Annotated in this window: 38 protein-coding genes; 16 read left to right on the forward strand and 22 right to left on the reverse strand. The window is 71.5% G+C overall.

Features of this window, described 5'->3' with window-relative positions; genetic code table 11:
* Positions 1-173: 173 nt before the first annotated feature.
* Entirely contained in the window at positions 174-1,562 is a 1,389-nt protein-coding gene (locus M3Q23_15015; protein ID MDP9343369.1) for a lactate racemase domain-containing protein, read from the forward strand.
* A gap of 42 nt (positions 1,563-1,604) precedes the next feature.
* Here M3Q23_15015 and M3Q23_15020 read toward each other — a convergent pair whose 3' ends face one another.
* Both M3Q23_15020 and M3Q23_15025 read right to left on the reverse strand, forming a co-directional pair.
* The gene (locus M3Q23_15020) at positions 1,605-2,213 is read right to left on the reverse strand and encodes a hypothetical protein (GenBank protein MDP9343370.1); all 609 of its coding nucleotides are present in this window, start codon (positions 2,211-2,213) and stop codon (positions 1,605-1,607) included.
* A 23-nt stretch (positions 2,214-2,236) separates the two neighbouring features.
* A complete protein-coding gene (locus tag M3Q23_15025; protein MDP9343371.1) occupies positions 2,237-2,908 on the reverse strand; it encodes an MBL fold metallo-hydrolase in 672 nt (223 codons plus the stop codon).
* Positions 2,909-2,964: 56 nt separating this feature from the next.
* Between M3Q23_15025 and M3Q23_15030 the strand changes: the two genes are divergently transcribed.
* The 6 genes from M3Q23_15030 to M3Q23_15055 all read left to right on the forward strand — a co-directional run bounded on the left by M3Q23_15030 (position 2,965) and on the right by M3Q23_15055 (position 8,114).
* A complete protein-coding gene (locus tag M3Q23_15030; GenBank protein ID MDP9343372.1) occupies positions 2,965-3,480 on the forward strand; it encodes an O-acetyl-ADP-ribose deacetylase in 516 nt (171 codons plus the stop codon).
* 62 nt (positions 3,481-3,542) lie between these two features.
* Entirely contained in the window at positions 3,543-3,932 is a 390-nt protein-coding gene (locus M3Q23_15035; protein MDP9343373.1) for a rhodanese-like domain-containing protein, read from the forward strand.
* 105 nt (positions 3,933-4,037) lie between these two features.
* Positions 4,038-4,742, forward strand: a complete 705-nt coding sequence (locus M3Q23_15040; protein MDP9343374.1) for a GntR family transcriptional regulator — start codon at positions 4,038-4,040, stop codon at positions 4,740-4,742.
* Between the two features lie 84 nt (positions 4,743-4,826).
* Entirely contained in the window at positions 4,827-6,146 is a 1,320-nt protein-coding gene (locus tag M3Q23_15045) for a (Fe-S)-binding protein (GenBank protein MDP9343375.1), read from the forward strand.
* A gap of 4 nt (positions 6,147-6,150) precedes the next feature.
* Entirely contained in the window at positions 6,151-7,629 is a 1,479-nt protein-coding gene (locus M3Q23_15050) for an FAD-binding protein (protein MDP9343376.1), read from the forward strand.
* Positions 7,630-7,691: 62 nt separating this feature from the next.
* Entirely contained in the window at positions 7,692-8,114 is a 423-nt protein-coding gene (locus M3Q23_15055) for a hypothetical protein (GenBank protein ID MDP9343377.1), read from the forward strand.
* 6 nt (positions 8,115-8,120) lie between these two features.
* Here the strand turns inward: M3Q23_15055 and M3Q23_15060 are convergent, their stop codons facing one another.
* From M3Q23_15060 to M3Q23_15140, 17 genes are all read right to left on the reverse strand, one after another.
* Positions 8,121-8,912, reverse strand: coding sequence for an HAD-IIA family hydrolase (locus M3Q23_15060; protein MDP9343378.1), 792 nt, complete (start codon positions 8,910-8,912; stop codon positions 8,121-8,123).
* A 73-nt stretch (positions 8,913-8,985) separates the two neighbouring features.
* Positions 8,986-9,993 (reverse strand): LLM class flavin-dependent oxidoreductase, encoded by a 1,008-nt coding sequence (locus M3Q23_15065; protein ID MDP9343379.1) that lies wholly within the window; start codon positions 9,991-9,993, stop codon positions 8,986-8,988.
* 16 nt (positions 9,994-10,009) lie between these two features.
* On the reverse strand, positions 10,010-11,464 hold the full coding sequence (locus tag M3Q23_15070; GenBank protein ID MDP9343380.1) for an amidohydrolase family protein: 1,455 nt from the start codon (positions 11,462-11,464) through the stop codon (positions 10,010-10,012).
* Positions 11,461-12,270, reverse strand: coding sequence for a carbon-nitrogen hydrolase family protein (locus M3Q23_15075; protein ID MDP9343381.1), 810 nt, complete (start codon positions 12,268-12,270; stop codon positions 11,461-11,463). Before M3Q23_15075 ends, M3Q23_15070 begins: the two co-directional genes overlap by 4 nt.
* Before the next feature lie 7 nt (positions 12,271-12,277).
* Positions 12,278-12,772 carry a (2Fe-2S)-binding protein gene (locus M3Q23_15080; protein MDP9343382.1) on the reverse strand — a complete coding sequence of 165 codons (495 nt, stop codon included), beginning with the start codon at positions 12,770-12,772 and terminating at the stop codon, positions 12,278-12,280.
* Positions 12,769-13,665, reverse strand: coding sequence for a xanthine dehydrogenase family protein subunit M (locus M3Q23_15085; protein ID MDP9343383.1), 897 nt, complete (start codon positions 13,663-13,665; stop codon positions 12,769-12,771). Before M3Q23_15085 ends, M3Q23_15080 begins: the two co-directional genes overlap by 4 nt.
* Positions 13,662-16,103, reverse strand: coding sequence for a xanthine dehydrogenase family protein molybdopterin-binding subunit (locus M3Q23_15090; protein MDP9343384.1), 2,442 nt, complete (start codon positions 16,101-16,103; stop codon positions 13,662-13,664). Before M3Q23_15090 ends, M3Q23_15085 begins: the two co-directional genes overlap by 4 nt.
* On the reverse strand, positions 16,069-16,566 hold the full coding sequence (locus tag M3Q23_15095) for an SRPBCC domain-containing protein (GenBank protein ID MDP9343385.1): 498 nt from the start codon (positions 16,564-16,566) through the stop codon (positions 16,069-16,071). The genes M3Q23_15090 and M3Q23_15095 overlap by 35 nt, the downstream gene beginning before the upstream one ends.
* The gene (locus M3Q23_15100) at positions 16,563-18,950 is read right to left on the reverse strand and encodes a xanthine dehydrogenase family protein molybdopterin-binding subunit (protein ID MDP9343386.1); all 2,388 of its coding nucleotides are present in this window, start codon (positions 18,948-18,950) and stop codon (positions 16,563-16,565) included. Before M3Q23_15100 ends, M3Q23_15095 begins: the two co-directional genes overlap by 4 nt.
* Positions 18,947-19,423 (reverse strand): (2Fe-2S)-binding protein, encoded by a 477-nt coding sequence (locus M3Q23_15105; GenBank protein MDP9343387.1) that lies wholly within the window; start codon positions 19,421-19,423, stop codon positions 18,947-18,949. Before M3Q23_15105 ends, M3Q23_15100 begins: the two co-directional genes overlap by 4 nt.
* Positions 19,420-20,286, reverse strand: a complete 867-nt coding sequence (locus tag M3Q23_15110) for a xanthine dehydrogenase family protein subunit M (protein ID MDP9343388.1) — start codon at positions 20,284-20,286, stop codon at positions 19,420-19,422. Before M3Q23_15110 ends, M3Q23_15105 begins: the two co-directional genes overlap by 4 nt.
* Complete coding sequence (locus tag M3Q23_15115; protein ID MDP9343389.1) at positions 20,283-21,440, reverse strand: phenylphosphate synthase subunit beta; 1,158 nt, start codon at positions 21,438-21,440, stop codon at positions 20,283-20,285. Before M3Q23_15115 ends, M3Q23_15110 begins: the two co-directional genes overlap by 4 nt.
* 13 nt (positions 21,441-21,453) lie before the next feature.
* The gene (locus M3Q23_15120) at positions 21,454-23,301 is read right to left on the reverse strand and encodes a PEP-utilizing enzyme (protein ID MDP9343390.1); all 1,848 of its coding nucleotides are present in this window, start codon (positions 23,299-23,301) and stop codon (positions 21,454-21,456) included.
* Between the two features lie 103 nt (positions 23,302-23,404).
* Entirely contained in the window at positions 23,405-24,871 is a 1,467-nt protein-coding gene (locus M3Q23_15125; GenBank protein MDP9343391.1) for a cytosine permease, read from the reverse strand.
* Between the two features lie 243 nt (positions 24,872-25,114).
* Complete coding sequence (locus tag M3Q23_15130; GenBank protein MDP9343392.1) at positions 25,115-25,543, reverse strand: nucleoside deaminase; 429 nt, start codon at positions 25,541-25,543, stop codon at positions 25,115-25,117.
* A gap of 91 nt (positions 25,544-25,634) precedes the next feature.
* A complete protein-coding gene (locus M3Q23_15135; protein ID MDP9343393.1) occupies positions 25,635-26,816 on the reverse strand; it encodes a VWA domain-containing protein in 1,182 nt (393 codons plus the stop codon).
* Positions 26,813-27,700, reverse strand: coding sequence for a MoxR family ATPase (locus M3Q23_15140; protein MDP9343394.1), 888 nt, complete (start codon positions 27,698-27,700; stop codon positions 26,813-26,815). Before M3Q23_15140 ends, M3Q23_15135 begins: the two co-directional genes overlap by 4 nt.
* A 175-nt stretch (positions 27,701-27,875) precedes the next feature.
* Between M3Q23_15140 and M3Q23_15145 the strand changes: the two genes are divergently transcribed.
* Positions 27,876-28,157 carry a hypothetical protein gene (locus tag M3Q23_15145; GenBank protein ID MDP9343395.1) on the forward strand — a complete coding sequence of 94 codons (282 nt, stop codon included), beginning with the start codon at positions 27,876-27,878 and terminating at the stop codon, positions 28,155-28,157.
* A gap of 188 nt (positions 28,158-28,345) precedes the next feature.
* Positions 28,346-31,138, forward strand: coding sequence for a tetratricopeptide repeat protein (locus tag M3Q23_15150; GenBank protein MDP9343396.1), 2,793 nt, complete (start codon positions 28,346-28,348; stop codon positions 31,136-31,138).
* Between the two features lie 25 nt (positions 31,139-31,163).
* Here the strand turns inward: M3Q23_15150 and M3Q23_15155 are convergent, their stop codons facing one another.
* From M3Q23_15155 to M3Q23_15165, 3 genes are read right to left on the reverse strand one after another with little or no spacing between them, the layout of a single operon-like run.
* Positions 31,164-31,994, reverse strand: a complete 831-nt coding sequence (locus tag M3Q23_15155; GenBank protein MDP9343397.1) for a xanthine dehydrogenase family protein subunit M — start codon at positions 31,992-31,994, stop codon at positions 31,164-31,166.
* Complete coding sequence (locus M3Q23_15160) at positions 31,991-34,360, reverse strand: xanthine dehydrogenase family protein molybdopterin-binding subunit (GenBank protein MDP9343398.1); 2,370 nt, start codon at positions 34,358-34,360, stop codon at positions 31,991-31,993. The genes M3Q23_15155 and M3Q23_15160 overlap by 4 nt, the downstream gene beginning before the upstream one ends.
* 25 nt (positions 34,361-34,385) lie before the next feature.
* A complete protein-coding gene (locus M3Q23_15165; GenBank protein ID MDP9343399.1) occupies positions 34,386-34,892 on the reverse strand; it encodes a (2Fe-2S)-binding protein in 507 nt (168 codons plus the stop codon).
* A 222-nt stretch (positions 34,893-35,114) separates the two neighbouring features.
* On the opposite strand from M3Q23_15165, the gene M3Q23_15170 reads away from it, so the two are divergent.
* From M3Q23_15170 to M3Q23_15200, 7 genes are all read left to right on the forward strand, one after another.
* The gene (locus tag M3Q23_15170) at positions 35,115-35,987 is read left to right on the forward strand and encodes a xanthine dehydrogenase family protein subunit M (protein ID MDP9343400.1); all 873 of its coding nucleotides are present in this window, start codon (positions 35,115-35,117) and stop codon (positions 35,985-35,987) included.
* A gap of 2 nt (positions 35,988-35,989) precedes the next feature.
* Positions 35,990-36,484: a (2Fe-2S)-binding protein gene (locus M3Q23_15175; GenBank protein ID MDP9343401.1), complete on the forward strand. Its 495-nt coding sequence runs from the start codon at positions 35,990-35,992 to the stop codon at positions 36,482-36,484.
* Between the two features lie 16 nt (positions 36,485-36,500).
* A complete protein-coding gene (locus M3Q23_15180; protein MDP9343402.1) occupies positions 36,501-38,852 on the forward strand; it encodes an aerobic carbon-monoxide dehydrogenase large subunit in 2,352 nt (783 codons plus the stop codon).
* 1 nt (position 38,853) lies between these two features.
* The gene (locus M3Q23_15185; protein MDP9343403.1) at positions 38,854-39,855 is read left to right on the forward strand and encodes an XdhC family protein; all 1,002 of its coding nucleotides are present in this window, start codon (positions 38,854-38,856) and stop codon (positions 39,853-39,855) included.
* Complete coding sequence (locus M3Q23_15190) at positions 39,848-40,990, forward strand: XdhC family protein (protein ID MDP9343404.1); 1,143 nt, start codon at positions 39,848-39,850, stop codon at positions 40,988-40,990. Before M3Q23_15185 ends, M3Q23_15190 begins: the two co-directional genes overlap by 8 nt.
* A gap of 2 nt (positions 40,991-40,992) precedes the next feature.
* Positions 40,993-41,655 (forward strand): SRPBCC family protein, encoded by a 663-nt coding sequence (locus M3Q23_15195; protein ID MDP9343405.1) that lies wholly within the window; start codon positions 40,993-40,995, stop codon positions 41,653-41,655.
* A 48-nt stretch (positions 41,656-41,703) separates the two neighbouring features.
* Positions 41,704-41,762: hypothetical protein (locus tag M3Q23_15200; protein ID MDP9343406.1), on the forward strand; the 59-nt coding region annotated here is incomplete at its 3' end.

The raw sequence follows: 41,762 nt of genomic DNA on the forward strand, positions 1-41,762 counted from the left end.
GGACCGCCCGCCTCGACCAGCCGGGCCATCACGGGGTCGCGAGCGGCGAGCTCGGCCGCGGCGCGACGGAAGCTGACGCGTGGCACGGGGCACACCATACCGGCCGGTGGCGACGGGAAGAGCGACCCAGGTGCGCGGCCACGCGGGGCGCGAACGCGCGGTAGCGTTCGCCCGTGGACGCGCAGCTCGTGTTCGGGGGCCGCTGGATCGCCGCTCGCGTCCCCGACGGCGCGCAGGTCGTGGAGCCGGGGATCTCGCTCCCGCTCCCGCCGGCCCAGGACCTGGAGGCCGCGGTGCGGGAGGCGCTGGACCATCCGCTGGACACACCACCGCTGGCCGAGGTCGCTCGAGGCGCCGGACGGGTGACGGTGGCCTTCGACGACCCCACCGTGCCCTGCTACGCGCCGTTGTGGTCGACCGCCCTCCCGCTCGTGCTGGCCGAGCTCGAGCGGGGAGGCGTGCGCCGGGACCGGATCACGCTGCTGTGCGCGAACGCGCTGCACCGCCAGTTCACCGTGGACGAGCTGGCCGGGATCCTCGGCCCCGACCTGGCGCGCGAGTTCGCCGCCGGCGGCCGCCTGCGATGCCACGACGCCGAGGCGCCCGACGACCTGGAGGAGCTCGGGACGACGGAGCAGGGCGAGCCCGTCGAGGTCAGCCGGTTCGTCACCGACGCCGACCTCACGGTGTACGTGAACGCCTCCACCACCCGCGGGTTCTCCGGAGGGTGGAAGTCGATCTGCGTCGGGCTGTCCACCTACCGCTCCATCCGCACACACCACACCCCCGACACCATGAGCATGTCCATGGAGAAGAACCGCATGCACGAGTCGCTCGAGCGCATGGGCAAGGCGGTCTCGGACCGTCTCGGGGAGCGGCGGATCTTCAAGGTGGAGACGCTCCTGTCGAATCCGCTCCAGGTGCACCGAGTCCTGGGTGGCTCCGTGGATGCCACGCGCCGCGAGGTGCTGGAGACGACCCGGGCCCACCAGCCCGCCCGGCGCGACCTCCTCCCCGAGCGCGTCGATGTGGTGCTGTACGGCGTCCCGGACTGGAGCCCCTACGCCGCGTTCTCGTTCACCAACCCCATCCTCACGCTGATCTCGACGGGCCTGGGGTACCTGGGTGGCATGGTGGAGGCGGTGGGCAAGCCCGGGTGCACGGTGATCCTGGCCACGCCGTGCCCGGACCGCTGGGACGACGTCCACCACCCGTCGTATCGCGAGGTGTGGGACCGGGTGCTGCCCGTCACCCGCGACCCGTACGAGGCCCGGGAACGGTTCGAGCCGGAGCTGGCGGCCCGGGAGGACTACCTGGCCGCGTACCGGACGGGCTTCGGGTTCCACCCGGTCCATCCGGTGATGGCGTTGTACCCGCTGAAGCGGCTCCGCCACGCCGGGCGCGTGCTGGTGGCGGGAGCCGAGGACCCGCAGGTCGTGCGCCACGTGGGCTTCGAGCCTCTTGCCACCGTGGAGGACGCCCTGGCCGAGGCCGCGACGACGCACGGACCGAACCCGAGCGTGGCGGTCGTGCGCTACCCGCCGGCGGTGAACCGGACCTGAGGGCCACCCGCGGGAGAGCCTCGCGGCTCGAGCGCTCCCGCGCTATGGCGTGCGCAGGGAGAAGAACCCGATCGGGTAGAACCGCCGCCGGGCCCGGAACAGCACCTTCCCGAGATACCGGCCCGGCGCCACCTGCACCAGCTCGTCCAGGATCCGGCGGATCATGAAGTCCGGGTTGGCCTCGAAGTCGTAGTCGATCTTCAGGACGTCCACGCCGGGGTCGAGCTCACCCGGCGCGACGCGGGTCCGGAACGGGAACGCCTCGATGCGATCCGGGCCGACGTACTCGGGCGTGTAGCCCGGCCACACGGTCCGCATCGGCACTCGCACGTTCGGCAGGAATCGGTTCACGCCGGTGGAGGCTTCGCGGTGGAGGGTCTTGCCCTGCCACGGCATCCACAGGCCGGCCACCCTGCGCAGGAACCCGTCGAGCGGCGCCCACGTGCTGGTGGCCAGGAGCCGTCCGGGCAGGAATCCGTCCGGGAGCGGGTCCGGCGCGCTTCCCGAGGCGAATCGCTCGTCGAACCGGACCAGGACCTGGGCCCGGTTCACGGCCGGATGCAGCCGGTCCGCCAGCACGTCGATCTCGCGGGCATCGGGCTCGCCAGCGTCCTCGAGCTGCATCACGTCCTCGTCGGCCTGCTTCACCATGGTCGCATCACCTCGCCTCGATGCTACACGCGGCCGGCCAGGTCCCGGAGCTGGTCTCCCGACACCGCGCGGCCGTGGCCGGGCTCGATCCGGGCGTGGCCCAGCGCGGCCAGCTCCCGGATGGACTCGGCGTTGCGCTCCGGGTCCTGGGTCAGCCGCCGCCACGACGGCCGGAGCGGGCCGAGGTGCCACACGAGGTCGCCCGCCAGCACGGTGTCGAGGTCCGGAACGAGCACCGCGATGTGCCCCGCGGTGTGGCCGGGCGTGGGGATGGCCACCAGTCCTCCCTCCAGCTCCTGGCGCTCCGACACGGCGACGTCCACGGGGAGCCGGTCGAACCGCACCAGGTCCGCGAACACCGCCTTGAACAGGCGGTCCCGCGGTCCCGGGTACGGAGCGGTCCCCTCGATCGGCCCGACGTCCGGCGCGCCGGCCACCACGGACGCGCCGGTGGCCGCGCGCAACGCGGCGGCGGTCCCCGTGTGGTCCCCGTGGCAGTGCGTCAGGACGATCTGGCGGACGTCCTCGGGGCGGCGGCCTGCCGCGGTGAGCGCCCGGGTGATCTTGGGAAGGCTCCCCGCGGTCCCGGTGTCCACCAGCGTGAGCACCCCGCGGTGCTCCACGAGGAACAGCGAGACTGCGGCCTTCACCCCGCCCCGCACCCGCGTCACCGTCGTTCCCTTGCGCGCCGCCATGACCCCCATTTCGCGTCCCGACCCGTCCCGGACCAGGCGGCCGTACCATAGCCCTCGTGCCCGAGATCGTGCTGGTGCGGGGCGACATCACGGCGCAGGAGGTCGACGCGGTGGTGAATGCGGCCAACTCGTCCCTGATGGGCGGCGGGGGGGTGGACGGCGCGATCCACCGGCGGGGCGGGCCGGAGATCCTCCAGGAGTGCAAGCGCATCCGGGCCGAGCGCTTTCCCGATGGCCTGCCCACCGGGAAGGCCGTGGCCACCACCGGCGGCAGGCTCCCGGCCCGATGGGTCATCCACACGGTGGGGCCGGTCTACGCGAGGTCCGAGGACCGCTCGTACCTGCTGACGAGCTGCCACACCGAAGCGCTGCGGGTGGCCGATGAGCTGGGGGCGGAGACCGTGGCCTTCCCGGCCATCTCAACCGGCGTGTACGGCTACCCGCTGGCCGAGGCCGCGCCGGTGGCCGTCCGGGCGGTCCGGGAGGCCGGCACCAGGGTCCGAGAGATCCGGTTCGTGCTGTTCGGCCGGGAGGCCCACGACGCCTTCGGGCGCGCCCTTGGGGAAGGGTGACCGTCCGCCGCCACCCCGGACGGCGGTCGAGGCGAATCCAACGTCCTTGGTAGAGTTCGACCGTGGGCAGCGAGCGCGACGTGGGCGACGTGGGCGACGTGAGCGGGGCGAACGGCACGGGCGACGACCTGACCCAGCCCGGGGGCGTGTACGCGCGCCGGGACGAGGTCCAGATCGTGGACGTCCGGGAGCCCTACGAGTGGGAGGCTGGGCGGATCGAGGGGGCGGTCCACGTGCCGCTCAACGACCTCATGGCCGGGAGGGGCCCCGATCTCGATCCCGGCCGGCCGGTCGTGGCGGTGTGCCGATCGGGAAACCGCAGCGAGCTGGCCGCCCTGATGCTCCAGGCCCGCGGGTTCGAGGCCCACAACCTGGTCGGAGGCATGGAGGCGTGGGCCCGGCAGGGTCTGCCCCTCTCGACGCCGGCCGGCGAGCCCGGCCGGGTGGCCTGAGCCTCCTCCACCCCGGGCTGCCCCATTTCTGTCTGAGGCGTTCCCTCATTCATAATCTCCCTGCCCCCCAGGGTCGGTTTGTCGCGCGCACACGGGGGACTCGACATGAGAGCCATTCGCCCTGACAACAGCCTCACCCGCCAGGTGTACGACTCGATCCGGGCATCGATCATCCGGGGCGAGCTGACTCCTGGCAGCCTGCACTCCGTCCAGGAGCTCGCCGACGTCCTGGGGGTGTCCAGGACGCCGGTTCGCGAGGCGCTGATCGACCTGTCCACCCAGGGCATGGTTCGTTTCGAGCGAAACCGGGGGGTCCGGATCCTCCAGACCTCGCAGCACGACCTGGAGGAGATCTTCGCGCTGCGGCTGCTGCTGGAGGTCCCGGCGGCGTATGTGGCCGCGGAGCAGATCACCGACCCGGAGCTCCGGTCGCTGCGCAAGGAGTTCGCCGCGATGGAACGGTCGGCCCGGGCCGGAGACGAGCAGACCCTCATGGAACATGACCGGAAGTTCCACGGGATCATTCTGGAGGCCTCCGGGAACCGCCGCCTGGCCAGCACAGTCGATCGTCTTCGTGACCTGGTGCTGGTGCGGGGGGCGTCCACGGCCGGCCGGTCCCGGTCCCTGGCCAACATCGTGGAGGAGCACCAGGCGATCCTGGGGAGCATCGAGCGGCGGGAGCCGGCCGCCTCGGCCCGGGCCCTGCGCGAGCACATCCTGCACACCGCCGACCTCCTGCTGTCCCAGGAACACGAGGGCGAGGCGGAGTCCGGGGCCGGCCGGTGGGCGGACCTGGTGCGCTTCGAGTAAGCGCGCCGCTGAGGTCCGCCGCCGCGAGCTTGACCCCCCTTCAGTAGCATGTAAAATGTTACTCATCGAAGGGTTGGAGGCCCGGTGACCAGGCGTGCCCTGCCAGATGAAGCGCTTCAGACCCTGGCCGGCGAGCGCGCCAACATGGAGGCCTGCATCCGGTGCGGGCTGTGCCTGGAGTCCTGCCCCACCTACGTCCTGACCCTTCTGGAGGAAGAGGGTCCACGCGGGCGCATCGCCATCGCCCGAGGCCTGCTGGATGGCCATCTCGAGGTCACCGACGACCTGGTGACCCACGAGCTCAACTGCCTGCTGTGCGAGGCGTGCACCGACGTCTGTCCTGCGGGCGTGCGGATGGACGAGCTCGGCGTGGCCCTGCGGGGAGCCCTCACCGAGAGCGGCGCGACCGGGCGGCGGGAGCGCGCCGTCACCCGGATGCTCCGGGTCCTCGGAGACCGGTCCCGGCTGCGGCGCATGGTTCGGCAGCTGGGATGGCTTCGCCGCCTCGGCCTGCACCGGGCGGCCTCCGCCACCGGCCTCCTGCGGGCCCTAGGACTGTCCCACCACTCGCTGCCCCCCATCCCCCGCCAGTTCCTGGAACCCGACGGGGGCGGCTGGCGGCCGGAGAACGGCGGTACCCGGGGGCGGGCCGTGCTGTTCGCCGGATGCCTCATGTCGACCATGCTGGCTCCCATCGACGTGGCCACGGGCGAGCTGCTGGCCGCGGCCGGGTACGAGGTGGAGGTGGTCCGGGGCCAGACCTGCTGCGGGGCGCTGTCCGCGCACCAGGGTGACCTCGACACGGCGCGCGACATGGGGGCCAGGAACATCGCGGCGCTGTCCGGCGACGACGCCCCCATCGTGCTGAACTCGGCCGGCTGCGGGGCCTTCCTGAAAGGCTACGGCCACCACTTTGGCCTCCAGGGTCTGGGCGTGGCGTCCCGGGTCGTGGATCTCTCCGTGATGCTGGCCGGCGCGGAGCTCGACCTCTCCGGGGAGGCTCCGGAGGGACCGGTCGTGTTCCAGGATCCATGCCACCTGCGCTCGGCGCAGGCGATCGTGGAGGAGCCGCGGGCGCTGCTGTCCCGCATCCCGGGCATGGACCTGGTCGAGCTGAACGAGCCGGGCATGTGCTGCGGCTCGGCCGGCGTGTACAACGTCACCCACCGCCACATCGCCCGGGAGCTGTCCAGGCGAAAGGCCGAGGACATCATCGCGTCGGGGGCCCGGACCGTGGTGACCGCGAACCCCGGCTGCCTGCTGCAGGTCCGCGCTGCGCTTCGCCAGGCGGGTTCCCGGATCCCCGTCCTGCACCTGGCGGAGGTAATGCGCCGGGCGTGCCCGGCCCCTGTGGAGCGGTTCGGACCGGAGGCCAGGGTTCGGGAGCACGCGGAGCGGCGGTAGTGCCGTGCCGGGGACGCGTGGGCGCACCGGGCTGATGCGCCTTCGCACGGTCACCAGGGAGCTCCGCCGGATCGTCGGCGACGAGGCGGTCCGCGACGGGCCGTCCGAGCTGCTGGCGTATTCCTACGACGGGACCTTCCAGCAGGCGATGCCGATGGCGGTGGCCATGGTGCGTGCCACCGAGCAGGTCTCCGCCATCCTGCGGCTGGCCGGCGAGGAGGAGATCCCGGTGGTGGCCAGGGGAACGTCGACCGGGCTGGCCGGCGGCTCCATCCCGCCGAACGGGGCCATCGTGCTGAACCTGGCCCGGATGCGATCGATCCGGGAGGTCGACCCGGGCGACGGGATGGCCGTGGTGGAGGCCGGCGTCATCACCGGTGACCTCCACCAGGCCGTGGAGCGGATCGGCTTCTTCTACCCGCCCGACCCGGCGTCGCTCCGGCAGTGCACCATCGGGGGAAACCTGGCCTGCAACGCGGGCGGACCCCGATGCCTGAAGTACGGCGTGACCCGCGACTACGTCCGCGGGGTCGTGGCGGTGCTGGCCGACGGGACCGTGGTGCAGGCGGGAGGGCGGACCCTCAAGAGCTCCACGGGGTACGCGCTCCCCCACCTCTTCGTCGGCTCGGAGGGGACGCTCGGTGTCATCACGGAGGCCACCCTCCGGATCATCCCGCTGCCGCGAGGCCGGGCCAGCGCCCTGGCCTTCTTCTCCTCGCTCGAGGATGCGGCGAACACCGTCACGTCGGTGCTGGCGGAGGGGCTGGCCCCCTCCACCCTCGAGCTGATGGACCGCCTGACCCTCAGCCTGGTCGAGGACGTCGTGCAGGCCGGGTATCCGCGGGAGGCCGAGGCGACGCTGCTGATCGAGGCCGACGGACCGGACGCCGCCACGGCGCGCAACGCGCTCGGGGCGATGGCGGAGGCCGCGCGGCGGACCGGGGCGACCGAGGTCCGCGTGGCCGGCTCGGACGCCGAGGCGGAGGAGCTGTGGCGAGCGCGCCGGTCGATCTCCGCGGCCCTCGGGCGGGTGGCCCGCAAGAAGCTGGGCGAGGACGTCGTGGTGCCCCGGAGCCGCATCCCCGAGATGGTTCGCGCGGTGGGGCGCATCGCGTCGGAGCACGGCCTGCGCATCCCGCTGTTCGGCCACGCCGGCGACGGGAACCTCCATCCGAACATCCTGTTCGACCCCGATCGGACCGGAGAGCTCATTCGGGTCCAGGAAGCGGCCATCGCCATCTTCGAGGAGGCCACCCGGCTGGGCGGGGCGCTGTCCGGAGAGCACGGCGTGGGGACGCTCAAACGGGCCTTCCTGGAGCGGAACCTCGGGGTGGCCGCCGTGGACACGATGCGCAAGATCAAGGACGCCCTCGACCCGCAGGGGATCCTGAACCCGGGCAAGCTCTTCCCGGACCGCGCCGAGACCGGGTGGGAGTCCTTTCTGGAGATGCTGCCGGCCCTGTCCGGCTCCACCCCGGGTTGAGGGCAGCCCGGGTTCCCGGCGCCGGTCGTGGCACCATGGCTCCCGACATGAGCATCAGGCCGGTGGCACGGTGGGCGCCCGCCACGGTGGCGCGGTGGGTGCTCGTCTCGATCGCGGCGCTCTCGCTGGCGTCGTGCTCGCACGGGCGGTCGGTGGCGGGGACGTATGTGGCCAGGGCCGGAGGCCTCGAGATCGCGCTGACGCTGAACGACGACGGGACATGGACGGGCCTGGTCGGCACCGGCCAGGGCGGGGGGACCTACACCGTGGAGGGGGACACCGTGGTACTCCAGCAGACCGGGAGCACGGAGGTCCAGCGGGCGACCATCGAGGGGGATCGGCTGATCCTTCGCCACGGTGCGGTCAGCCTGACCTTCGTCAGGCGGTCACCCGAGCCCGCGACGCCCACGGCCGGAACCAGCTCGAGCGGAACCGGCTCGACCGGAGCCGGCTCGACCGGAGCGGGCTCGACCGGAGCGGGCTGACCCCTCCTATTCGGACAGTAGGTCCGACAGGTCGCGGAGCAGCAGATCCGGCGGCGGGTCGATCCGACCGGGGTCGCCGGTCACGCCGGTGAGCACGAGGGCCCCCGCCCATCCCATCCGCCGGGCGGATTCGAGGTCGCTGGCCGGCCGGTCTCCCACCATCAGCGTGCTGCCATCCGAGCCGCCGACCGCGGCCTGGGCCTCCTCGAGCATGGGCCGTTCGGGCTTCCCCGCGAAGACGGGCTCGGCGCCGCCCGACGCCGCCTGCACCGCCGCCACGATGGCGCCTCCGCCCGGCCAGAACCCGTCCTCCACCGGAAAGGTCGGGTCGGGGTTGGTCGCTGCGAAGAACGCGCCCCGCGCGATGGCCCGGGAGGCCGCCCGGAGCCGTCCGTACGTGAACTCCTCGTCGCGTGTGACCACGACCACCTCGGCGTGCTCGCCCTCGTCCTCGGACAGGAACTCCATGCCGAGCGGCTCCAGCTCCTCCCGGAGGCCATCGCCTCCCACCACGAAGCACGACCGACCTCCGAGGCCACGATCCTCCAGCAATCGGCGGGCCGCCCGGCCCGAGGTCACGATGTGCCGGGGTTCCGCCTCGATTCCCATGCGGCGCAACGTTTCCGCAACCTCGCGACCGGACCGCGAGCCGTTGTTCGTGAGGAACGCGACCGGTGCTCCCCGGCGGCGGATCTCCGCCAGCACCTCGGCGGCGTGGGGCAGCAGCGTGGTGCCGCGCCAGATGGTGCCGTCGAGATCGAACACGAACCGGTCGTACCGCTCGATCGGCGCGCTCATGGATCCACCCCCGCTTGGTGCACCAAGCGCCTAAGATGAATTGCCAAGCGGGATGCTTGGTTCACCAAGCGCTCTACTTTCGCCACGAGGGCATGACCTTCTCGCCGATCAGCTCGATCTCCCGCAGCACGTCTCGCTGGGGCATCCCGGGCCACTGGAGCCGCAGCAGGAGATGGTTCACGCCGAGCAGGTCGCGATACCGCTCGATGTCCTCCGAGCACTCCTCGGGAGTCCCCACGATGAAGCGGTCCTTCAGCAGGGCCTCGAAGGGGACCGACAGGCTCTCGTCCTTGCCCATGGGTCGGTCCAGCCCCCACTGGGCGTAGGAGCGGTACTTCTTCTCCAGGTACGGCCGCGCGGTCTCGATGGCCGCTTCGCGCGTGTCCGCGATGGCCATCTCCTTGAAGATGGGGGCGTCGGGAGGAGGTTCGTGGGCGTGCTCTGCCAGGGTGGCCCGGTAGACCTCCATCTGGCGTACCAGATTGGTCAGGCTGGCGTGGGGGTTGATCAGCCAGGCAAATCCATACCGGGCCGCCCGCCGCACGGCCGGATCGCCGGAGGCCGCGATCCAGATCGGCGGGTACGGTCGCTGGACCGGCTTCAACAGCAGCGAGGCGCTGGTCAGGGTGAAGTGACGGCCGCGGTGCGTCACGTCGTCCTCGGTCCACAGTCGGATGGCGACGTCGAGGCACTCCTCGAACCGGGAGGCACGAGAGGCGTAGTCGACGCCGAACGCCTCGAACTCCTCCTCCCGGTACCCCAGCCCCACTCCGAACACGAAGCGGCCGCCGGTGACGACGTCCATGGTGGCGGCCTGCTCGGCGGCGTAGGTGGGATTCGACAGCGTGAGCAGGAAGATGCTCGAGCCGATGGTCATGTCACCGGACTCGGCGGCGAGCCGCCCCAGGAGCGGCCACGTCTGCAGCGCCTGGTAGGGCTTGGCCAGGAAGTGCTGGCTCACCCACACCGAGTCGAACCCGGCCTCGCGGGCCGCGCGGACCTGTTCCACGATCTCGCGGGTTCCCCGCACCGCGTCCTCGCCCACCTGGAACTGGGAGTTGATCTTCAGCCCGAACTTCATCCGCCTCTCGCTCCCCTCATGCCCGCCGAAGGTACCGCCCGTAGCCCGGCGCACCGACGACCTCGCCGTCCCGCATCAGGACGTTTCCGCGGAGCATCGTGAGAACGGGCCAGCCCGTCAGCTCGCGACCCTCGTAGATCGAGAAGTCCGATCGTGATCGAAGCAACTCGGGCGTCACGCGCCGGGTGAGGGTCGGGTCGACGATCACGAGGTCGGCGTCGGCCCCCACCTCGAGCGTCCCCTTGCGCGGATACAGGTTCAGGACCCTGGCGGGGTTCAGCGACGTGGCCGCGGCGACGTGGAGCAGGCTCACCAGCCCATCCCGTACCCCTTGGAGCAGGACCGGCAGCATCGTGGCCATTCCTGGGAAGCCGGGAGTCCCGTTCCAGATGCCGGGGCCCTTATCCCGCCGGCGGAGGCCGCAGTGGTCCGTCCCGATGGTGTCGACCGAGCCCGCGGCGATCGCGCTCCACAGCGCGTCGCGGTCCCGGTCGCGCCGCAGGGGCGGGTTCACCTTCCCCAGCAGTCCGACGTCCGAGTCCATGGTGTGCGTCAGGTACTGCGGGCAGGTCTCGACGTAGGCGGGAGTGCTCGCGCGGGCCCGGTGCTCGGCCACGGCGACGAGGGACTCGGCACACGAGAGGTGGGGGATGTAGACGGGGCACCCCGACTGCTCGCCCAGGTACAGGACCCGCCGGACGGCCTCGGCCTCCGTGAAGTCGGGACGGGACTCGCTCCACGCGGCCAGGTCGTCGCGACCGGTCGATGCAACCCGTTCCCGGATGCGGGCGATCACCTCGATGTTCTCGGCGTGGACCATGGCCACGGCGCCCGGGAGCCCGGCGACGGCCTCCATGGTGTCCCACAGCAGCCCGTCGTCGTACCGGACGTAGGCGTTCCCGGTCCGGCCGGCCTCGTCGCCCCGGTACACCATGTAGAGCTTGAACGACGAGATGCCGAACTCCTTGTAGTGGTCGGCGATCCCCTCTCTATGATGGTCGCCGGTGATCCCCAGCGTGTAGCCGAAGTCGATCCGGGAGTGTTGCTCCCCGGCCCGTACCATCTCGTCCCAGATGTCTTCGTAGCGGGCCTCGTTCCGGTACATCACGATCAGGGTGGTGATGCCGCCGACGAGCGCCGACGCAGTCTCCGTGTCGAAGTGCTCGGGCATCGCGTCGAGGGGCATGCCCCGGCCGGCGGTGTAGCCGATGTGGACGTGCGGATCGACCAGACCGGGGAAGACGAGCTTCCCCCGCGCGTCGATGTAGTTGCGAGCCGCTGCAACTGCATCTCGTTGCAAGTGCGCGATGATGCGGTTGCCACGGATCCCGAGATCGATGGGGAGGACGCCGACCGGCGGAAGGACCACCTCGCCGCCCGTGACCAGCACGTCGAACTCAGGTCGGTCGCCGGGCGGGGTCTCTCGTGGGGCGCGGGTGGGACCCTCCGGTTCCACGGGAGCGTCGGTCACAGGCCGTACACCTCGGGACGGCGATCCTCGAACACCGGCCGCTCCGCCCGTTCGTCGTGCAGCGTCTTCGCGTGCAGCGTCGCGACGACGAGGGCCTCCTCGGATCGGGGGCCTCGCGCCACGACGATCCCCGGGGGGACGGCCACGACGCTCTCGCCCCCGAAGGGGCGGCCGTGGTTCTCGCCGACCCGGTTCACCACGGCCACGTGCTGCATGTTCTCGTACGCGCGGACCGAGGCGAGATGGGCCAGGCGGTCCGGCCACTCGGGCCGGTCGGTGATGTTGGCGATGCCGCACAGGATCTCGGCGCCTCGGAGCGCCGCCGCCCGGGGCACCTCGGGGAAGTACAGGTCGTAGCAGACCTGGGCGGACAGCACACCGAGGTCGGTCGGGACCACCACGATCGAGGATCCCCTGGCGAAGTAGTCCCGCTCCGGACCGTGGGCGGGATGGAGCTTCCGCTGGATCCCCGCGATCGCGCCGGACGGGGCGACGACCACGGCCGAGTCGAACACCCGGTCCCCCGCATCCACGTGGCGTTCGGCGAGGCCGACCACCACGTGCAGCCCGTGACGTCGGGCCGCGTCGCCGATCGCATCGGTGAACGGGCCCGGGACGGGTTCGGCGGCGTCGACGTAGCGGGCGGCGAACTCGGGGTCGAACGCCGGCACCTGGCCGATGTTGGCGAGCTCCGGGAACAGGACGAGCTCCGCTCCTGCGGAAGCCGCCTCCTCGCAGGCGCGCGCGATCCGCTCGAGGTTCGCCGTCGCGTCGAGGGTTTCGATCGCGATCTGACCCAGGGCCACGCGGACGTCATCCTTCAGCGGCGGCACCTCCGGCGGCACCTGCGGTGGCGGCGGCGTCCCTCACCGCCGCAAGGATCAGCGTGTACCCGCCGCACCGGCAGAAGTTCCCCGACAGGTACTCGCGGATCTCCTGGTCCGTGGGGTCGGGGTGGTCGCGCAGCAGCGCCTCCGCCGACATCAGGAACCCCGGGGTGCAGAACCCGCACTGGACGGCCCCGTGCTGCACGAACGCACGCTGCAGAGGGTCGAGCTCCCCGTCGTGGGCCAGCCCCTCCACCGTCTGGACGTTCCGGCCCTCGGCGCGAACCGCCAGGTACAGGCACGAGCGGACCAGCTCGCCGTCCACCATCACCGTGCAGGACCCGCACGAGCCCTCGCCGCACCCTTCCTCCGTCCCCAGCATCTGGAGGCCCTCCCGCAGGAGCTGGACGAGGGTCCAGTGGGACTGGATCTCCACCTCCTCCGGGCGGCCGTTCACGTGGAGGGCGATGGTCCTCCTCACGCTGACTCCTCGAGCCTCGTTGGCTCCTCCGCCTGGTCCTCGGCCATGTCGCGGAGGGTCCGCGCCACCCACACCCGGAGCATGTCCCGGCGGTAGCCGGCACTCGCCTGGAGGTCGTCGATGGGCTCGGCCTCGGCGGCAGCCGCCTCGGCCGCCTCCGCGATGGCGGGTTCGTCGACCCGCCGGCCGGACAGCGCAGCCGAGGCCCGGTCCAGTCGAACCGGACGGTCGGCCACGCCGCCCACAGCCAGGCTGGCCCGCCGGCACGTCCCGTCCTCCATCTCCAGGAGGGCCGCCAGGCCGACCAGCGGCTTGTCCTCGCGGGCCCGCGGGGTCCACTTCAGGTATCGCCACCGGGCGCCCGGCGGCTGACGCCGCACCTCGACGTGGGTGAGCACCTCCTCCGGGCCGATCGCGGTCTCGTAGAAGCCCAGGAAGAACTCCTCGACGGGGACGACGCGCTCGCCGGCGGGACCGCGAAGCCGGATCGACCCGCCCAGCGCGAGGAGGGCCGACGGCGGGTCGGAAGCCGACTCCCCGTGGCAGAGGTTGCCCCCCAGCGTGCCCATGCTCCGGATGACCGGGCTGGCCACGCGGCCGCAGGCCCGGGCCAGCAGCGGCGCGTGATCGTGGACCGCCGCGGACATGGAGACGGCCCGGTGGGTGGCCAGGGCCCCGACCGAAAGCGCCGAACCCTCGGCACGGACGCCGGCCAGGCCCTCGACGGACGACAGGCTGACCAGGGCTTCCGGCTGGACCATCCGCATCTTCATCAGCGGGACGACGACGGTCCCGCCGGCGATGACGCGGGCCCCGTCGCCGTACGCGGACAGCGCCTCCAGCGCGTCCTCCACGGACTTGGCCTCGACGTACTCGAACGGCTTGAGGTTCACGGCCCTCCCCCGCGCCGCGGGCCGTCGTCCGGAGCACCGGGCCGCGGACCATCGCCCCCAGCCACGTCCGCCGCCTCGCCCCGAGACTCCCTCAGGGCTCGGAGCACGTTCTCTGCCCGAAGCGGCAGGCTCTTCATCTGCACGCCGGTCGCGTCGAGGATCGCGTTCCCGATGGCCGCCGGGACCGGGGCCACGCCGGGCTCCCCCACCCCCCGGGCGCCGTACGGCCCGTCCTCGTGCGCCGTCTCCACCACCAGGTTGTGCATCTCCGGCAGGTCCACCGTCGTGGGGACCTTGTAGTCGAGGAACGTGGGGTTCAGCACGCGACCCTCCTCGAACACGACCTCCTCCATCAGGGCCATGCCGAGGCCCATCACGGCGGACCCGGCGATCTGCTGCACACACCCGGCCGGGTTGATGGCCTTGCCCGCGTCCACCGCCGTGGCCAGGCGACGCACGTCGACCTGACCGGTCTCCTCGTCCACCTCGACCTCCGCCGCGGACGCCGCGTACATCCAGAAGGCGCTGGGCCGGGCGGACTGGCCGGTGTCGGGGTCCATGGAGTCGTAGATGTCCCGGGTGGCGTAGGAGCCCTGGCCCACCACGTTCCCGGGGCCCTTGTAGAACTTCTGGATCACCTCGGAGTAAGCCAGGGACCGATCCGGGGCGCCCCGCACCGCCACGCGGCCGTCTTCCATGTCCAGGTCGTCGGCAGACGCCTCGAGGACCTGGGCCGCCATGTCCAGGAGCTGCCGCCGGACCTCGCCGGCGGCGTTGCGGACGGCGTTGCCCATGGTGAACACCGTCCTCGACGACGAGGAGGAGCGGTCGAAAGGGGAGACCGCGGTGTCCGGCAGGACGCACCGAACCCGCTCCATCGGAACGGAGAGCTCCTCGGAGGCCATCTGCGACAACACCGTCAGCACGCCCTGCCCATGCTCCACCGCAGCCGTGATCACGTCGACGCTGCCGTCGGCGTTCAACCGCACGGTGCCGAACGTCGCGGTCGGCGTGAGCGTGGACTTCAGCACCACCGCCACGCCTCGCCCGACCTTCCCGGCCGGCGACCCCGGGTCCGCCGGCGGCTTCTCCTCGAGGGCCCGGACCACCGCCTCCAGGCAGGCCCGCGCGCCTACGGTCCGCATCCGCTCGCCAGTCACGCTGACGTCCCCGTCCTCCAGCAGGTTCTTCAGCCTAAGCTCGACGGGCGACATGCCCAGCTCGCGAGCCACCCGATCGAGCTGTTGCTCGCCGGCCCACGCCATCTGCGGGATGCCCAGGGCCCGGAAGGCGCCGCCCGGCTGGCGGTTCGTGTACACGAGATACCCATCGATCCGCGCGTTCGGGATGCGGTACGGGCCCATGGACGCGTAGCCGGCGTTGCGACACACCATCGCCCCGAGGTCCACGTAGGCGCCCTTGTTCCAGTGGATCTCGGACTGCCGGGCCACCAGCGTGCCGTCCTCGCGCGCAGCCGTGCGAATGCGGACGCGGGCCGGCAGCCGCCCCGGCGACACGGTGAACTCCTCCTGCCGGTCGAACGCCACCCGCACGGCGCGCCCCGGAACGGCCCGCGCCAGCAGCGCCGCCACCGGGTTGATGGCGCGCAGGTACATCTTGCCGCCGTACGCCCCGCCCACCATGTTCGTGATCACGCGGACGTTCGACAGGGGCATGTCCAGGAAGTCGGCCATCATGCTCCGCAGCGTATGGGGGCCCATGGTGCTGGCCCACATGGTGAGGACCCCCATCCCGTCGAGCTGCGCCACGGTGACGTGCGGCTCCAGGTGACAGTACTGGACGAACTGCGTCGAGTAGGTGTCCTCGACCACCACGTCCGCTTCCGCGAATGCCTTCTCCACGTCGCCCCGGCGGAGCTTGAAGTGGTACGGGACGTTGGTGCCGGGCAGGCCGGCCAGCCGCATCCCCGGGACGTCGCCTCGCTGGTAGGACGTGTGGTCGTCGTGCAGCAGCGGGGCGCCCTCGGCCAGCGCTTCGTCGATGGAGTCGACGACCGGAAGGTCCTCGTATTCCACCAAGATCCGCTCGACGGCCTCGGACGCCGCGTCCTCGGTGTCGGCCGCCACCGCGGCCACGATCTCTCCCGCATAGCGCACCCGGTCCACCGCCAGCGCCGGCTGGTCCCTGACCATCGGGCCGTGCAGCCGCTGGTGGTCCCGTCCGGTGATCACGGCGCGGACACCCGTGACCTCCCACGCCCCCGATACGTCCAGGCCCGTGATCCGGGCGTGGGGCACGCCCGCCCGAAGAACCTTGCCGTGCAACATTCCCGGAAAGCGAACGTCCACGCCGTACAGCGCCGCGCCGGTGACCTTGGCGGCCGCGTCGACGCGTGGAACGGGCCTGCCGACGGTCCGGTAGGTCACCGCCACGGGCAGGACCTCATGGCGCGGCCTCTTCCCCGGAACCTCCGTCATCTTGGGAGGACCATTCCCGCATGGACTCGGTGACGTTGTGCACGAACTGGTCCGTGACGTCCCTCGTCTTCGACACGACCACCCGATACCCCAGCGAGCCCAGCATGCCGCCCAGGGCCACGTCGGACGTGACGGTCAGCGTCGTCCTGCCGCCCTCGGCCTCCGCCAGGTTCAAGCGGTTCTTCGATCGCATGTCGCCGGCCGCCCCCTTGACGCTTCGACCCACGGCCGAGAACTCGAACGCGTTCATGGGGTCCTTCCGGTCGAGCCGCGCCTTCAGGTCGAACGTCGCGCCGATCGAGCCCACCTTCTGCGTGATCCGGACCCGGTACCGGTCCTCCCCGAGGTCCTCGAACGACTCCACGCCGGGGATGCATCGCGTGACCCGCTCCACCTCCGTCTCGAAGAACCGCCACACGCGTTCGCGGGCCTCCGGGACCGTGAACGTCTGCTCCACCCTCATCCGTTCCTCCCCGCCGCACGCGATCGCGCCTCCGCGATGGCTCGCCACACCGCCTCCGCCGTCACCGGCAGCCGGCTGATCCGGACGTCGAGCGGTCGCAGCGCGTCGCACACCGCGTTCACCACCGCGGCGGCCGGCGGGATGGTCCCGGCCTCTCCCACCCCGCGCACGCCGAACGGGGTGACCGCCGACGGGACCTCGAGATGCTCCAGCTCGAACTCCGGGAGGTCGGCCGCCGTCGGCATGAGGTAGTCCACCATGGTGCCGTTCAGCAGCTGGCCGGTGTCCGGGTCGTACACCAGCTCCTCGAAGAACCCCGCCCCGAAGCCCTGGGCCAGCCCGCCGTGGAGCTGCCCGTCCACGAGCTTGGGGTTCACCCGGGTGCCGCAGTCGTGCGCCAGGACGAACCGCTCCACCGTGAACTCGCCCGTTCGCGGATCGACCTCGACGATCGCCGCGGCGGTCCCGTACCCGAACGTGTTCGCCGGCGGATCGAAGTAGGCGGTGGACTCGATCCCGGGATCCTCTCCTTCCGGGAGCCGGTGCCCGAAGAAGGCCTCCGTCGCCACCTCGCCCAGGGTGATCCGGACCACGGGGTCGTCGGTGGCGCGGACCACCCCTTCCTCGACGTCGAGCCGAACCGAGTCCACCCCCAGCAGGTGCGCGGCGACCCGGATGGCCTTCCCCCGGATGTCCCGCGCCGCCGCGGCGATGGCTCCCGCCCCGGCGATGGTGGTGCGGCTGGCGAAGCTCCCGGTGTTGTACGGCGTTCCCAAGGTATCCCCGGCGTGCACCACGACGTCCGACGGCGAGATCCCGATGGCGTGGGCCGCGACCTGGGCGAACGAGGTCTCGGTTCCCTGTCCGAACGGCGAGACGCCCGTGTACAGGTCGGCGCCCCCCGCCCGGTTGAGCCGGATGGTCACGCTCTCGAACGCTCCGTACCGGGCCCGGTGCTTGCCCAGGAACGACGAGCCCGGGTACCCGGTCATCTCCACGAAACACGCCACGCCGATGCCCGGGTGGTGTCCCTCGGCCTTCAGCGAGGGCTGCCTCGCACGGAACTCCTGGTAGCCGATCCTGGCCAGCGCCAGCTCCAGCGCCGCCGGATAGTCGCCGCTGTCGTAGTTCGCGCCGCCCACGCTCTTCCAGGGCAGGTCCCCCGGATGCAACAGGTTCCGACGGCGAACCTCCACCGGGTCCAGACCGACCTCGCGGGCCAGCCGGTCCACCAGCACCTCGCGCACCAGGTTCGACTCGGGCTGGCCGTAGCCACGGTACGCACCCACCGGGGTCTTGTTCGTGAGGACCACTCGCCGCTCCACGGAGCCGTCGGGCACGCGGTAGGGCCCCGTGAACATGAGGCTCGACAGCATGGGCGGGCCGAAGGGGGAGTTGAACGCGCCCGCGTCCACGAGGTACGTGTTGCGCATCCCCACGATCTCCCCGTCGCGGGTGGCGGCGAGCTCGATCCGGTGCACCGCCTGCCGCCCGTGCGTGGTGGAGCGGAAGTGCTCGTTGCGGTCCTCGATCCACTTCACCGGGCGGCCCAGGTCGATGGAGTGCAGGCAGGCCAGGATCTCCTCCGGGTACAGGCCGAGCTTCAGCCCGAAGGCCCCACCGAGGTCGTAGGCCATGATCCGGATGGTCGTCTCGGGCATCCGCAGCGAATGCGCCAGCTGCATCCGGACCAGGTGGGGGAGCTGGGTGGACGACCACACGTCGAGCGCCCGGACGCCCGGCGTGTAGCGAGCCACCACCGCGCGGCCCTCCATCGGCAGCCCGGTGACGCGCCCGATGGCGAACCGGTCCCCGACCACCACCTCGGCCCGGGCGAAGGCCGCCTCGACGTCGCCCCTCCCCCTGGGGTTCGCCACCAGGAGGTTCGTGCCGAGCTCGGGGTGCAGCACCGGCGCATCCGGCTCCAACGCCTGCTCGACGTCGACCACGTGCGGCAGCGGATCGTAGTCCACGACGATCGCGCCAAGGGCGTCCTCCGCCACGTACCGGTCGGTGGCGACCACCGACACCACCGGCTGTCCCTCGAACAGGGCGCGGTCCCTGGCCATGGCATGGAAGGGCACGGCCGGGACGTCCGGGAGCGGACGCAGGACCGTGATGGGCTCGGTGCGCCGCAGGACCTCGTCGCCCAGCATGATGGCCTTCACGCCGGGCAGCTCGGCCGCCTCGCGGACGTCGATCTCGGTGATGCGGGCGTGAGGGTACGGGCAGCGACCCACCGCCATGTGGAGCATCCCCGGCAGCTCCACGTCGTCCACGAACCGGCCCAGGCCCCGGAGGAGCCGCTCGTCCTCCGCCCGGGGCGCGCTGGCCCCGATCCAGCCGGCGGCCTGCCGCTCGGGCGCTTCCAGCGTGCGGCTCACCGTGCCTCCACCTCCGCCCGTTCCCGGAAGTAGCGCTCCACCGCCGCCACGATGTGCTGGTAGCCGGTGCACCGGCAGAGCGTCCCCGCGAGCTCCGCTCGCAGGTCCGCGCCCTCCAGGCGCTGCCCCCGCCCCTCGATGGCCAGCGCGGTGAGCAGGAACGCGGGCGTGCAGTAGCCGCACTGGAGCCCGTGCTCCCGCCGGAACGCTTCCTGGAGCGGGTGCAGACGGTCGCCCGGCGCCAGCGACTCGACCGTGGTGACCTCGTGGCCGTCCGCCTGTGGCGCCAGCATCAGGCAGCTCTTGATGGGCTCGCCGTCGAACAGCACCGTGCACATCCCGCACACGCCCTGCTCGCACCCCACGTGCGTGCCGTGCAGGCCGAGGTCGTGCCGAAGGAAGTCGACCAGGAGCCGGCGTGGCTCGACGTCACGCTCCACGGCCTCGCCGTTCACGGTCAGGCGCGTCTTCACGCGGCCCGCCTCTCCCGCAGCCGGTCGAGGACCCGTTCCACGTAGAGCGGAACGAGGTGCCGCCGGTACTCCGCCGACGCTCGGACGTCCGAGGAAGGGTCGGCGGCCCTGGCGCAGGCCTCCCCCGCCGCCCGGACGGCCTCCGGCTCCAGCGCCGTGCCGGACAGCATCGCAGAGGCCTCCTCGGCCACGAACGCGTGCGGGCCCACGCCAGCCAGGGCCAGCCGCACGGACCGCCACCGGCCCTCGCCGCCGGGCTCCCCCACCGCGGCCACCGCCAGCACGGCGAAGTCGCCGTGGCGGCGGACGTGCTCGACCAGCGCGCTCACCGAGCCCGCACCGACCGGGAAGGCCGCCTCCGTGATCATCTCCTCCGGCTCCAGCGAGGTCTGATAGGGGCCCAGGAACAGATCCGCCGCGGGGACCGCGCGCTCTCCTCCCGGCCCCAGCACGGTGACGGTGGCCCCCAGGGCCAGCGCCACCAGCGGCATCTCTCCGCTCGGATCGGCCTGGGCCAGGCTGCCCCCCATGGTGCCGCGGTTCCGGACCTGCCGGTCCCCGACGAACAGGACGGCTTCGGCCAGGAGCGGCAAGAGCTGGTTGACGACCGGGGAGAACTCGAGGGTCGCGTAGCGGGCCAGGGCCCCGATCCGGACCTGGCCTCCCCCGGCGCGGACCTCGCCCAGGCCCTCGATCCGGTTGACGTCGACCACCGCCGCCGGGCGGAGCAGGCGCATGTTCAGCATCGGCACCAGGCTCTGGCCCCCGGCCAGGATCCGTGCGTCGCCCTCGTACGAGGCCAGCGCGGACACCGCTTCCGCCGGCGACCCCGCCACCACGTACTCGAACGGGGCCGGCTTCATGGCTGCGGCGCCGGCTCCCCGGGCGCCGGGCCCCCCGGCGACGCGTTCTCCGGGCCCGAGTCCCCCGGGGCGCCCACGAATCGGTCCACCACGTGCTCCAACGCGCTGGCTCCCGGCTTGAAGACCGAGGCGCGAGGCCGGCGGCTCCACACCGTCTCGGCCCTGGACTGGAGGATGAACAGCCCCTCGCTCTCGCGCCCGGCTCCCGAAGACCCCGCGCTCCGGCCGAAGGCCCACTCCACGTCCTGCGGCGCGCCGTAGTGGCGCTCGATGTCCTTGCCGGTGCGGGCCAGCTCCAGGACCTCCTGGTCCGAGACCGACGGAGCGGAGCGCCGATCGTCGTCGACGGGCGCCGCGGCCACCACTCCCAGGGATGGGTCGAAGCGATATTCGCGCTCCTTGGCCGACACGGTGCGCTTCAGCACGGACAGGGTCACCTTGTCCACCAGGAACCGGTCCGGGTTCACTTCGCCCTTCACGATCCCCTCGCCCAGCCCCCAGCACGATTCGATCATGACCTTCGACCGGTCGCCGTTGGTGGGATTCAGCGTGAACAGCACGCCCGCCGCCCGCGCGTCCACCATCTGCTGGATTCCCACGCTCACCAGGACCTGCTCGTCGGCGAACCCGAACTGCGACCGGTAGGTGATGGCGTGCGGCGTGAACAGCCCGGACCAGCACCGGACCACGTCGCGCAGCACGTCGTCGATCCCCTGCACCCACAGGTACGTCTCGAGCTGCCCGGCGAAGCTGGCCGTGTAGTGGTCCTCCGCCGTGGCGCTGGAGCGCACGGCCACCGGGAGCGGCCCGCCGCCGCATCGCTCCTCCAGCGCGGCGTGGGCCTCCCGGATGGCGTCCTCGATCTCGAGAGGCGCGGGGACGGACTCCACCAGGCCCCGGAGCTCCTCGCTGGCCGAGGCGACGGCGGCCACGTCCTGCGGATCCACCCCCGCGACGATCTTGGCCAGTCGCTCCGTCAGCCCCGCCCGCTCCAGGAACTCGAGGTGCGCGTGGGTGGTGACGGCGAACCCCGCGGGCACGTTCACGCCGGCCTTGCGGAGCTCACCCAGGCTGGCGCACTTCCCGCCGACGACGTGCGTGGCCGACGCGTCGACGTCCTCGAACCACTTCACGAACGGCGTGTCACCAGGCATCGAAGCGAGCCCCTCAGTCCAGGATGGTAACGACCCCGTTGTCGCCGTCCACGCGGATCCGCTGCCCGTTCTTGATCCGCTTCGTGGCGAAGCCGGTTCCCACCACGGCGGGCAGGCCGTACTCGCGGGACACGATGGCGGCGTGGGCCATGATCCCGCCGATGTCGGAGACGGCGGCCTTGATCCGGGAGAACACGGGGGCCCACGAGGGCGCCGTGATCGGGCACACCAGGATCTCGCCGGGCTGGACCTCCGGAAGCTGATCCACGGCGGTGATGACCCGGGCCGGGCCCTCCGCCACGCCGGGCGCCGCGGCGAACCCGTGCAGCTCGTTGGACTCCCCGCCCTCGCCGTCCCCGCCCCCGCCACCCAGCACCTTCAGCCACGTCTTGACCGTGTCCGTGGTGATGCCCCACAGCATGATGGTGAACGGCTCGTTCACGGCCTCGGGCGGCGTCCCCAGGGCGGGCGGCGGCTGCCACTTGCGCAACGCCTCGATGATGCGCTTGCGGTCGGCGATCTCCGGCGGCCAGTGGCTGCGTCCCCGGGCCGGCGTCTGGGTGGCCCACTCCGCCAGCAGGTCGTAGAGCGCGTCGTACACCTCGTATCGGTGCAGGTAGAAGATGTCGTCGGCCTCGCCGAAGAACCCGTGGTTCACGAAGATCCGCCCGAGGTCGCGGACCTTGTTCCAGAACATCGAGTGGTGCCAGTGCTCCACGTAGAAGTTGTGGTTCTCGACGAAGGGATAGACCTTGCGAGCCAGCTGGACCAGGTCGTCGAAGGTCTTCTGGTCCTCCGGGGTCGGCAGCAGCTCCCGGTACTCCGAGGTCAGCCGGTCCCGCTCCGCCAGGATGTGCTCGAGGGGCCGGTGGATGTCCTGGCCCGCCTCCAGCTTCTCGATGTAGCCCCGCATGGCCTGGAACGGAACCGTGAGGTCGTCCACCCACGCCCTGTGCTGGTGGCAGTACCCCGGCCCGGTGGCCAGCCAGAACCACGGCTCCTTGGCCGCCTCGAACGCCGCCAGCCAGCTCGCGCCGTGGGGCCGCGCGGCCACCTCCGAGAGCATCTGGTCCGGGGTGAGGTCGTCCCGCTTGAACACGCCGGCCAGCTGGGACTCGATGGCCAGCTGGGCCAGCCGGCGCACCTCGTCGTCCGGGCGGAAGAACAGGATGTCGATGCCGGCCACCATCTGCGCGATGGTCTGGTCGGAGATCCCCGGGAAGGCCTGGTCACAGAACCCCTTGAACGTGAGGTACGCCCCGTACCCCAGCCCCAGCATCTCGAAGTGCAGGTAGCCGATCTCGTGCATGTTGTCGAGCAGCGCGCTGTAGTCCTTCATCAGGTCGAAGCTGGACATGACGCCCCGCCCGCTGGTGATGGTCTCCATCGGCTCGCGCTCCGGGAGGTCCTCGAACTTCAGGTCCTTCAGCCGCTGGATCACGTCGTCGGCCTTGCGTATCCAGTTGTCGTACAGCTCGTCCCAGTGGTCGTAGTAGTAGCCGGCCCGCTCGGTGAACTCCGCGACCCTGGCCTCGATCACGGCGGGGTCGGTGATGGTGTTGGGCGAGATGTAGAGATACCCGTTCACCACGCGGTGGTCGATCCCGAGGGCCGGCGGCACCACCCACACCCGCGTCGTGTACTGGTTCAGGGCCACCCACCAGTTCTCGTTCATGATGGAGTCGAACGGGTAGATGGGCTCGGGATTGTGCATCCCGTCGAAGAACCAGAACTTGCCGTCCTCGACCTCCCGGTCCTCGTCGCGGAACAGGTAGTAGTAGGGATACAGGCGCTCCCACCCCTCGGCCCCCGGCGGGACCTCCAGCTCGAAGGGACTGGGGAACCGGTCCGTCCTCTGCATCACCTCGGCCACTTCCAACCTCCGCGCTCCGCCAGCGAGAGCGGGCGCCCCCGACAGGAGCGCCCGCTCCGGCTTTCCACAGCGGCCCGCCGGCCGCTCCCTCCTATCCCGTCGCCGCCATGGCGCTCGACGGGAGGTACAGGTCCTCCGCCGAGCTCCTTCTGTCGAGCAGCGCGTAGATCACCGCGGCAACCACGAACCCCACCAGGAAGCCGAGGTCGGCACCGTGCAGGCCGTGGTACGGGAACCACCCGATGTAGTGCGCGAACCCCGGGTGGCTGGTGACGAAGTTGAACCCCGCCGTCGTGTTCGAGAAGGGAACCGAGGCGAAGAAGCCCACCACGAACGCGATCACCGCGGGAGCCCCGCTGTGGAGGGTCTTCAGGTTCATGAGCCGGCCGGTGTCGATTCGCCCGCGCCGGCGGATCCAGTCCACGGCCACGACACCCAGCCACGGCGAGATCCAGTACACGATGAACAGCAGGAAGTTCTCCGCCTTGTCCGGCAGGGACGCGCTTCCGTACAGGTACCACAGCGACAGCGCGAACGAGGCCGCCCCGGTGACGAACGCGGCGACGGGTCGGCGGATGCGGATCCCGGCCGCCTGGAGCGACAACGACCCCGTGTAGTCGTTCAGGGCGTTGACCGCGACGGTCCCCAGGTAGATCGCGATCAGGGCGATCTGGCCCAGGCCGGAGCCGATGAAGTCGCGGATGGCGACCGCGGTCCCGATCGTGCCCAGGGCCAGGATCTTCGCCGCCACGGCCAGCCCCAGGACCTCCATCCAGGCCGATCCGACGGCCATCCCCAGGAACGTGTACCAGAACACCTGCCGCTTGGGAGAGTTCGCCGGGAGGTATCGGCTGTAGTCCGCGGCGTACGGGGCCCAGCCATAGACGTAGCTTCCGACGATCACCACCATGAGCACGAAGCTGCCGACCAGGTCGGCGCCGTGCACCGTCGACGTGAGCCCCCCGATCGTCCCGTGGAACAGGAGGATCTTGAGGGTCAGGACCAGGAACACCGCGCCCAGCACGTAGGTCATCCACTTCTCGAAGGTGTGGACGGCCTCATACCCCAGGATGGACAGGAGGGCCTGCCCCGCGAAGATGAAGAGCAGGGCCAACCAGAAGGGGACGTGCAGGAGCAGGTGAACGGCGGTGGCGCCGAACACGTTGTTGAAGGCCTGCCACCCGATCGTGGCGCCCCAGTTCACGATCCCCGGGAGGGCGATCCCGCGGCCGAACGCGCCCCGCGACAGCGGCATCTGGGCCATCCCGGTCTGGGGTCCCCACGTCGCGAGGACGGCCACCGGCAATGTCCCGACGACGTTCCCGACGATGATGGCGAAGAACGCCGGCCAGAACCCCAGCCCGATGAATTCCGCCGCGGCCAGCGCCCCGATGAAGAACGGTGGCGGCGAGATCTGTGGCGCGAACCACACCGTGAACAACCGGAACACTCTCCCGTACCGGCTGGCCTCGGGTACGGGCTGGATGCCCCGCTGCTCGACGCTGAACTCACCTTCCCTGGTGGGCCCAGTGCCGGCAGCGATCTCGTCAACTGCCATGCGGTTCCCCCTTTCCCCCGTGGTTCCGACGGCTTCGACCGCTCCACGTCATCCCGCTCGGATCAGCCCCCTTTCGCCGGAGGCCCCGGCGCGGTCCGGGCAGGCGGCGCGACAGCCGTTCCCCCGGCCGGCCCGCGCCCGGACGCCCGCCATCGCCCTCGAGGAGGAACCGTAACCCCCACCGCGGCGCGATATATCACATGCCACTCGGAGCGGTCAAGGATGGCCTCGGTTGGAACGGGCTCAGTCGACACCGATGTCCTCGTACCAGATCTCCGGACGGGCCTCGATGAACTCGCCCAGCATCTGGATGCACTCTGCGTTGTCGAGGTCGACGACCTCCACGCCGTTCTCCCGCAGCCAGTCGTGACCCCCCACGAAGTTCACCGACTCCCCCATCACCAGCCGGGAGATCCCGAACTGGCGGACCAGCCCGCTGCAGTACCAGCACGGCGAGAGCGTCGTCACCATGGTCGTGCCGCGATAGCTGCGCTGCCGGCCGGCGTTGCGGAACGCGTCGGTCTCCCCGTGGACGGACGGATCGCCCTGCTGGACCCGCCGGTTGTGGCCGCGCCCCAGGAGGTTTCCCTCCGCGTCGAACAGGGCCCCGCCGATGGGGATGCCGCCCTCGGCCAGGCCCGCCCTGGCCTCCTCGATCGCCACCCGGAGCATCGCCTCGTCGTCCAGCCGGGCCAATGCGCCACCTCCCCCGTTGCTCGCGCGCGGCCGAGCATGCGACCGGGCCGCCGCCAGGTCAAGCGGCCTATCTGGACAGGATGAGGCCGAGCGAGGCGAGGCTCTCCAGGTTGTGGCCGGGCAGGAACACGTCGACGTGCGGGAGAGCCGCGGCCATGCCCCGCGCCAGGGGCTCGTAGGCCGGGCTCCCTTTCAGCGGATTGACCCACACCAGCTTGTGCGCCAGGCGGCCCAGCCGGGCCATCTGCTGGGCCAGCAGCTCGGGGTCGCCCCGCTCCAGCCCGTCCGAGCACAGCACCACCACCGCCCCGCGCAGCGCCGTGCGCTGGCTCCACCGGTCGAGCAGCGCCTTCAGCGACTCGCCGATGCGGGTCCCGCCCTCCCAGTCCTCCACCTGGCGTCCGATCTCGCGGAGCGCGCGGTCGGGATCACGGGTCCGCAGGATCCGGCTGACCCGGGTGAGTCGGGTTCCGAAGCAGAACACCTCGACCTTGCCGCCCGCGGCCATGGCGGCGTAGGCGAACTGGAGGAGTGCCCGGGCGTACGGACCCATGGACCCGCTCACGTCGAGGAGCAGGACCAGGGGCCGAAGCCGCGTGGTGCGGTCCCGCCACGCCCGGCGAAACGGCTCCCCTTCCGTGCGCAGGGACCGGCGGAGCGTCCTGGGAAGGTCGAACCGGGCGCCCTTGGGCGCCGCGCGGTGGCGCCGGACGGGCCGGCGCGGCGTCTGCACCTTCAGGCTGCGGATGAGGGCGGCCGTGGCGTGCCGTTCCTCCTCCGTCAGGTCGGCGAACGATCGGTTCCGGAGGACCTCCGCCTGGCTGGCCACGATGCGCAGCGCCGACTCGCCCTCCGTGTCCTCCCCTTCGGCCGCGCCGCTCCACCTCGACGCCACCATGGTGGGCTCGCCACGAACACCCGGCGGCTCCTCGCGCTCTTCCTGCGGACCGCGCGAGGCGTCGGGCACGACCACCCGCCGCTCCCCGACCACTTGGTCGCCGAAGTAGGCGTCGAAGGCGCGGTCGAAGGGCTCGATGTCCTCCCGGCGGGCGATCAGCGAGGCCCGCCCGGCCCAGTACAGGTCCTCCCGGTCGAAGGGGTCCAGGGCGGCCGCGGCCCGGCAGAACGTGAGGACTCTTCGCGTCTCCACCGGCAGACCCAGCCGGCGCAGGTACACCCCGAAGCCGACCAGCCGGTCCAGCGGTCCTGCCGGCGTGCCCGGTCCGGCGCTGGTCCTGCCGGCGGTCATCGCTCCGGCGCGGCCTCGCCCACCAGGTCCCCGATTCGGGTCCGGGCCAGCTCGAGGTCCTCGTGGTCCTTCAGCACGGCGCCGAGGGTAGCCTCGGCCGCGTCTTCGTCCAGCGCCTCGACTCCCAGGAACGCCAGGGCGTGGGCCCAGTCGATGGTCTCGGCCACACCGGGGCGCTTGGCCACGTCGAGGCCTCGCAGCCTAGCCACGGCCTGGGCTACCTGCCGGGCCAGGCGGTCGGAGACCTCGGGCGCCCGGATACGAACGATCTCCACCTCCCGCTCGATGGCCGGATGGTCGATCCAGTGGTACAGGCAGCGCCGCTTCAGGGCATCGTGCAGCTCGCGGGTCCGGTTCGACGTCACCACCACCGCCGGGGGCTCCAGGGCGGCCACCTGCCCGATCTCGGGGATGGTGACGGCGAACTCCGAGAGCACCTCCAGCAGGAAGGCCTCGAACTCGTCGTCGGCCCGGTCCAGCTCATCCACCAGCAGCACCGCGCCGGACCCCTCCCGGATGGCGGCCAGCAGCGGCCGTTCCACCAGGAACTCTGGGCCGAACAGGTCGTGGACGGTCGGTCCCTCCTCGCCGGTCTGGGCCGCCCGGACCGCGATGAGCTGGCGCGAGTAGTTCCACTCGTACAGGGCCTGGTTGGCGTCGATGCCTTCGTAGCACTGGAGGCGGATCAGGTTGCGGCCCAGCAGCTCGGCCAGGACCTTGGCCACCTCCGTCTTCCCCACCCCGGCCTCACCCTCCAGCAGCAGGGGCTTGTCCAGGGAAACCGCGAGGTAGATGGCCGTGGCCAGCCCGCGGTCGGCCAGGTACGAGTGCCCCCGGAGGGCGCTCTGGAGCTCTCCGGCCGACGCGAACGGAAGGCGACTCACACGGGGAGGTTACCGCCCCGGGTTTGCCCAGGCATTCGGATCGGCCTCCCGCGGCCTCCACATCCGCAGGTCAGGGGGCGGCCGATCCACAGATTCCAGTGGTTCCTCCGGGGCCCCCGCCGCCTAGCGTGGCCCTCGACGGAAGGCGGAGAAGCCGCGAGGAAAGGAGGACGCCATGGACGTCAACGCAGAGGTGCAGACGCTTCCGAGGAGGGGGATCACCCTCTCCCCGCTCGGGATGATCGTGCTGTCGGTGATGCTCGCCGCGACCCTCGTGATAGGGGTGCTGGTGGGTCGGTGGACCGCTCCTTCGACGACCCGGGCGGACGAGGCCGCGATCACCGCTCCGGGATCGGCAGCGAACCCGTTCATCCCCGGCGTCACGGACTTCCCGTCCTTCGCTTCCTCGGGACAGGCGGACCCCTTCGTCCCCGGCGTGACGGACTTCGGGGCCTGAGGGCTCGGGGACACGCAGGCCGGTCCCATCACGCAGTCCGGGACCGTTCAACAGGACGATCGACGCGAGACCCCCGGTGCGAGTAGCCGGGGGTCTCGCCGATGTTTCCCGTCCCGGGTTTCTGGGCGTGCCCACAGCGTGCCGCTTGCCAGGCAACCCATCCCGGGGCAGGCTTCCCGGAAGCGTCGATGTCCCTTGGGGTCGATGTGTTCGGGCGGGAGGCGGAGCTCTCGGTCGTGAAGGGCTTCCTGGGCGACGTCCGCGAGGGTCCCGCGGCCCTCTTGCTGGAGGGTGACGCGGGCGTCGGGAAGACCACCCTGTGGAAGGTGGGGGTGGAAGATGCCCGCCTCCGCTCCTTCCGGGTGCTGACCTGCCGGCCGGTGGAGTCCGAGACCAGGCTCTCGTTCGCCTCGCTGGGGGACCTGTTCGGCGGCACCATCGACGAGACGGAGGTGTCCCTGCCCGAACCCCAGGCCAGGGCCCTGGACGTCGCCCTCCTTCGTGCCGAGCCAGAGGGCGCCCCGCCGGACAACCGTGCGGTCTCCCTCGCGGTGCTGGAGCTGCTGCGAACCCTCAGCCGCGCCTCGCCGGTGATCCTGGCCCTGGACGACGTGCAGTGGCTGGATGCACCCACCTCGCGGGTGCTCGAGTTCGCCCTCCGCCGCCTGGAGACCGAGCCGGTGGGCGTGCTGGCGACCATCCGGGCCGGGGACGAGACGAGCGTGCCGTTCGGCCTGGATCATTTCGTGGTGGAGAGCCGATTCCGGCGGCTCGACGTCGGCCCCCTTACCGTCGACGCGCTGGGCAGCCTGCTGCGAGCCAGGTTGGGGGCAGGGTTCCTCCGGCCCACCCTGGTCCGGCTGCACGAGATGTCGGGCGGGAATCCCTTCTTCGCCATCGAGATCGCTCGCGCGTCGCTGCGAGGGGACAAGCCGGCCATGGGCCAGCTCCTGCCGGTGCCGCAGGGCCTGCGAGATCTGGTTCGCCGGCGCGTGGCGGCACTCCCTGCCGGCAGCCGGGAGGCGCTGCTGGTGGCGGCCGCCGTGTACTCGCCCACGATCGACCTGGTGCAGGAGGCGATCGGCGGCGGGGCCGACGACGCCCTCGCGGCAGGCGTGGAGGCGGGTGTCGTCGAGATCGACGAGGGCCAGGTCCGGTTCACCCATCCACTGTTCGGGTCGGTGATCTTCTCCGAGGCAACGTCCGGGCAGCGCCGGCTCCTCCACCAACGCCTCGCGGGCGTGTTGACCGATCCCGAGGAGCGGGCGCGGCATCTGGCCCTGGGAGCCGACGGTCCGAACGAGCACGTTGCGACCGCGCTGGACGAGGCGGCCCAGCGGGCCCGCGCTCGTGGAGCCCCCGACGCCGCCGGGGAGCTGTCCGAGATGGCCATGCGACTGACCCCCGCCGATCGGGCCGACGAGCTGGGCGAACGAAGCTTGCGCGCCGCGAACCATTACGCTGCGGCCGGCGAGACCGCGCGGGCCCGAGCCCTGCTGGAGACGGAGGTGGACCGGGCGTCGCCGGGACCGTTCACGGCCCTCGCGCTCCGGCGGCTGGCCTCGGTCCGGGCGGAGGAGGAGGGCTGGACGACGGCGATCCCGTTGTTCCTCCGGGCCCGCGACGAGGCGGGACCGTATCCGGCCCTGCGGGGCTCGATCGAGCAGGGCCTCGCCTACGCCGAGCTGTTCCTGGGCGATCTGACGGGCGCCGAGCGGCACGCCCGATCCGCACTCGATCTGGCCGAGCAGGGGGGCGACCCCGCCGTCATCGCCGAGGCGCTCCAGTTCGTCGTGTACCTGGACTTCATCCGGGGGAGGGGCCCGGGATGGGAGCTCCTCGAGCGGGGGATCGCCCTGGAGGGGCAGACCGGGGAGCTGCGGATGCTGAACGTCCTGCCCTCGTACACGCGGGCCCAGCTGCTCGTGTACACGGAGCGGTTCGACACCGCGCGATCGGCCTTCCTCGGCCTGCTCGAGCAGTCGCAGGAACGGGGCCAGGAGCATCCCATCCCGATGCTGCTCTACCACCTGGCCGAGCTGGAGTGCTGGGCGGGGAACTGGGACGTGGCCGAGCGGCACGCGCGAGCCAGCCTGGATGCGGCGCTCCAGACCGGGCTGGACTTCTACCGAAGCATGGCCCTGTACGCCAACGCGCTCGTCGACGCGCTCCGAGGCCGCGTGGAGCAGGCGCGGTCGGCCGCGATGCAAGGGGTCCAGCTCGCGGAGCGGGTGGGCTCACCGACCACCCAGATCCAGAACCTCTCGGTCCTGGGGTTCCTCGACCTGTTCATGGGGAACCCGGCCGGGGCCCACCACCACCTGGGGCGGGCCGCGGACATGGTGGCCGGGATGGGCATTGAGGAGCCCGGGGTGTTCCGTTTCATTCCGGACGAGGTGGAGGCCCTGGTGGCGCTGGGCGACCTGGAGGCGGCGACGGCGCTCCTGGACCCGTTCGAGGAGCGTGCCAGGAGGCTGGACCGGGGGTGGGCCCTGGCCACGGGGGCCCGCTGCCGGGGGTTGCTCCTGGCGGCCTCCGGGGACCTCGACGGCGCGCTGGAGGCGCTGGCCCGGGCGCTGGAGCACCATGCCGGGGTCCCGGAGCCCTTCGCCCTGGCCCGGACCTGGTTCGCCCAGGGGCGGGTGCAGCGCCGGGCCAAGCGCAAGCGTGAGGCCCGCGAGTCGTTCGAGCGGGCCCTGGAGATCTTCCGCCGGCTGGGTGCCGAGCCGTGGGCGGAGCGAGCGGGCCGGGAGGCCCGGCGGGTCGGCGTCACGACGCCCGACCGGTTCGCCTTGACCGCAACCGAAGAGCGTGTCGCGTCGCTGGTGGCCCAGGGCAACACCAATCAGGAGGTGGCCGCCGCCCTGTTCATGAGCGTGAACACCGTGCAGTGGAATCTCTCCAAAATCTACCGGAAGCTCGGGGTCAGGTCGCGTACGGAGCTTGCCGCCCGCCTCGGCGCCGGCGAGGGGTCAGGCTGACCGCTGTCGGATCAGGCTCCTCGGATCAGGATCCTCGGCCGCGGGCCTCCTCCAGGGCTCGGCGGACCAGGACCTCGGCCAGGGCCTGGCGGTACTCGGCGGTGGCGAACGTGTCGCTCGGGGGATTGGTGCCCTCGGCGGCGTGCGTCGCGGCGTCCGCGGGGTCGGCCCCTCCGGCCAGGGCCTGCTCGACCGCTGATGCTCGCAGCGGCCGCTCGGCCATGTTCGTGTACGCGATGGCGGCGTCGCCGTTGCGGGTGACCGCGGCCACGCCGACGATGGCCCAGTCCTGGGCCCGGCGATGGAACTTCTGGTAGGACCACCCGGTGCCGGCCAGCTTGGGCACGCGGACCTCGGTGAGGACCTCGGTCGGCTCCAGGGCCGTCTCGAACAGCCCGGGGAAGAAGTCCTTCGCCGCGATGGTGCGGGTCCCGTCCGGGCCCTGCGCCACCATCTCCGCGTCCAGGGCCAGCAGCACCGTCGGCATGTCCGAGGCCGGATCGCCGTGGGCCACCGACCCGCCGATCGTTCCCAGGTGCCGGACCTGCGGATCGCCGATCAGCCCGGCCGTGTACGACACCAGCGGGCAGTGCTCGTCCAGCACCGGGCTGGCGTGCACGTCGTGGTGGCGGGTCAGGGCGCCGATGGCGACGTGGTCGCCGTCCTCGCGAACGTAGGAGAGATCGGACAGCCGCCCGATGTCGACCAGCAGCGACGGGCGGGCCAGCCGGAGCTTCATCAACGGGAGGAGCGAGTGGCCTCCGGCCAGGAGCTTCGCTTCCTCGTTCCCGCCCACCATCTGGATGGCCTCATCGACGGAGGAGGCGCGCTCGTACTCGAACGGTGCGGGTATCACTTCGCGCCCCCCTTCGCCTCCTGGATGGCTCTCCACACCCGTTCGGGGGTGGCCGGCCTTCCCATCTCGGTGATCCCGAGGTGCGACAGGGCGTCGACCACCGCGTTGATCACGGCGGGCGGCGAGGCGATGGTGCCGGTCTCGCCGACCCCCTTCACGCCCAGCTCGTTCGAGGTGGACGGGGTCTCCAGCCGCCCCACCACGATCGGCGGGGCCTCGGTGGCCGCGGGGACCTCGTAGTTCGCCAGCGAGCTGGTCATGAGGGTCCCGTTGTCGTCGTAGATGGCTTCCTCGAACAGCGCCTCGGCGATGCCCTGCACCACCCCGCCCACCACCTGGCCGTCAACGATCTGCGGGTTGATCACGGTGCCGACGTCGTCCACGGCCACGTACTTGACCACGTCCACCTGGCCGGTCTCGGTGTCGACCTCCACGCCGCAGATGTGGGCGCCGTACGGGAACACGAAGTTGCCCGGGTCGTACACGGACTGTCCCTCCAGGTTGGGGTCCACGCCGTCGGGGAGGTTGTGGGCTGTCCACGCGCCGAACGCCAACTCGGGGATGGTCTTGGCCTTGTCCGGCGCTCCCTTCACCGTGAACGTGCCGGCCTCGTAGTCCAGGTCCTCCTCGGACACCTCCAGCTCGTGGGCCGCGATCTTCCTGGCCTTCTCCACGATCTTCAGGGCGGCCCGGTGCACGGCCACCCCTCCCACGGCCAGGCTCCGGCTCCCGTAGGTGTCCATGCCGAGCGGCGACAGCTCGGTGTCGCCGGCCCGGATCTCCACGTCGTCGGTGGACACGCCGAGGTCCTCCGCGATGATCTGGGCGAACGTGGTGACGTGGCCCTGGCCATGCGGTGTGGTCCCGATGGCGGCGACGACCTTCCCGGTGGGGAGGACCCGGATGGACGCGGCGTCCCACCCTCCCGCGGCGTAGCGCAGCGAGCTCAGGACCCGCGACGGCGCCAGCCCGCACATCTCGAGGTAGGTGGAGAACCCCACCCCCAGCTGCTTCGGATCGTCCCGCTCCCGCCGCCCCGCCTGCTCCCTGCGGAAGTCGTCGTAGCCGAACAGCTCGAGCGCCTTGTCCAGCGTGGCCTCGTAGTCGCCGGAGTCGAGGGAGAGCCCGCCCGGGGACGGTGTCGGCTCGCTGAAGGCCGGGATGAAGTTCATCCGGCGGATCTCCAGGGGGTCCTTGCCGACCTTCCGGGCCAGGGCTTCGATGGCTCGCTCGATGGCGTAGGTGGCCTCGGGCCGGCCCGCACCGCGGTACGCATCGGTCGGCGTGGTGTTGGTGAACACGCCGGTGAACTCCACGTGGTACGCCTCGCCGCCGTACGCACCGCAGTACAGGAATGCCCCGAGCAGCGGCGTCCCCGGCGTGATGATCATGAGATAGCCGCCCATGTTGGTCAGGATCCGGGCCCGGTACCCACGGATCCTCCCGTCCTCGCCGGCCGCGAGCTCCATCTGCTGGACCTGGTCCCGGCCGTGGTGCGTGGCCAGGTAGTTCTCCGAACGGTCCTCCACCCACTTCACGGGACGCTCCAGCCGCTTGGCCAGGACCAGCGCGAGGGCCTCCTCCGCGTAGACCTGGAGCTTGGAGCCGAACCCACCGCCCACGTTGGGAGCGATGACGCGGATCCGCGATTCCGGGATCCCCGTGGACAGGGCCATGGCCACCTTCACGATGTGCGGGATCTGGGTGGCCGACCACAGCGTGTAGGTGCCCATGGCCGGGTTGGGCTGCGCCAGCACCGCGCGGGGCTCGATGGCCGTGGGGATCTGGCGCTGGATGACGTAGCGCTCCTTCACCACCACGGGCGCCTCGGCGAACACCTTCTCCACGTCGCCGTTGGAAAGCGTCCACGTGTAGCAGCGGTTCGTGCCGAAGTCCTCGTGGACGAGGGGCGCGCCGTCGGCCAGGGCCTGCTCCGCGTCGACCACCACCGGCAGCGGCTCGTAGTCGACCTCCACCAGCTCCGCGGCGTCCTCCGCGGCCGCCCGCGTCTCCGCGATCACCACCGCCACGCCATCGCCCTGGTGGCGGACCTTGTCCTGGGCCAGGGGCCAGTGCGGCGGGTTGTTGATGTCCTCGGTGACCGCCCACGCCATCAGCAGCGGCCCGGTCCAGTCCGCGGCCAGGTCCTGGCCGGAGAAGGCCGCCACCACACCTGGGGCCTCCCGCGCCTTCGACAGGTCGACCCCGTTGATCTTCGCGTGGGCGAACGGGCTCCGGACCACCTTCATCCACAGCATCCCGGGGGCGGCGAGGTCCTCGGTGTACCGGGCCTGTCCGGTGATCAGCTCGGGGTCCTCCTTGCGGAGGACCTCGGTCCCGATCACGCGGTGAGCGACTTGCGCCATGGGTTCGCCTCCTCTGGGATCGGGCCTACGAGGCTGAGGCTGGGGCCGGAGCGGGGGCCGCGGTCTGGTGCATCTGCTCGGACGCGGCCATCACCGCCTTCACGATGTTCTGGTAGCCGGTGCACCGGCACAGGTTTCCCTCCAGCCCGTGCCGCACGTCCTGCTCGCTGAGGGGCCCCGACGCCTCCTCGATGAGGCTCGCGGCGGCCAGGATCATCCCCGGCGTGCAGAAGCCGCACTGGAGGCCGTGGTGCTCGTGGAACGCCTGCTGGAGCGGGTGCAGCTCGCCGTCCCGGGCCAGCCCCTCGATGGTGGTGACCTCCCGGCCGTCGGCCTGCACCGCGAGCATCGTGCACGACTTCACCGACTCGCCGTCGAGCAGGACCGTGCAGGAGCCGCACGACGACGTGTCGCACCCCACGTTGGTGCCGGTCAGCCCGAGGTTCTCCCGCAGGAAATAGACGAGCAGCGTCCGGGGTTCCACCTCGGCTTCGTGGTGGGTCCCGTTCACCGTGACCCCGACGCGTGTCATAGGGTCTCCTTTCCACTCACCCGATGGATGCGGGGATCGTATGCCCGGAGGCCGGCGGAGGTGAAATCCGGGCGCTCGGCGGCCGTCGGCCGCCCGCAGGGTGCCTGACTTGCCCCGTTCCTCCCTGTCGCCGGATAATCGCGCCGGGCCGCTCCTCCTCGAGCGGTACGACCGGGCTTCTCCGGAACCCGCATCGGGCTGTCCAAGCGAAGGAGGTCCGTCATGCTTCCCGCGTCCTTCCAGTACCACTGCCCCTCCTCGCTCGACGAGGCGTTAGGGCTCCTCGGGGAGCACAGCGCCGAGGGGAAGGTCCTGGCCGGCGGCCAGAGCCTCGTCCCGCTGATGAAGCTTCGGTTCGCGGCGCCCGATCACCTCATCGACATCAACCGCGTGCCGGGGCTGGACGGGCTGGCCGAGCAGGACGGCAGCCTGCGGGTCGGCGCCCTGGTCCGCAACAGCACGCTGGAACGCTCGGACCTGCTCAAGTCGCGGTACCCGGTGATGGCCGCGGCGGCGCCGATGATCTCCGACCCGATCGTGCGCAACCTGGGGACCCTGGCGGGGTCGCTGGTGCACGCCGACCCGGCCGGGGACTGGGGATCGGTGATGCTCGCGCTGGGCGCTTCCGTGGTGCTCCGGAGCTCCCGGGGCGAGCGAGAGGTGCCCGCGCGAGAGTTCCTGGTCGACACCTTCACCACCACGATCGAGCCCGACGAGGTGCTCACCGAGGTCCGGGTCCCGGCGCCCCCGGCGCGGTCCGGCGGGACCTACCTGAAGCTCGAGCGGAAGGTCGGGGACTTCGCCACCGTGGCGGTGGCCGTCCACCTTTCCCTGTCCAACGGCACCATCGAGCGGGCCGGCATCGCCCTCACCGCGGTGGGATCGAGGAACATCGGGGCGGAGGAGGCCGAGGGTTTCCTGGCGGGGGCCGAGCCCACCGACGAGGCCTTCGCGGAAGCCGGCCGGCTGGCCGCCCAGGCCGCCCACCCGCAATCCGACGTGCGAGGTTCCGCGGACTACAAGCGCCACATGGTCGAGGTGTTCACGCGGCGCGGCCTGGCCACGGCACTGGGCATGGTCAGAGGGGGGGAGTAGCGATGGAGATCACGGTCACGGTCAACGGCGTGGAGCGAACCGCGGACGTGGAGCCCCGGCTGCTGTTGGCCCATCTCGTCCGGGACGGCTTCGGCCTCACCGGAACCCACGTGGGGTGCGACACCTCGAGCTGCGGGGCTTGCACGGTCCTGCTGGACGGCGTTCCCGTGAAGTCGTGCACGATGTTCGGGGTCCAGGCCGACGGGCGGGAGGTCACCACGGTGGAGGGGCTCGCCGCCGGCGGCGCCCTCGACCCGATCCAGGAAGCCTTCAAGGAGGATCACGGGCTGCAATGCGGCTTCTGCACGCCGGGGATGATGCTGGTGGCCAAGGTGCTGCTGGAGAGCAACCCCAACCCCACCGATGACGACGTGCGGTGGGCCATCTCCGGCAACATCTGCCGGTGCACCGGCTACATGAACATCGTGAAGGCCGTCCGGTCGGCGGCTCAGAAGATGGCCGATTCCAAGACCGCCCAGCCGGCGGCCGCGAGCTAGAGGGGGCTACCCAACCATGGCGACCGACGCAACGGAGATTCGCGGCCTCGGGCACTCGGTCAAGCGGGTCGAGGACGACCGGTTCATCCGGGGCCGGGGCAACTACGTGGAGGACGTCAACCTCCCCAACATGCTGTGGATGTCGATCCTGCGCAGCCCGCTGGCCCACGCCAAGATCAACGGCATCGACACCTCGCGGGCCCAGGCCCTGCCCGGTGTGGTGGCCGTGGTCACCGGCGAGCTGATGGCCCAGCACAACCTGGCCTGGATGCCCACGCTGTCCGGCGACACGCAGGCCGTGCTGGCGACGGACAAGGTCCGGTTCCAGGGGCAGGAGGTGGCGGCGGTCATCGCCGAGGACCGCTACGTGGCGAAAGACGCGCTCGAGCTCATCGACGTCGACTACGAGCCCCTGCCGCCGATCACCGACCCGTTCAAGGCCATGGCCGAGGGCGCGGCGGTGGTCCGGGACGAGAAGGAAGGGCAGACCGACAACCACATCTTCCACTGGGAGACCGGCGACCAGGCGGCGTGGGAAAAGGCCGCCGCCGAGGCCGATCGGGTGATCGACCTCGACACGTTCTACCCTCGCTGCCATCCCTCGCCGCTCGAGACCTGCGGCATCGTGGCCGACATCAACCCGGCCACCGGGAAGGCCACCCTGTGGATGACCTCCCAGGCGCCGCACGCCATCCGGACCGTGTTCGCGCTGGTGACCGGGCTCCCCGAGCACAAGATCCGGATCATCTCGCCGGACATCGGCGGCGGGTTCGGCAACAAGGTCCCCGTGTACCCCGGCTACGTCGTGGCCACCGCGGCGTCGCTGCTGCTGGGCCGGCCGGTGAAGTGGATCGAGGAACGCTACGAGAACCTCATCTCCACCGGGTACGCCCGCGACTTCCACATGAGCGGGAAGCTCGCGGTGAAGGACGGGAAGATGACCGGCTTGTACGCGAAGGTGGTGAGCGACCACGGCGCCTTCTACGCGGACGCCCAGCCCTCGAAGTTCAAGGTCGGGCTGTTCCACATCGTGGCGGGCTCCTACGACATCCCCGCCGCGTTCGTGGAGGCGGACGGCTTCTACACGAACAAGGCGCCCGGGGGCGTCGCGTACCGCTGCTCGTTCCGGGTCACGGAGGCCTCCTACCTCATCGAACGGCTGGTGCAGAACGCCGCCTACGAGCTGGGCGTCGACCCGGCCGAGTTCCGGATGGACAACTTCATCAAGAAGGACCAGTTCCCCTATCACAGCGTCCTGGGCTGGGAGTACGACTCCGGCGACTACGAGGGAGCCATGAACCTGGCGCTGGAGAAGGTGGACTACGCGCAGCTGCGCAAGGAGCAGGAGGAAGCCCGAGTCCAGGGCAAGCTGATCGGGATCGGCCTGGCATCGTTCACCGAGGTCGTGGGAGCGGGACCCTCCAAGGAGTACGACATCCTGGGGCTGAAGATGTTCGACTCCGCGGAGCTCCGGCTCCATCCGACGGGGAAGGCCGTCCTGAAGCTCGGGGTCAAGAGCCAGGGACAGGGACACGAGACGACGTTCGCCCAGATCGTGGCCGAGGAGCTGGGCCTCCAGCCGGAGGACGTGGAGGTCCAGGAGGGCGACACCGACCACACGCCGTACGGTCTGGGGACCTACGCGTCGCGGTCGACGCCCACGGCCGGCGCGGCCACGGCGATCGTGGCGCGCAAGCTCCGGGAGAAGGGCACGCGGATCGCCGCGCACCTGCTGGAGGTGGCGCCCGAGGACGTCGAGTTCGAGAAGGGCCGCTTCTTCGTCCGCGGCGCGCCCGACAAGGCCAAGACCATCCAGGACGTCGCGTTCGCGTCGTACACGAACTTCCCCGCCGGTGACGAGCCGGGGCTCGAGGGCATGTGCTACTACGACCCGCCCAACATGACCTTCCCGTTCGGGACCTACGCCGTGGTGGTGGAGGTCGACCCGGACACCGGCGTGTGGAAGGTGAACCGGATGGTGGCGGTGGACGACTGCGGCGTTCGCATCAACCCCATGATCGTGGAGGGGCAGATCCACGGCGGCCTCACCGAGGGCTACGGCATCGCGGCGATGGAGCTGATCACGTTCGACGAGGACGGGAACTGCATCGGCTCGAGCTTCATGGACTACCTCCTGCCCACGGCGTGGGAGACGCCGCGGTTCGAGCTGGGCGAGACGGTCACCCCCTCGCCGCACCACCCCATCGGGGCGAAGGGGGTCGGCGAGTCGGCCACGGTGGGATCGCCGGCCGCCTACGTGAACGCGGTCATCGACGCGCTGTGGCACCTGGGCGTGCGCAACATCGACATGCCGCTGACGTCGGCGAAGGTCTGGGAAGCTATCCAGGCAGCGCAGTCGAAGGCGTGAGGTGAATCGGCAGATCCTGGAGCTGGCCCGGGAGCTGGCCTCCCGGGGAGAGCCGTTCGTGTTCGCCACGGTGGTGTGGCGGCGCTCGCCCTCGTCGGGCAAGGAGGGCGGCACGGCCCTGATCCAGACGGACGGCCGGATCCGGGGATGGATCGGCGGGGCCTGCGCGGAGCCCACGGTGGTCCGGGAAGCGCTCCGCGCCCTCACCGAGGGGACGCCGAGGCTGCTGTTCCTGGGACCGCCGGAGGAGCTGGCCGCGCGGGGCCGCGACGGCGTGGTGACCGTGCCCATCGCCTGTCAGAGTGAGGGTGCCCTGGAGGTGTACGTGGAGCCGGTGCTGCCGCAGCCGCATCTCGTCGTGGTCGGTCGCTCGCCCGCGGTGGACACGCTGGCGGGCCTGGCCGGGGCGCTCGGATGGGAGACGGTCGTGGTGGACGACGGCGGGTCGGGGTCGGACCACCCGCACGCCGACCGGGTGGTGACGCGGCTCGACCTCGCCGACGCCGGCGTCACCGACTCGTCGTTCGTGGTCGTGGCGACGCAGGGGCACTACGACGAGGAAGCCCTGGAGCGCGCCCTCGCCACGCCGGCCGGGTACGTGGCACTGGTCGCGTCGCACCGGCGGGCCGAGTCCGTGCTCGGGTACCTCCGCGACCGCGGCGTGCCGGAGGAAGCGCTGACCCGCGTGCACGCGCCGGCCGGCCTGGACCTCGGAGCCGTGGCCCACGAGGAGATCGCGGTGGCCATCCTGGCGGAGATGGTGCAGCTGAAGGCGGCCGGCCTCCGGGCCGGCCTCCCACCGGACGCCGTGGCGGTGCGCCACGAGGAGATCGACCCCGTGTGCGGGATGACCGTGGAGGTGGCCACCGCCCGCCACCGGGCCGTGCACGAGGGCCGGACGTACTACTTCTGCTCGGCCGGCTGCCTCCGGAGCTTCCAGGCGGACCCGCCGGCATTCGTTTCGGGGACCGCCGAGGCCCATGCCCCGCACACCCATGAGTGAGATCGCCGACGTCCTGGCCGCCATCGAGTCGCTCCACGAACGGGGCGAGCGGATGGCCCTCGCCACCATCGTGGCCGTCCGTGGCTCCACGTACCGCCGGCCCGGTGCGCGCCTGCTGGTCCCGGAGTCCGGCGAGCTGGTCGGCAACATCAGCGGCGGCTGCCTGGAGGGCGACGTGGCCGACGTGGCGAACGTGGTGATGGTGGAGGGCCAGCCCCGCCTGGTGAACTTCGACCTCACCGCCGACGACGAGGCGGTGTGGGGATGGGGCCTCGGCTGCAACGGTGCCATCGACGTGTTCGTCGAGCCGGCCGAGAAGGCGGCGGAGGTGGCGGGGGCGTTGCGCATGGCCCTGGAGGAGCAGCGGCCCATCGCGGCCGCCACCGTGCTGGAATCCGACGTCGCGGGGGTGGAGCGGGGAGCCCGCCTCATCGTCCGGCCGGACGGGTCCTCCGAGGGCGGCACCGGCGACGCGCGGCTCGACGAGGCGGCCCGTCAGGCTGCGCTCGAGCTGCTCGACGAGGGCCGGTCCGAGATCCGGGCGCTGGCCGGCTCGAACGGCGAGGCCCGGGCGTTCGTGGAGGTGCTGGAGCCACCGCTCCGCCTGGTGATCTGCGGGGCCGGACACGACGCGATCCCGGTGGTCCACGCGGCGGCGCAGCTGGGGTGGCGGGTGACGGTCGCCGACGAGCGGGAGGCGTTCCTGACCAGGGAGCGGTTCCCGGAGGCCGCCGACCTGCTTCGGGTGGAACGCCCGGAGCTCGCCGCGGCCACGGTCGGGACGGACCGGCGCACCAACGTCGTGGTGATGAGCCACAACTACCTGCGGGACAAGGACTATCTCCGCGGGTTCCTCGGCACGGGGGTCCCGTACATCGGGATGCTGGGGCCGCGCTCGCGGACCGACCGCCTGCTCCAGGAGCTGCGGAGCGAGGGCGTCCAGCCAACGGAGGAGGACCTGGAGGCCATGCACGGGCCGGCCGGCCTCGACGTCGGCAGCGACAGCCCCGAGGAGATCGCGGCGGCCATCGCCGCGGAGATCCTGGCCGTGCGGCGCACGCGCGGCGCCGGGTTCCTGCGGGAACGGCAGGGACCCATCCACGAACGACCGCAGCCAGCCACACGAGGAGCCTGAGGATGGGAATCCTCATCGAGAACGAGTTCGAGGTCCCGGCGCCCATCGACCGGGTGTGGGCCTACCTCCTGGACGTCGAGCACATCGCGCCGTGCATGCCCGGCGCGCAGCTCACCGAGGTGGTGGACGACCGCAACTGGAAGGGGAAAGTGACGGTCAAGCTCGGGCCGGTGTCGCTGTCGTTCGCCGGCACCGTCCACATGGAGGAGCGCGACGACGACACGCACCGGGTCGTCGTGAAGGCGCAGGGCATGGAGCAGAAGGGAAAGGGCGCCGCCACCGCGCTGGTCACGGCGTGGGCCGAAGCCGCCGACGGCGGCCACACGCGGGTGAAGTTCTCCCAGGACCTCACCATCTCGGGGGCGGTGGCCCAGTTCTCCCGGGGCATGATGCAGGACGTCTCGGGCCGCATGACGAAGCAGTTCGCCGACTGCGTGCAGGCCAACCTGTCGCAGGAGGAGGCGGAAGCCGCTCCCGCCCCTGCTCCCGCTTCCGGGCAAGCGCCCTCGAGGGACGCACCGCCACCGGCGGCCGCGGCGGTACCAAGGCCGGCCCCCGTCACCGCCAAGCCGCCCGCGGGCATCCGGTTGGGCCTGTGGGCGCTGTGGCGGGCCGTCGTGCGCTTCTTCAAGCGACTGTTCGGCGGCGGCCGCGGAAGCTCGTAGCCCGGCGTGATCTCGGCCGTGGTCCTCGCCGCCGGGCAGGGGTCGCGGATGGGCCGGACCAAGCAGTTGCTACCAGTGGACGGCCGCCCCATGCTCCAGCACGCCAT

The organism is Actinomycetota bacterium, from assembly GCA_030774015.1.
Lineage (GTDB): Bacteria > Actinomycetota > UBA4738 > UBA4738 > JACQTL01 > JALYLZ01.

What these genes read in the sequence shown, in the direction of transcription:
- M3Q23_15020 (MDP9343370.1), bottom strand. Translation starts at nt 2,213, where the DNA reads ATGGTGAAGCAGGCCGACGAGGACGTGATGCAGCTCGAGGACGCTGGC.
- M3Q23_15025 (MDP9343371.1), bottom strand. Translation starts at nt 2,908, where the DNA reads ATGGCGGCGCGCAAGGGAACGACGGTGACGCGGGTGCGGGGCGGGGTG.
- M3Q23_15040 (MDP9343374.1), top strand. Translation starts at nt 4,038, where the DNA reads ATGAGAGCCATTCGCCCTGACAACAGCCTCACCCGCCAGGTGTACGAC.
- M3Q23_15060 (MDP9343378.1), bottom strand. Translation starts at nt 8,912, where the DNA reads ATGAGCGCGCCGATCGAGCGGTACGACCGGTTCGTGTTCGATCTCGAC.
- M3Q23_15065 (MDP9343379.1), bottom strand. Translation starts at nt 9,993, where the DNA reads ATGAAGTTCGGGCTGAAGATCAACTCCCAGTTCCAGGTGGGCGAGGAC.
- M3Q23_15090 (MDP9343384.1), bottom strand. Translation starts at nt 16,103, where the DNA reads ATGACGGAGGTTCCGGGGAAGAGGCCGCGCCATGAGGTCCTGCCCGTG.
- M3Q23_15095 (MDP9343385.1), bottom strand. Translation starts at nt 16,566, where the DNA reads ATGAGGGTGGAGCAGACGTTCACGGTCCCGGAGGCCCGCGAACGCGTG.
- M3Q23_15110 (MDP9343388.1), bottom strand. Translation starts at nt 20,286, where the DNA reads ATGAAGCCGGCCCCGTTCGAGTACGTGGTGGCGGGGTCGCCGGCGGAA.
- M3Q23_15115 (MDP9343389.1), bottom strand. Translation starts at nt 21,440, where the DNA reads ATGCCTGGTGACACGCCGTTCGTGAAGTGGTTCGAGGACGTCGACGCG.
- M3Q23_15120 (MDP9343390.1), bottom strand. Translation starts at nt 23,301, where the DNA reads ATGCAGAGGACGGACCGGTTCCCCAGTCCCTTCGAGCTGGAGGTCCCG.
- M3Q23_15125 (MDP9343391.1), bottom strand. Translation starts at nt 24,871, where the DNA reads ATGGCAGTTGACGAGATCGCTGCCGGCACTGGGCCCACCAGGGAAGGT.
- M3Q23_15130 (MDP9343392.1), bottom strand. Translation starts at nt 25,543, where the DNA reads ATGCTCCGGGTGGCGATCGAGGAGGCCAGGGCGGGCCTGGCCGAGGGC.
- M3Q23_15135 (MDP9343393.1), bottom strand. Translation starts at nt 26,816, where the DNA reads ATGACCGCCGGCAGGACCAGCGCCGGACCGGGCACGCCGGCAGGACCG.
- M3Q23_15145 (MDP9343395.1), top strand. Translation starts at nt 27,876, where the DNA reads ATGGACGTCAACGCAGAGGTGCAGACGCTTCCGAGGAGGGGGATCACC.
- M3Q23_15150 (MDP9343396.1), top strand. Translation starts at nt 28,346, where the DNA reads ATGTCCCTTGGGGTCGATGTGTTCGGGCGGGAGGCGGAGCTCTCGGTC.
- M3Q23_15160 (MDP9343398.1), bottom strand. Translation starts at nt 34,360, where the DNA reads ATGGCGCAAGTCGCTCACCGCGTGATCGGGACCGAGGTCCTCCGCAAG.
- M3Q23_15165 (MDP9343399.1), bottom strand. Translation starts at nt 34,892, where the DNA reads ATGACACGCGTCGGGGTCACGGTGAACGGGACCCACCACGAAGCCGAG.
- M3Q23_15170 (MDP9343400.1), top strand. Translation starts at nt 35,115, where the DNA reads ATGCTTCCCGCGTCCTTCCAGTACCACTGCCCCTCCTCGCTCGACGAG.
- M3Q23_15175 (MDP9343401.1), top strand. Translation starts at nt 35,990, where the DNA reads ATGGAGATCACGGTCACGGTCAACGGCGTGGAGCGAACCGCGGACGTG.
- M3Q23_15180 (MDP9343402.1), top strand. Translation starts at nt 36,501, where the DNA reads ATGGCGACCGACGCAACGGAGATTCGCGGCCTCGGGCACTCGGTCAAG.
- M3Q23_15190 (MDP9343404.1), top strand. Translation starts at nt 39,848, where the DNA reads ATGAGTGAGATCGCCGACGTCCTGGCCGCCATCGAGTCGCTCCACGAA.
- M3Q23_15195 (MDP9343405.1), top strand. Translation starts at nt 40,993, where the DNA reads ATGGGAATCCTCATCGAGAACGAGTTCGAGGTCCCGGCGCCCATCGAC.